General features: G+C 72.8%; 42 protein-coding genes and 3 pseudogenes (2 of these 45 cut by a window edge). 25 read left to right on the top strand and 20 right to left on the bottom strand.

The features are described 5' to 3' along the window. Positions 1-110 carry the final stretch of a TetR/AcrR family transcriptional regulator gene (locus LIV37_RS38250; RefSeq protein WP_020872426.1) on the top strand. It extends 514 nt beyond the left edge of the window, so only the last 110 of its 624 coding nucleotides appear in the window; its start codon lies off the left edge, out of view; its stop codon occupies positions 108-110. Between the two features lie 279 nt (positions 111-389). Here the strand turns inward: LIV37_RS38250 and LIV37_RS38255 are convergent, their stop codons facing one another. Further along, positions 390-1,451 carry a lytic polysaccharide monooxygenase gene (locus LIV37_RS38255; RefSeq protein WP_020872427.1) on the bottom strand — a complete coding sequence of 354 codons (1,062 nt, stop codon included), beginning with the start codon at positions 1,449-1,451 and terminating at the stop codon, positions 390-392. A 224-nt stretch (positions 1,452-1,675) separates the two neighbouring features. Between LIV37_RS38255 and LIV37_RS38260 the strand changes: the two genes are divergently transcribed. The 7 genes from LIV37_RS38260 to LIV37_RS38290 all read left to right on the top strand — a co-directional run bounded on the left by LIV37_RS38260 (position 1,676) and on the right by LIV37_RS38290 (position 11,480). After that, positions 1,676-3,523 carry a carboxyl transferase domain-containing protein gene (locus LIV37_RS38260; protein ID WP_020872428.1) on the top strand — a complete coding sequence of 616 codons (1,848 nt, stop codon included), beginning with the start codon at positions 1,676-1,678 and terminating at the stop codon, positions 3,521-3,523. Between the two features lie 99 nt (positions 3,524-3,622). Continuing rightward, the gene (locus LIV37_RS38265) at positions 3,623-4,993 is read left to right on the top strand and encodes an ATP-grasp domain-containing protein (RefSeq protein WP_020872429.1); all 1,371 of its coding nucleotides are present in this window, start codon (positions 3,623-3,625) and stop codon (positions 4,991-4,993) included. Next, positions 4,978-6,846 carry an IucA/IucC family protein gene (locus LIV37_RS38270; protein WP_121824031.1) on the top strand — a complete coding sequence of 623 codons (1,869 nt, stop codon included), beginning with the start codon at positions 4,978-4,980 and terminating at the stop codon, positions 6,844-6,846. The genes LIV37_RS38265 and LIV37_RS38270 overlap by 16 nt, the downstream gene beginning before the upstream one ends. 93 nt (positions 6,847-6,939) lie before the next feature. Beyond that, positions 6,940-8,748 (top strand): IucA/IucC family protein, encoded by a 1,809-nt coding sequence (locus tag LIV37_RS38275; RefSeq protein ID WP_020872431.1) that lies wholly within the window; start codon positions 6,940-6,942, stop codon positions 8,746-8,748. Then, a complete protein-coding gene (locus tag LIV37_RS38280; RefSeq protein ID WP_020872432.1) occupies positions 8,745-9,977 on the top strand; it encodes a type III PLP-dependent enzyme in 1,233 nt (410 codons plus the stop codon). The genes LIV37_RS38275 and LIV37_RS38280 overlap by 4 nt, the downstream gene beginning before the upstream one ends. Before the next feature lie 102 nt (positions 9,978-10,079). After that, positions 10,080-10,661 (top strand): Uma2 family endonuclease, encoded by a 582-nt coding sequence (locus tag LIV37_RS38285; protein ID WP_020872433.1) that lies wholly within the window; start codon positions 10,080-10,082, stop codon positions 10,659-10,661. A gap of 45 nt (positions 10,662-10,706) precedes the next feature. Continuing rightward, positions 10,707-11,480, top strand: coding sequence for a sulfite exporter TauE/SafE family protein (locus LIV37_RS38290; protein WP_020872434.1), 774 nt, complete (start codon positions 10,707-10,709; stop codon positions 11,478-11,480). Positions 11,481-11,505: 25 nt separating this feature from the next. Here LIV37_RS38290 and LIV37_RS38295 read toward each other — a convergent pair whose 3' ends face one another. Continuing rightward, on the bottom strand, positions 11,506-11,904 hold the full coding sequence (locus tag LIV37_RS38295) for a VOC family protein (RefSeq protein WP_020872435.1): 399 nt from the start codon (positions 11,902-11,904) through the stop codon (positions 11,506-11,508). Between the two features lie 93 nt (positions 11,905-11,997). Between LIV37_RS38295 and LIV37_RS38300 the strand changes: the two genes are divergently transcribed. After that, on the top strand, positions 11,998-13,008 hold the full coding sequence (locus LIV37_RS38300; RefSeq protein ID WP_121824030.1) for a helix-turn-helix transcriptional regulator: 1,011 nt from the start codon (positions 11,998-12,000) through the stop codon (positions 13,006-13,008). Here LIV37_RS38300 and LIV37_RS38305 read toward each other — a convergent pair. Then, complete coding sequence (locus LIV37_RS38305) at positions 12,989-13,195, bottom strand: DUF397 domain-containing protein (protein WP_020872437.1); 207 nt, start codon at positions 13,193-13,195, stop codon at positions 12,989-12,991. The genes LIV37_RS38300 and LIV37_RS38305 overlap by 20 nt on opposite strands. Next, the gene (locus LIV37_RS38310) at positions 13,174-14,022 is read right to left on the bottom strand and encodes a helix-turn-helix domain-containing protein (RefSeq protein ID WP_020872438.1); all 849 of its coding nucleotides are present in this window, start codon (positions 14,020-14,022) and stop codon (positions 13,174-13,176) included. The genes LIV37_RS38305 and LIV37_RS38310 overlap by 22 nt, the downstream gene beginning before the upstream one ends. Positions 14,023-14,176: 154 nt before the next feature. Between LIV37_RS38310 and LIV37_RS38315 the strand changes: the two genes are divergently transcribed. Continuing rightward, positions 14,177-14,335, top strand: a complete 159-nt coding sequence (locus tag LIV37_RS38315) for a hypothetical protein (protein WP_167525779.1) — start codon at positions 14,177-14,179, stop codon at positions 14,333-14,335. A 10-nt stretch (positions 14,336-14,345) separates the two neighbouring features. On the opposite strand, the gene LIV37_RS38320 is transcribed toward LIV37_RS38315, so the two are convergent. Next, positions 14,346-14,948 (bottom strand): DUF308 domain-containing protein, encoded by a 603-nt coding sequence (locus tag LIV37_RS38320; RefSeq protein ID WP_020872440.1) that lies wholly within the window; start codon positions 14,946-14,948, stop codon positions 14,346-14,348. Between the two features lie 209 nt (positions 14,949-15,157). Here LIV37_RS38320 and LIV37_RS38325 point away from each other — a divergent pair, with 209 nt between their 5' ends. Then, positions 15,158-16,339, top strand: coding sequence for a sensor histidine kinase (locus LIV37_RS38325; RefSeq protein ID WP_020872441.1), 1,182 nt, complete (start codon positions 15,158-15,160; stop codon positions 16,337-16,339). Then, positions 16,339-16,998, top strand: coding sequence for a response regulator transcription factor (locus LIV37_RS38330; protein ID WP_020872442.1), 660 nt, complete (start codon positions 16,339-16,341; stop codon positions 16,996-16,998). Before LIV37_RS38325 ends, LIV37_RS38330 begins: the two co-directional genes overlap by 1 nt. On the opposite strand, the gene LIV37_RS38335 is transcribed toward LIV37_RS38330, so the two are convergent. Further along, positions 16,989-18,077 carry a LacI family DNA-binding transcriptional regulator gene (locus LIV37_RS38335; RefSeq protein WP_020872443.1) on the bottom strand — a complete coding sequence of 363 codons (1,089 nt, stop codon included), beginning with the start codon at positions 18,075-18,077 and terminating at the stop codon, positions 16,989-16,991. The genes LIV37_RS38330 and LIV37_RS38335 overlap by 10 nt on opposite strands. 140 nt (positions 18,078-18,217) lie before the next feature. Here LIV37_RS38335 and LIV37_RS38340 point away from each other — a divergent pair, with 140 nt between their 5' ends. From LIV37_RS38340 to LIV37_RS38360, 5 genes and pseudogenes are all read left to right on the top strand, one after another. Next, the gene (locus LIV37_RS38340; protein WP_020872444.1) at positions 18,218-19,081 is read left to right on the top strand and encodes a 3-hydroxyacyl-CoA dehydrogenase family protein; all 864 of its coding nucleotides are present in this window, start codon (positions 18,218-18,220) and stop codon (positions 19,079-19,081) included. Positions 19,082-19,083: 2 nt separating this feature from the next. Next, complete coding sequence (locus LIV37_RS38345) at positions 19,084-19,356, top strand: acyl carrier protein (protein ID WP_020872445.1); 273 nt, start codon at positions 19,084-19,086, stop codon at positions 19,354-19,356. After that, positions 19,349-20,449: pseudogene (locus tag LIV37_RS38350) on the top strand (acyl-CoA dehydrogenase family protein); the annotation flags it as partial. The gene LIV37_RS38345 and the pseudogene LIV37_RS38350, both read left to right, overlap by 8 nt. A gap of 36 nt (positions 20,450-20,485) precedes the next feature. Continuing rightward, entirely contained in the window at positions 20,486-21,562 is a 1,077-nt protein-coding gene (locus LIV37_RS38355; RefSeq protein ID WP_121825024.1) for an HAD-IIIC family phosphatase, read from the top strand. A gap of 71 nt (positions 21,563-21,633) precedes the next feature. Further along, positions 21,634-22,311: an O-methyltransferase gene (locus LIV37_RS38360; protein ID WP_020872447.1), complete on the top strand. Its 678-nt coding sequence runs from the start codon at positions 21,634-21,636 to the stop codon at positions 22,309-22,311. Positions 22,312-22,383: 72 nt separating this feature from the next. On the opposite strand, the gene LIV37_RS38365 is transcribed toward LIV37_RS38360, so the two are convergent. Next, on the bottom strand, positions 22,384-23,676 hold the full coding sequence (locus tag LIV37_RS38365; protein ID WP_020872448.1) for a carboxymuconolactone decarboxylase family protein: 1,293 nt from the start codon (positions 23,674-23,676) through the stop codon (positions 22,384-22,386). A 357-nt stretch (positions 23,677-24,033) separates the two neighbouring features. Here LIV37_RS38365 and LIV37_RS38370 point away from each other — a divergent pair, with 357 nt between their 5' ends. Then, positions 24,034-37,821, top strand: a complete 13,788-nt coding sequence (locus tag LIV37_RS38370) for a type I polyketide synthase (protein ID WP_254807137.1) — start codon at positions 24,034-24,036, stop codon at positions 37,819-37,821. A 100-nt stretch (positions 37,822-37,921) separates the two neighbouring features. Here the strand turns inward: LIV37_RS38370 and LIV37_RS38375 are convergent, their stop codons facing one another. Further along, on the bottom strand, positions 37,922-39,217 hold the full coding sequence (locus LIV37_RS38375; RefSeq protein WP_252505888.1) for an MFS transporter: 1,296 nt from the start codon (positions 39,215-39,217) through the stop codon (positions 37,922-37,924). A 146-nt stretch (positions 39,218-39,363) separates the two neighbouring features. Between LIV37_RS38375 and LIV37_RS38380 the strand changes: the two genes are divergently transcribed. From LIV37_RS38380 to LIV37_RS38390, 3 genes are all read left to right on the top strand, one after another. Further along, positions 39,364-40,110, top strand: coding sequence for an SAM-dependent methyltransferase (locus tag LIV37_RS38380; RefSeq protein ID WP_121825023.1), 747 nt, complete (start codon positions 39,364-39,366; stop codon positions 40,108-40,110). Positions 40,111-40,147: 37 nt separating this feature from the next. Continuing rightward, positions 40,148-41,260: a methyltransferase domain-containing protein gene (locus LIV37_RS38385; protein ID WP_020872453.1), complete on the top strand. Its 1,113-nt coding sequence runs from the start codon at positions 40,148-40,150 to the stop codon at positions 41,258-41,260. A gap of 61 nt (positions 41,261-41,321) precedes the next feature. Beyond that, the gene (locus LIV37_RS38390) at positions 41,322-41,912 is read left to right on the top strand and encodes a TetR/AcrR family transcriptional regulator (RefSeq protein ID WP_020872454.1); all 591 of its coding nucleotides are present in this window, start codon (positions 41,322-41,324) and stop codon (positions 41,910-41,912) included. A gap of 21 nt (positions 41,913-41,933) precedes the next feature. Here LIV37_RS38390 and LIV37_RS38395 read toward each other — a convergent pair whose 3' ends face one another. Beyond that, positions 41,934-42,863 (bottom strand): GNAT family N-acetyltransferase, encoded by a 930-nt coding sequence (locus tag LIV37_RS38395; RefSeq protein ID WP_121824026.1) that lies wholly within the window; start codon positions 42,861-42,863, stop codon positions 41,934-41,936. 150 nt (positions 42,864-43,013) lie between these two features. On the opposite strand from LIV37_RS38395, the gene LIV37_RS38400 reads away from it, so the two are divergent. Both LIV37_RS38400 and ddaH read left to right on the top strand, forming a co-directional pair. Beyond that, complete coding sequence (locus tag LIV37_RS38400) at positions 43,014-43,394, top strand: GntR family transcriptional regulator (RefSeq protein WP_020872456.1); 381 nt, start codon at positions 43,014-43,016, stop codon at positions 43,392-43,394. 73 nt (positions 43,395-43,467) lie between these two features. Further along, positions 43,468-44,256 carry a dimethylargininase gene (ddaH, locus tag LIV37_RS38405; protein ID WP_121825022.1) on the top strand — a complete coding sequence of 263 codons (789 nt, stop codon included), beginning with the start codon at positions 43,468-43,470 and terminating at the stop codon, positions 44,254-44,256. A 76-nt stretch (positions 44,257-44,332) separates the two neighbouring features. On the opposite strand, the gene LIV37_RS38410 is transcribed toward ddaH, so the two are convergent. The 4 genes and pseudogenes from LIV37_RS38410 to LIV37_RS38425 all read right to left on the bottom strand — a co-directional run bounded on the left by LIV37_RS38410 (position 44,333) and on the right by LIV37_RS38425 (position 46,985). Further along, positions 44,333-45,445: a DUF5925 domain-containing protein gene (locus tag LIV37_RS38410; RefSeq protein ID WP_121824025.1), complete on the bottom strand. Its 1,113-nt coding sequence runs from the start codon at positions 45,443-45,445 to the stop codon at positions 44,333-44,335. A gap of 169 nt (positions 45,446-45,614) precedes the next feature. Next, positions 45,615-45,830, bottom strand: a complete 216-nt coding sequence (locus LIV37_RS52170) for a hypothetical protein (protein ID WP_020872459.1) — start codon at positions 45,828-45,830, stop codon at positions 45,615-45,617. A gap of 16 nt (positions 45,831-45,846) precedes the next feature. Next, positions 45,847-46,536: pseudogene (locus LIV37_RS38420) on the bottom strand (lipopolysaccharide biosynthesis protein); the annotation flags it as partial. Next, positions 46,422-46,985 (bottom strand): hypothetical protein, encoded by a 564-nt coding sequence (locus LIV37_RS38425; RefSeq protein WP_243146092.1) that lies wholly within the window; start codon positions 46,983-46,985, stop codon positions 46,422-46,424. The pseudogene LIV37_RS38420 and the gene LIV37_RS38425, both read right to left, overlap by 115 nt. Positions 46,986-47,425: 440 nt before the next feature. On the opposite strand from LIV37_RS38425, the gene LIV37_RS38430 reads away from it, so the two are divergent. Further along, the gene (locus LIV37_RS38430) at positions 47,426-48,232 is read left to right on the top strand and encodes an SGNH/GDSL hydrolase family protein (protein WP_020872462.1); all 807 of its coding nucleotides are present in this window, start codon (positions 47,426-47,428) and stop codon (positions 48,230-48,232) included. Between the two features lie 716 nt (positions 48,233-48,948). On the opposite strand, the pseudogene LIV37_RS38435 reads toward LIV37_RS38430, so the two are convergent. The 4 genes and pseudogenes from LIV37_RS38435 to LIV37_RS38450 all read right to left on the bottom strand — a co-directional run. After that, positions 48,949-49,818 (bottom strand): annotated as a pseudogene (locus tag LIV37_RS38435) (serine/threonine-protein kinase); the annotation flags it as partial. Between the two features lie 17 nt (positions 49,819-49,835). After that, positions 49,836-51,329: a nickel/cobalt transporter gene (locus LIV37_RS38440; protein WP_243146249.1), complete on the bottom strand. Its 1,494-nt coding sequence runs from the start codon at positions 51,327-51,329 to the stop codon at positions 49,836-49,838. A 185-nt stretch (positions 51,330-51,514) separates the two neighbouring features. Then, positions 51,515-52,885 (bottom strand): tetratricopeptide repeat protein, encoded by a 1,371-nt coding sequence (locus tag LIV37_RS38445; RefSeq protein WP_214663125.1) that lies wholly within the window; start codon positions 52,883-52,885, stop codon positions 51,515-51,517. A gap of 139 nt (positions 52,886-53,024) precedes the next feature. Next, positions 53,025-54,539, bottom strand: coding sequence for a DUF4331 domain-containing protein (locus LIV37_RS38450; protein WP_020872466.1), 1,515 nt, complete (start codon positions 54,537-54,539; stop codon positions 53,025-53,027). A 222-nt stretch (positions 54,540-54,761) separates the two neighbouring features. On the opposite strand from LIV37_RS38450, the gene LIV37_RS38455 reads away from it, so the two are divergent. Further along, on the top strand, positions 54,762-55,025 hold the full coding sequence (locus LIV37_RS38455; protein WP_121824024.1) for a hypothetical protein: 264 nt from the start codon (positions 54,762-54,764) through the stop codon (positions 55,023-55,025). A 169-nt stretch (positions 55,026-55,194) separates the two neighbouring features. Here the strand turns inward: LIV37_RS38455 and LIV37_RS38460 are convergent, their stop codons facing one another. The 3 genes from LIV37_RS38460 to hmgA all read right to left on the bottom strand — a co-directional run. After that, the gene (locus LIV37_RS38460) at positions 55,195-56,403 is read right to left on the bottom strand and encodes a type ISP restriction/modification enzyme (protein ID WP_020872468.1); all 1,209 of its coding nucleotides are present in this window, start codon (positions 56,401-56,403) and stop codon (positions 55,195-55,197) included. Between the two features lie 382 nt (positions 56,404-56,785). Next, positions 56,786-57,535: a GntR family transcriptional regulator gene (locus tag LIV37_RS38465; protein WP_121825021.1), complete on the bottom strand. Its 750-nt coding sequence runs from the start codon at positions 57,533-57,535 to the stop codon at positions 56,786-56,788. Positions 57,536-57,568: 33 nt separating this feature from the next. After that, positions 57,569-57,671: the 3' portion of a homogentisate 1,2-dioxygenase gene (hmgA, locus tag LIV37_RS38470; RefSeq protein WP_020872470.1), read on the bottom strand. Its footprint extends 1,331 nt past the window's final position; only the last 103 of its 1,434 coding nucleotides appear in the window; its start codon lies beyond the right edge, outside the window; its stop codon occupies positions 57,569-57,571.

The raw sequence follows: 57,671 nt of genomic DNA on the forward strand, positions 1-57,671 counted from the left end.
GCGTCTCCACGCAGGTGTGCGACGGCAGGCCCGCCCGGGATCTGCATGCCGCGGCGGACGCCGTCCTCGCCGCCTGGCACGTACCGTCCGGGCGGACGGTCGGCGCGTAGGCGAGCCGGTCCCGGGGGGTGCCGTCGTCCTCCCCGGAACCGGCTCCGTCTCCGATCGGCCGCGGACGCCTATGGCGTCAGCGGCGCCCTGGAGGCGTCCGGCGGTACGCGTACGCCTGCGGCGGGCTGTTCCCCTCCCCGCCCCTTCCCGCAACTGGGGCTCCGCCCCAGACCCCGGGGCCCAGACCCCGGGGCCCAGGGGAAGCCCCTGCCATACGGCTCCGCCGCGTGAACCGATCCGCGGCTCCGCCGCGTGGTCCGCCGGACGCGCCCGTGGCCTCAGCCGCGGCCCCGCCGTACGGTCTTGCGGCGGTTGGCGACGGCGAACAGCACGGCCGCGCCGGTGGCGAGGACCGCGGCGCCGCCGATGGCCAGGGGCCCGGTGGACCCGTCGCCCCCGGTCTCGGCGAGGTGCTGCCCGTCGGCGGCGCTCCCGTCCTGCGAGCCCTCCGGCCCGGTGCTCGCGGCCATGACCTCGGCACTCTTGGCCTCGGGGCGGTTCCCCTCCGTGCCCTTCCCGTCCGCCGTCTCGGCCGACTTCGGCTGGTGGTTGGCCTCGGCGCCGCTGTCACCGCCGTGGCCGTGGTGATCGACCGTGGACTTCTCGGCGCCCTTCGCTATCTGGGCGTCGTCGGGCGCGACGGCGGTGGGTGCGGAATCCGCCTTCGTCCCGGCTCCCTCGGCCGCGCCGGCCCCTCCGCCGAAGGTCACGTCCGAGCAGGTGTAGAACGCCTCCGGGCTGTCCGAGCGCTGCCAGACGCTGTAGATCAGATGGCGGCCCGACTTGCCCGGCACCTTCCCCGAGAAGACGTAACTCCCGTCCTTCAGCGTGGGGTCGGTGACCTTGGCGAACGGCTGCGCCTCCAGGTCGGCCCAGGTCAGCGGCTTCGTCGGGTCGTAGCCGTCCTTGGTGATGTACAGCTCGAAGCTGCCCCGGTGGGGCGCGGTGGCCCGGTAGGTGAAGGTGTGCTCACCGGCCGTCATGGCGGTGGCGGGCCAGTCGGCGCGCGGCAGGTCCAGGCCCTTGTACTTGTCGCGGCCCGCGCTGCACAGCTTTCCGTCCGGGATGATCTCCTTGTGGCGCCCGGCGGCGTCCGGGATGTTGACCTCGTTCCAGTCGTAGAGCGCCTGGGTGCCGCCCGCCTGGACGGCCGCCTTGCAGGCCGCCGAGTCCGGGCTCTCCGGCCCCTCCGCGAAACACGCCGACACCCGGCTGACCGGGCTCGTCATCGAACCGTGTGCGGAGGCCGGGTCGGCGCTCAGCGCGGTGAGGGCGAGCGGCACCATGCCGAGCACGGCGATGCGGGCGGTTCTACGGGAGACGGTGGCACGAGCGGTCATCGTCGGGACTCCTTCGGTGGGGGGACCGGTGGGGGTGACCGGTGTGGGGGGTGACGCGCAGCACGCTAGCCCCGCCCACGGGCCTCCTCGCCGGTCTTATGGCGCCGTTAAGGAGCAGCTCAGGCGCAGCTGAGACTGAGCGGGTCGCGGGGGTACCCGAGGTGATCCACCCGAGGTGATCGCCGATGGTTGCGGGGGGCCGGTGGCGTGGAAGGGTGACACATATGACCGGTACGAACTCGCCCCGCGCCACGGGCGCCTCCCGCGCCTCCAGCGCCTCCCGCCCGTCGGCCCGTGAGCTGATCGAGGCCATCGTCGACCCCGGCAGCTGGCACGGCTGGGACGAACCGGTGGAGATCACGACGGACGACCCCGAGTACCGGGCCGACCTGGAGCGGGCACGGGAGCGCACCGGGCTGGACGAGTCGGTCATCACCGGTGAGGGCCGTATCGAGGGGCGCAGGGTGGCGCTGGTCGCCTGCGAGTTCCGCTTCCTGGCCGGTTCGATAGGGGTGGCCGCGGGGGAGCGGCTGGTACGGGCCGTGGAGCGGGCCACGGCGGAGCGGCTGCCCCTGCTGGCGGCACCGGCGTCGGGCGGCACCCGGATGCAGGAGGGCACGGTCGCGTTCCTCCAGATGGTGAAGGTGGCCGCGGCGATCACGGACCACAAGGCCGCGGGCCTGCCGTACCTCGTCCACCTCCGCCACCCCACCACCGGCGGCGTCCTCGCCTCCTGGGGCTCCCTGGGCCACGTCACCGCCGCCGAGCCGGGCGCCCTCATCGGCTTCATGGGCCCACGGGTGCACGAGGCGCTGTACGGCGAGGAGTTCCCGCCCGGCGTCCAGAACGCCGAGAACCTCATGAACCACGGCCTGATCGACGCGGTCCTCCCGCTGAGCCGCCTATCGGGCGTGGCCGCCCGGGTATTGCGGGTCCTCTGCGCGAGCAACACCGCGCCCGCCCCCGGTCGGCCTGGGGGTGGAGGTGGGGCCGCCACTGAGCCCGTGCCGGACCCCGGGGCGCCGGGTGACGCGCCCGGTGGCTGGGATCCGGGGGCCGGGGGCGGCGATGGGCGTGGCGGCGTGGCCGGCGCCGACGTCGCGGGGGCAGCTGCCCCCGCCCCGGCCCCACCCTCCGGCGCCCTGCCGGGGGCGGAAGGGGATGTCGCGGCCGGGAGTGGCCGGGCGGCCGGTCACGATCAGGCCGGGGTCGCTGCCTTCGTCGGGGCGACCGAGGGCGGGGCCGGTGTGCCGTCCGCTGAGGTGTCGATACGGGCTTCGCGGAGGGTGGAGCGGCCCGGGGTGCGGGACTTGTTGCGGGTGGCCGCCGACGATGTGAGTCCGCTCAGTGGTACGGGGGCGGGGGAGCACGATCCCGGGTTGTTGCTCGCGCTCGCCCGGGTCGGGGGGACGCCCTGCGTCGTTCTCGGGCACAACCGGCGCAGTGCCCGTAAGGGCGAGACCGCCGAGGGGCCGGGGGAGGGGCAGGCGTTGGGGCCGGCCGGATTGCGGACCGCGCGGCGCGGGATGCGGATCGCCGCCGAGCTGGGGCTGCCGCTGCTCACGGTCATCGACACCGCGGGCGCCGCGCTCAGCCGCGAGGCGGAGGAGGGCGGGCTCGCGGCGGAGATAGCGCGGTGCCTCGCCGACATGGTGACCCTGCCCGCGCCCACCCTCTGTCTGCTGCTCGGCCAGGGCGCCGGTGGCGCCGCGCTCGCGCTGCTGCCCGCCGACCGGGTCGTGGCGGCGCGCCACGCCTGGCTGTCGCCGCTGCCGCCCGAGGGCGCGGCCGCGATCCTCCACCGGACCACGGAGCGGGCCTACGAGGTCGCCGCCCGCCAGGGTGTACGTTCCGCCGACCTCCTCGCCCAGGGCATCGTCGATCGCATCGTGGAGGAGGACGCCTCCGAGGGCGCATCCGAGGACGCGGAGGGCTCCGGGCCGGCCGACGCCTTCCTCGGCCGGCTCGGCCACCTCCTCGGCGCCGAACTCGCCGCCCTCCGGGCCCAGGACCCGGACGAGCGGCTCGCCGCGCGCCGGGTCCGGCATCGCCGTATCGGGCTACCGCGCTGACGACGAGCGTTGACGATCTTGACGGCCCAATCAGGGCCAAACGGGCGGACCGGAACGTCGAATTAGCGGTCTTAGGCATGCCTAACCTAATCTCGGGCCGTGAACGAGAATGATCTCGATGCGGCGTCACGGCCGTTCTCCTCCCCTGCCCTCCGTGGCTCCTCGGCGGCCCCGGCCGCCCAGGCCGCCCCCGCCCCGCGGCCGCCTCGGCTCCACCTCCTCGCCCGCAACCCCACCGACTCCGTCACCGAGGGCTTCCTCCCCGCGGCGGCCCGGCTCGGACTGGCGGTCACCCTCCTCACCGACCAGCCCGAGGCCCATGAGCGCGCCTACCGTCGGCAGGAAGAGAAACAGGAGGAGAAACAGGAGGAGAAAGGGGGGTCCGCGCGCCCCTTCCCCGCCCCCGACATCGTCCCCTGTGACGTACGGGACTTCGCCGAGGTCATCAGCCGTATCGCCGCCGACGGCGCCCGGCCCCGCGCCGTCTTCACCAACAGCGACCACCTCCAGGCCCAGGCCGCCCTCGCCGCCCAGTACTTCGGCCTCCCGGGCAAGGACTGGCGCGCCGCGCTGCGCACCAAGAACAAGGCCGAGCTGCGCCGCGCCCTCGCCGCCGCGGGTCCGGACGTCGCCGACCCCGTCTGGTCCGCCGAACTCGCCACCGGACAGGACCCCGCCACCCTCGCCGGGCTCGACGCGCCCTACCCCTGTGTGGTCAAACCGCGCGAGGGCGTGGCCAGCGAGGACGTCGTCCTCGTCGCGGACGCGGACGAACTCGTCCGGCGCTGCGCCGAGATACGGGAACGGCGGCCGGGCGCGGCCCTCGTCGTAGAGGCGTTCCTCGACGGCGAGCTGCGCACCCTCGAAACCCTCGGCGACGGCCGCACCCTCCACGTCCTCGGCGCCTTCCGCACCGAGCTCTCGCCGCCCCCGCACTTCATCGAGGAACGGCTGCATCTGCTGCCCGCCCCGCCTCCGCAGCCGCACACCGATCAGGTGCTGGCGCAGCTGCGCGCGCTGGGCGTGGGCTTCGGCGTGTGCCACACCGAGTACGTCGTCCAGGGGGACCGGGCCCGCCTCATCGAGGTCAACTACCGTGCCATAGGCGACCAGTGCGACCTCGTCCTCGCCGAACTCCTCGGCATCCCCCTCTTCGAGTACATCCTCCGTACGCACCTGGGCGAGCCCCTGCCGGACGACCTCGGCGCGCGCACCGACGGCAGGGTTCGCATGGAGTACGTCATGGCCGACCGCGCCGGGCGGCTCGTCTCCGCCCCTCCGGCCAGTGTGACCGAGCGCGACGGCGTACGGCTGGACTACCGGCCGCTGCGCGGGATCGGCGAGGAGCATCCGCTCCACCGCACCAACCGCGACTTCCTCGGCGTGCTCCGGGCCACCGGCACCGACCAGGGGCGGATCGACGCGGCGGTGGCGCGGTTCCTCGCGGCCCACCGATGGGAGATCGTGTGACAGAGGAAACAGAGGAAGAGGAGCTTCTCGGACGGGTGCTCGACACGCTCCTCCGGGAGGACGCCTACAAGCTGCGCAGCCACGCCGTCCCGGTGCGGCGCGCCGACGGCGACTGGCTGCGCATCGCGCTCAAGGAGCTTGCGGGGTTCGGGGGGTTCGCGGGGTCCGACGGGGCCGAGGGGGGCGAAAGCGTGCTGCTGCCGGTGGAACCCGAAGGCTTCCAATGCGACATCCGAACCCGCCGCCCGGCCCGGCTGCTCTGTACGCCCGGAAGTCGTTGCGCACCCACCGCACCCACCGCACCCACCGCCCCCACCGTGCTCACCGGGCTCGATGCCGTACTCGGGCGGCTGCGGGAGGCCGTGCCCGATGAGGACCGGGCGCTCTACGACGTCTTCGTGGCCGAATGTCGGCAGGCGCTCGACGCCATGCGGCTGCATACCCGCGTTCGGCCCCGCGTCGTCGCCGAGTTGGGCGCGCGGTACGGGGAGCGGTGGGGCGGGATGGCCGGGGCCCTCGCGTATGACACGCTCGCCGCCTTCCGCGACCATCCGGTCTATCCGACCAGCCGGGGGCGGGCCGTCTTCAGCGAGGAGCAATTACGGGCGCACGCACCCGAGTTCCATCCCACCTTCCCGCTGCGCTGGCTCGTTCTCCCGCGCGAGGCGGTGTACGGGGATCCGGCGCGGCTGCCCGGCTGGTGGCCCGCGCCCGGGGATCTTGGGCCAGGGCCGGACGATGGCCACCTCGCCCTCCCCGTGCATCCGCTCACCCTCGGCCCCCCGCTGGAGAACGCCCTCCGCGCGGCCGGGCTCCAAGGCGCCGCCCGGCTCGCCGAGCACCCCCTGCTGGACGTACGGCCCACCCTCTCCATGCGGACCGTGGCCGTCGCCGACGACCTGGCCGACGACCCCCTCGTCCACCTCAAACTGCCCCTCACCACCTCCACCCTGGGGCAGCGCAACCGGCGGTCCATCAAGCCCGGCACCCTCACCGACGGCGAAACGGGGCAGCGGCTCGTGGAGGCCGTGATCGAGCGCGAACCGAGGTTCGGAGCCACCGTGCTGCTCGCCGACGAGACCAACCATCTCCACGCCGGACACGAACTGCTGGCCACGCTCGTCCGCCGCTACCCACCCGGTCTGGAGAACGCCACCATCGTGCCGCTGGCCGGGCTGCTCGCGCCCGCCCCGGACAGCACGCTCGTCATCGACGGACTCGCCGAACGCCACTACGGCGGGGACGTCCTCGCCCTGCTGGACGACTACCTCACGCTGCTGTTCGACTTCCACACCACCCTCTTCGCGTACGGCATCGCCCTGGAATCCCATCAGCAGAACACGTCGCTGGTCTTCGAGGACGGCAGCGGGAACGGCGGTGCGGTGCCCCGGCTCCGGCTGCTCATCAAGGACCACGACGGCCCCCGCGTCCACGCGATACGCCTCGCCGCCATGATCGGTGGAGGACCGGCCGCCGATCTGTGCGGATTCGACGACCGCAGGATCCTGACGTCCGGCGACGGGCCGGTGGCCGATGTGTTCACCACCATCACCGTCCACCTCTGCGCCGCCGCCCCCCTCTTCGAGCTCGCCCGCCTCGGCCGGGCCCCGCTCGACACCCTGCTGCGGCGGCTGCGCGACCGGCTCACCGACGCCGTCGACCGGCTCGCCGTCACCCGGCCCGGCGCGGCCGCCGCGCTGCTGCGCGGACGGGTGCTGGACGCGGACCGGCTGCCGGTCAAGGCGATGGTCACCGCCGGCACCTTGTTCACCAAGGAGCGCTTGGACGCCGTGGACATCAACAAGCACTACGTCACCGGGCCCAACTATCTGCTGCGGGGAAGCGGCAGATGACCGCCGCGCCCGATCGGCCCCCGCCCTCGAACCGAACCCCCGAACCCCCACTTCCCTCGCACCTCTCTCCTCCGCACCCGTTGGAGCCGCCCCATGCCCATGACCTCCTCGCCCGCCGCGACCGTGGCCTCCGCCGACCACGCCACCGCCCACACCCTCCTCAACTGTCTGCTCCGTGAGGTGTCGGGCCCGGAGCACCAGACCGTCGTGGCCGATGGGTGGCTGCGGCTGAGGCTGCCGCGCTGCGGGGTGCTGCTGCGGGTCGGACTGCGGCGCACCTCCCTCATCGGGGCGCACCGCTTCACCGGGCCGGTCAGCGAGGAGCGCGACGGCACATGGGCCGAGGTGTCCTGGCGCGGGCTGGCCGAGCGGATCCACCGGGAACTCCAACTGCGCACGGGGGTGCACAACGACGAGTTCCTGGGCCAGGTCGCCTCCAGCCACGCGGGGATGACGGCCGCCCTGGAGGCCTTGGAATCCCTGAAGGCCTTGGAGTCCTTGGAGGCCTTGGAGGTCCGGAGCACCGCAGAGGACCGGAGCACCGTGAGCGACAGCGCCCAGGAGCTCTACAGCGACCGCGCCCAGGACCTCTACCTCGCCTCCGAGCAGTCCCTCCTCTTCGGCCACCGCTTCCACCCCACCCCCAAGGCCCGCACCGGCAGCGCCGACTCCTGGTCGCGGTTCGCCCCCGAGGCCGGGGCGCGCTTCCCGCTGCACCACCTCGCCGTACGCCAGGAGTACGTGCGCGAGGAGTCCGCGCGGCCCGGGGCGCTCGCCGCGCTGGACCGGCAGGGCGCCGTCCCCGAGGGCTACCGGCTGCTGCCGGCGCACCCCTGGCAGTACGCGATGCTGCGCGAGCACCGGCTGCTGCGGGCGGCCATCGCCCGGGGCGAGGTGCTGGACCTCGGGCCGGGCGGTGCGGAGTTCGCGCCGACCGCGTCGGTCCGTACGCTCTACGACGGCCGGGACTTCCTCAAGTTCAGCCTGAACGTGCGGATCACCAACTGCCTGCGCAAGAACGCCGACTACGAGCTGTCCGGCGCGGTCGCCCTGACCCGGCTGCTGGAGCCGGTCGCCACCGATCTCGCCGCCCGTTTCCCCGGCTGTGAGCTGCTGCGCGAACCCGCGTACCGGACGCTGGACCTCGGCGGCGACAGCGGAGCCGATCGGCAGCTGATCGAGGGCTTCGGGGTGATCGTCCGCGAGGGCCTGGCCGCCCGGCTGCGGCCCGGCCTGACCGCGCTGCTCGCGGCGGCCGTCGCCGATGAGTACCCGACGAGCGGCGCCCAGATCTCCCGGCTCCTCCCCGGCGCCGGCCCCGACCGGCTCTCCGCCTGGTGGCAGGCGTATCTGGAGCTGCTCGTACCGCCCGTACTGGCCGCCTACTTCGACCATGGCGTGGTCCTCGAACCGCACCTCCAGAACGTCGTCATCGGCGTCGACCCCGCCGACGGCACCCCGCACCAGGTGCTCTTCCGCGATCTGGAGGGCACCAAGCTGGTGCCCGAGCACCACACGGCCGCGCTCGCCGCGCTGCCCGAGGCCGTCGCCCGCCCGCTGACGTACGAGCGGGAGCGCGGCTGGGACCGGGTGGTGTACTGCCTGCTGGTCAACCACATCGCCGAGATGGTGGCGGCCCTCGCCGACCGCTGCCCGGGTCTTGAGCCCGCGCTGTGGTCGGCGGTCCGCCGGCTGCTGTGCGAGCGCTCGGCGGCCCACGACCATCCGCCCGCGCTGCGTGCCCTCGTGGCGGGCGTGCCGCTGCCCGCGAAGGCCAACCTCCTCACCCGCTGGGGCCGTCGGGCCGACCGCCACGCGGGCTATGTCCGTATCGCCAGTCCGCTCGCCTCCGCCCTGTTGTCCGAGGCGGCCCACGTCATGCGTCCCGGGAGCAGCCGTTGATCACCTCCGCCGTCCGTACCCTCGCCACGGAGCTCACCGGCGACGGCCTTCCCGCCTACGTCTACGACCTGGCCGCGCTCCGCGCGCACACGCGGGCCGTACGGGACGCGCTGCCGCCGGGCCTGGAGCTGTACTACGCCGCGAAGGCCAACCCGGCGCCCGCCGTCCTCCAGGCCCTCGCGCCCCACGTCACCGGCTACGAGGTCGCCTCCGGCGGTGAGGTGGAGCATGTCCGCGCGGCCGTGCCCGGGGCGCCGCTGGCCTTCGGCGGGCCGGGCAAGACCGAGGGTGAGCTGCGGCGGGCGCTGACGCTGGGCGTGGAACGGTTCCATGTGGAGAGCGAGCAGGAACTGCGGCTGCTGGCCGGGGCGGCGGAGGACGCGGGGATCCCCTCCGTGGACGTCCTCCTGCGCGTCAACCTCCCGTTGGCCCGTGCCGAACCGGGCGGCGGGGGGTCGCTCGGCGCGGCGCTGGGCGGCGCGGCGCTCGCCATGGGCGGCCGCCCCAGCCCCTTCGGACTTGACCCGGAAGCCGTGGAGCGCTGCCTCTCCCAGTTCTCCCCGGGCGACGCGGGCGGCCCCCTCCGGCTGCGCGGCATCCACGCCCACCTCGCCAGCGGCCTCGACGCCGCCGCCCAGGTGGCCGTGGCCGCCGCGATCGCCGACTGGGCGCGGAAGCTGTCCGAACGCCACGGCCTGGGGATCACCGAGGTGAACGTCGGCGGCGGGATGGGCGTGGACTACGCCCACCCCGACCGCCGCTTCGACTGGGCCGCCTACGGCCGGGGCATGGCGGACCTCGCCCTGCGCCACCCCGGTCTCACCCTGCGGATCGAGCCCGGCCGGGCGCTGACCGTCTACTGCGGCTGGTACGTCACCGAAGTGCTGGACATCAAGCACAGCGGGGGCGAGGCGTTCGCGGTGGTGCGCGGCGGCACCCACCACATCCGGACGCCCGCCACCAAACGGCACGACCAGCCCTTCCAGGTGCTGCCCACGGACACGTTGTGGACCCGGCCGTGGGCGCGCCCGGCCGTACGGGACGAGCCGGTCACGCTGGTCGGCCAGCTGTGCACGCCCAAGGACGTGCTGGCCAGCCGGATCCCGGTCGCGGAGCTACGGGTGGGGGACCGGGTGGCCTTCGCGATGGCGGGTGCGTACGCGTGGAACATCTCGCACCACGAGTTCCTGATGCACCCCCGGCCGGGCTTCCACTACCTGGAGGAGTGAGGACGGGGACCGGTCACTCGGCGGGCCGGGGCTTGCCCCGGCCATGCTCCGCGTCGAACGACTACGCTGAGAGCGCACCGCACCCGAAGGAGGCTCCCGGTCATGACCGCGACCCACGATCGTCCGCAGATGCTGCCGGAGGAGTTCGAGGAGTACGCGCGGCTGGCGGCCCGCGTGGCGGAGGGAGTGCGGTGGGAGTTCATCAACGGGAAGATCGGGGTCACGCCGGTGCCGGATGGCGATCATGGGCGGATCATCCAGTGGCTGGCGCGGATCTGCATTCAGGCCCATCCCGACCTGTGGCTGCACGATCAGGGTCTCAAGGTCGAGACCTACCGCAACGGGCATGCGCGCCCCGACGGGACCCTCGCCCACAGTGACGCGTTCGTCGGCCAGGGGGAATGGGCCGACGCCGATCCCGTCCTGATGGTCGTGGAGGTCACCTCGTACGACTCCGACACCGACCGCAGGGACCGGGTGGAGAAGCCACGTGCCTACGCCGAGACGGGCATCCCGGTGTATCTACTGGTCGACCGGGAGGCCGGAGAGGTCACCGTGTTCAGTGAGCCCGACGGGGTCCGGTACGAGAGCACCAAGACCGTGCCGTTCGGCAAGCCGCTCACGCTGCCCGCGCCGGTCGGCGTCACGCTCGACACCGAGCCGCTCCAGGGCTGGGTGCGCTGAGGTCCCTGGTCCAGGGGTAGCGGTGACCTGGAATCATTCGGTGGCATGTACACCGTTACCCTCTGGGAGTTCGCCGCGCTCGCGGCGGCATCCATACTCGTCGGCTTCTCGAAGACCGCCGTCAGCGGCGCCAATACCGTCAGCCTCGCGATCTTCGCGGCCGTGCTTCCGGCCCGGGAGTCGACCGGTGTGCTGCTGCCCCTTCTCATCGTCGGCGATGTGCTCGCCGTGGGCACCTACCGTCGCCATGCGCACTGGGGGACCCTGCTCCGGCTGTTCCCGGCCGTCGCGGTCGGGGTCGTGGTGGGGACGGTGTTCATGCTGTGGGCCGGGGACGCGGAGGTGCGGACCTCCATCGGCGCGATCCTGCTGCTGATGGCGGGGGTCACACTATGGCGGCGCCGTGCGGCCGCCCGGGCGGCGGCCCCGGAGGTCCCGGAGGTCCCGGCCGCCGACGGGGCGGGCGCACGGCTCAAGGCCGGTTCGTACGGGGTGCTCGGCGGCTTCACCACGATGGTGGCCAACGCGGGCGGCCCCGTGATGTCGCTCTACCTGCTCTCCGCCGGTTTCCGGAAGCTGGGCTTCCTGGGCACCTCGGCCTGGTTCTTCCTGATCGTCAACGTCGCCAAGGTGCCCTTCAGCGTCAGCCTCGGCCTGATCGACGGCCGCTCCCTGCTCCTGGACGCGCTGCTTGCGCTCTTCGTCCTGCCCGGTGCGTACATCGGTAAGGCGTGCGTGGACCGGATCAATCAGCGGCTCTTCGAGCGGCTGGTCATCGCGGCGACGGTACTGGGCGGACTCCAACTGCTGCTGCGCTGACCTTGACTGTGGTGTCTCGGTGGCGTCAGCGTGCGAACTTTTCGATGGCCGCTGGGGTGACGGGGGTGAAGAAGTTGACGAGGTTGCCGTCGGGGTCGCGGAACAGCAGCGACCGGTTGCCCCAGGGCATCGTGGTGGGCTCGGCGACGAAGTCGGTGACGAAGCCGGTCAGGTTCTGGTAAACGCGGTCCACGTCGTCGACCAGGAACTCGGTGATCACGCTGTGGTTGTCCGCCGGGCGGGCGGAGCCCGGGGCGAACAGCGGGACGGTGCGGATGCCGGCGATCGCGAGGGTGGCGCCCGTGGTCTTGAGTTCGGCGAAGTCCTCGGTGGCCCACGTCGCCCGCGCCCCTGTGGCTCGCTCGTAGAACTCGACGAGGCGCGCTACGTCGCTGGTGATGATGCGGATCGAGACGAAGTCCATGGGAATCTCCTTGGCTGTGCTGAAGGACTGCACAGCGCAGGCTAGGAGAAATAGTGGACAGAATCGGTCCTGTATTCGCGCTAGGCTGCGAACATGCCTCGACCAACCGCCCGCGTGCTGACACTCCTGGAGCTGCTGCAGTCGGGCGGCACCCGGACGGTGGCCGAACTCGCCGACCGGCTCGGCGTCGAAGGGCGCACCGTGCGGCGGTATGTGGACCAGCTGATCGACCTGGACGTGCCCGTGGAATCGGTACGCGGCCGCTACGGCGGGTACCGGCTCGCCCCCGGGTACCGCTTGCCTCCGCTCATGCTCAGCGACGACGAGGCGCTGGCCGTGCTGCTCGGCCTGGTCGCCGGCCGCCGATCAGGGCTGACGACGGCGGAGCACACGGCAAGCGAGACGGCTTCGGCGAAGATCCGGCGGGTGCTGCCCAAGCACATCGCCCGTCGGCTCGACACACTCCTGGAAGCTCTCGCCTTCACGGATCAGCCCGGTGATTTCGCCACCCCGGACGCCGGGGTCCTGCTCGCCATCGCCGATGCGGTGCGCCACCGCCGACCGGTCTCGATCCGCTACACCGACCGTGACGGACGGCGCAGTGAACGCACGCTGCACGCGTACGGGGTCGTCGCCCATGCGGGCCGGTGGTACGTCACGGGCAAGGACGCCCGGATCGCCGAGGACCGAACCTTTCGGCTCGATCGCATCGCGGACGCGCGGACCCTGCCCGGCTCATTCGAAGCGCCCGTGGGTCCCGGTCCGGCACAGCGCGTGTTGTCGGGGTTCGCCACGGCGGAGTACCGGCATGAGGTGACCTTGCGGGTCCACGGGACGGTTGAGCAGATCCGCGCTCACCTTCCCGCCAGCGTCGCGAGCCTGGAGGAGTACGCGCCCGTGGCAGGCGAGGACCGGGCGACCGAGCGCTGGCTGCGCGTCGAGCTGCGGGCGGAGCGGCTCGACTGGTTGCCTCCGGTACTCGCCTCACTCGACCGGCCGTTCGTCATCGAGCGCCCCGAGGAACTGCGCGACCTCGTCACCGCCCTCGCCGATCGCCTCACGTCCTACGCCCGTCAAGCCAATGTCATGAAACGGCACACTTGAGGCTCGCTATGAACGCGCTCCACGAGCCGTTCGGGAATATGAGGACGGGCCCGTCGGGGTCCTTGGAGTCACGTACGGGGACGATGCCGGGGAGGTTGTCGGCGACCTCGACGCATATGCCACCGTCGTTGTTGCTGTAGCTGCTCTTGCGCCAGGCGGCGGTGCTCAGGTCCGGGGTGATCCGCATGAGGCCCACTCCTTCATCGCGGCTCGGATCATCGCCTCGGAGCCCCGGGGCGAGAGGGCCATGGCCCGTAGCAGATCGTAGTTCTTCCGGAGCTTCGCAACTACGTCCTTATCTTCGATGATCGTCCCGAAACGGCTGCCTTCCCTGTAGGCCAGCATCGGCGCATCGGGCACCGTGTAGAGCACGAGCGAGTTGCCCGCTTCCACATGGTGGCCCGCGCTGAACGGCAGCACCTGAAGGGTTACGTAAGGATGCGTCCCGCGCTCAAGCAAGGACTCCATCTGACGCTGCATCACCTCGGGCCCTCCCGGCGGGCGACGCAACGCCGCTTCGTCCACGATGAACCAACACTCCGGCGGATGAGGCTGGTCCAACCGTGTTTGCCGGTCTAGACGAGCCTTGACCAGCGCCTCGATTTCCGCGTCCGGAGCATGGCGGTGTCCGATCCGTAGCGACTCCCTCGCGAGTTCAGCGGTCTGGAGCAGCCCTGGGATGGTGGCGCAGGCGTACTCCTCAATCACGATCGCCTGGCTCTCGACCTCGACGGCCCGCCGGTACTTGCCCGGGAAGGGCTCATTCTTCGCGAGCGCATACACCCGCGCGAACATCCCGTCCGTCCCAAAGCACGCATCCAACTTCGCCGGAAGGTCGTCGTACGGCAGGGACTCCGCCGCCTCGATCCGGGCCAGGTGCGATTTGCTGTAGTTCAGCACCTCGGACAGCCGCCGTAACGACATGTCCGCCTTCTCCCGGTGGCGGCGGATCTCCGCGCCGAAAAGGTCGCGTGCGGAGCGGTCGGGAAACAGTTCGCGTGGCTGGAACGGCATCGTGCATCCCCTCTTGTCCCGCGATCTTGGCTGGGACGTGTCGTCTCTTTCCAGCCTACGCGCCGGAACGCAACGGTATGTGCACTCAACGTAATTGGCCGACCGGAAAGAACAGGTCAACGTGTTCTCACACACCGAATCCACCGCTCCACGGATGACGATGCGCGTCTACCGCGTCTCGCCGGACGGCGCGGTCGTCACGCAGGAGCTCGGCAGGGTGGTCGTCGTGGTCAAGGACAAGCTCGAACCCCTGCGGTCCAGCCAGTACCCACCCTGCCGCTGCCCGCGCCACCGCGACGCCGCGGATCTGTGACGCGGCCGCGTCACACCCCCAGCCCCACGCGTCGGCCGCGGATGCTCAGGGCGACGACGGAGACGAGGAACCAGAAGGCGCCGAAGGCCGCGTATCCGGCGACGGTGGACAGGCCGCTTGTCGCCGAGGCGGATGTGGCAGCGATCATGCCACCGGCGAGGACGGACTGTCCGCCGCTGATGACCATGGGCCACTGGCCGCCGACCGCGCGACGGCGCCGGATCGCCACGGCGAGCTGGATCGCTCCGGCGGCGAGGGCCCAGATGCCGAACACGAGAAGGGCCGTCTTGATGGTGGAGAAGACAGCGATGATCATTCCGGCGGTGGTGGCGAGGCCGAGAGCCATGTTGATGGTGCTGACGCGGTTCGGGGAGCCGGTACCGGTCATACGACGCTCGAGCAGCGTGGCGATGACGTCCCACAGGGGGTAGACGATCAGCAGCACGGCCGCGATCACCGTGGGCTTGTCCGCCGATACGAGCGAGGCGGAGGTCGCGAAGACGAGTGCCGCCCAGATCAGGGAGAAGGCGACTCGGATCAGGTAGAGCGATCGGAGCCCGGAGGGCGTGGGCGTCGTCGTGGTCGTGGTCGGAGTTACCGTGGTCTGCGTCATCGGGTGTCCCGTTGTGATCGAGATGGTGTGAGGCGGTCGCCTCGATGACGAGTCTCGGCGGCCTCGGGAGGGGCCACGTACTTCGATCGAAGTAGTTCTGCCCTCCATTTCGATCGAATGAGTTCTGCCGTCTCCATCGGCCGAAGCAGGTCCGCTGTCTACTTCGTTCGAAGTACACGGCCGCAGCACACGGGAACGAGAATCGGGCCATGGTCAAGGCGCGGAACAATCAAGACGGGCCCGCGGCACCCCTGTGGGTCCGCCGCCCCGAGGTGCTGCACCGAGTCGCCTATGCAGTGGCCGCGCTGGTGTTCACCGGTCAGATCGTGGCAGTGATATTGAGAGGGTCGGATGGGCCGACGGCCCTCTCGGTATTCCTCGCCGGTGGCGGTGTCGCCCTCTCTTGGTGGAAGCCATGGGCGGGGCTGGTCGTGACGAGCGCGGCGTCCTTCGCCGTCACGGCGGTGGGCCACGACCCCCTGTCGGTGTGGATGATGGCGGTCCTCGTGCTGTTCTCGGTCACCCTCAGGGGAAAGCAGCCGCTGGCCGGAACCGGCATCGTGGCGGCGTTCTTCCTGGGGGCGTTCATGACGCTGGGAGGATTCCGTGGCGGCGCGATCGTGGGAGCCGCCGCCCTCTTCTCGGCCATAGCGGGAGGTGCGACAGGGGCCGCGCTCCGCATCCATCGGGACCACTGGTGGATCCTGGAGGAACGGGCCGAGAGCGCCATCGCCACCCGTGAGATCGAAGCCACCCGGCGAGTGACCGAGGAACGGCTCCGCATCGCCCGGGATCTCCACGACGTCATCGGCCATCAAGTCGCGATGCTGAGCCTGCATCTCGGTGCCGCGGAAATAGGGCTGCCCGAGGACGCCGAATCCTCCCGGCAGGCCCTCGTCTCGGCCAGGTCCAGCGCCCGTACCGTCGTCGTCGAAACGCAACGGATCCTCGCGCTCCTCCGCCTCGGAGACGACACTTCCGGCGACGAGGCGCTTCGGCCGACCCCGTCGCTCAGCGGCCTGGAAGGACTGATCGCCTCGTTCGAGAGCATCGGCCTCGACGTCCGGCCCTCCATCGACATCCCCACCGGTTTCGTGGAGCCCAGTGTCGGCGTGACGGTCTACCGGGTCGTTCAGGAAGCGCTCACGAATGCCTACCGGCATGGAGAGGGGACGGCGACGGTGGAGGTGCGCGAGCGCGACGGCAGGATCTGCGTGACCGTGGAGAACCGCGTCGGTCATTCGCTCCGCGGCTCCGGCGCGGGCAGCGGACTCGGACTCGTGGGGATGCGCGAACGCGTCGAGTCCTCCAGCGGGCGGCTGACGATCGACAGTGCCGACGGACGCTTCCGGGTCCATGCGGAGTTCAGCCCCCTGGGAGCCGTCGTCTGATGACGCAGATTCTGATCGTCGACGACCAGGACGACATGAGGGCGGGCATTCGCACGATGCTTCTGCTCGACCCGGGTCTCGTTGTCGCGGGTGATCTCTCCGATGGACTCCAGGTCGTCCCCTTCCTCCGGGACCACCCCGTCGACCTGGTCCTGATGGACATCCGGATGCCCGGCATCGACGGTGTCGAAGCCACCCGCCGGATCCGCAAGGAGCATCCGCCCGAAAAGCTGCGGGTGATCGTGCTGACCACTTTTGACCAGGACGACATCGTTCTCGCCGCCCTTCGCGCGGGCGCCAACGGTTTCCTGAGCAAGACCGTGAGCCCTGCCGAACTCGTCGCCGGAATCAATGAGGTCGTCGGCGGTGGCGGCGCGCTGTCGGCCGCCGCGACGGCCGCGCTCATCGGTCATATGACCGACAGTCCGCCCCCGGTGATCGACAAGGAACTGCTGCGCCGCTTCGGCGCTCTGACCCCCAGGGAACGGGACGTGGTCGTTCTCATCGCGAGCGGCCTCGGCAACGACGAGATCGCGGCCCAGATGTCCGTGTCGCCGTTCACCGTGAAGACACATGCGGTGCGGGCCATGACGAAGGTCGGCGCGCGTGATCGAGCGCAACTCGTCTCATTCACCTTCCGGGCCGGGCTCTACCCCTGAGCCTGCCGGGCGGAACCCCGGAACAGGTGGCCACAGCTCTCGCGTATGACCAGCTCCGTGGGGATGGTCACGCGCACCCCCGGCTCGGGGGTGCGTTCCAGTTGGTCGAGCATCAGGCCCAGACAGCGGCGGCCGATCTCCGTGAAGTCCGTACGGACCGTCGTGAGCGGGGGGAGCAGATGGGCCGCCTCCGGGATGTCGTCGTAGCCGATCACGCTGACGTCCTCGGGGACCCGGCGGCCCGCCTCGTGGAGGGCGCGGAGGACGCCCACCGCCATCTGGTCGTTGGAGACGAACACCGCCGTGGCGTCCGGGTCGTGGGCGATGCGGCGGCCGAGCTCATGGCCCGAGTCCGCGCTCCAGTCGCCGAAGAGCGGCTCGCGCGCCTCCGCGCCCGCGTCCCTCAGGGCCGCCCGCCAGCCGTCCACCCGCGCCTCGGCTGCGATCCAGCCGACCGGGCCCGCGATGTGGCGGACCGTGCGGTGGCCGAGGCGCAGCAGGTGCTCCGTGGCCTGGCGGGCACCGGACGCGGAGTCGCCCGCGACGACGGGGACGCGGGCGCCGAAGCTCTTGTCCAGCGTGACCATGGGCCTGCCGTGGTCGGTCTCGACCAGGGCCTCGCCCACCGAGCGCTGCGGGGCGATCGCGATGATGCCGTCCGCGCCCTGGCCGAGCAGCCGGTCGACCGCGCCCCGCACCGCCGCCTGGTCGGCGGCGGTGAGCGCGATCGTGCTGACCAGGTAACCGGCCTCCTGCGCGGCCTCGTTGATGCCCGCCAGGGTGGCGGCGGGGCCGAACCGGGCCGCGTCGAAGGAGATCACGCCGAGCGTCCGGCTGCGGCCACTGGCCAGGGTGCGGGCGCTGGCGGTCGGGCGGTAGCCCAGTTCGCGCATGGCGGCGCGGACGCGTTCGCGGGTCTCGGGCCGGACCCGGGGGTGGTCGTTGAGGACGCGCGAGACGGTCTGGCCGGAGACCCCGGCGCGGCGGGCGACATCGGCCATCACCGCCCCGCCGCCCGCCGTGGCCCGGCGCCGCCGGACGCGCTGGAGCCCGCCCGGTTCCTCCTCCGGCTCGCCCATGCGGATGCGCTTCCTCCTCGTACTCCTAGTATTTTTACCGGAAAGTGCCATTGAAACAGGGGCCCGCCGTTCTTGTTGGCATTCACTTGTTGTGCGCATAGCAGGGGCGCGCTCATCGATGTGACGATTGGAGGCAGGGGATGGCGGGTTCCGCATCGGACACGATCGCTGTCGTCGGTGCCGGGGTAATGGGACGCAACATCACCGCACTCGCGCTGGGCCGTGGGGTCGATGTCGTGCTGGTCGATGTCTCGGCTGACGTGCTGGAGAGCGCCCGGGCGGAAGTCGCCCAGCTGTTGCGGCACGGGCAGTTCATGGGCGCCTTCCCCGCCTCCCAGGCCACCGGGACCTTGACCACGACGCTCTCCAGCGGCGACGTCGCGGACGCCGATGTGGTGATCGAGGCGATCACCGAGGACGCCGCGCTCAAGGCGCAGGTCATGGCGGACCTCTCCGGCACGGTCCCCGCCGGGGTCCCGCTGATCACCAACACCTCGGGAATTCCCATCGCCGAACTGGCGAAGTCGGTGCGGCGGCCCGCGGAACTGGCCGGGGTGCACTTCATGAATCCGTCCTATCTCATCGAGATGGTGGAAGTGGTGCGCGGCCCGCGGACCGGCGAGGACGCCATGGCCGCGATCCTGTCCCTGCTGGGCCGGCTGGGGAGGAAGACGGTCGTCGTGCGTGACGCGCCGGGCTTCGTCACCAGCAGGCTGCTGCACCCCATGATCAATGAAGCGGCGCGCATCGTGGCCGAGGGCACCGCGAGCGTCGAGGCCGTGGACCAGCTGATGCACGGCTGCCTCGGCCATCCGACCGGTCCGCTGCGCACCGCCGATCTGATCGGACTCGACAACCTCGCGGACGCTCTTCGGCTGCTTGCCGAGCGGACCGGAAATCCCACCTTCGAGCCCTGTGAACTTCTGCTGGAGAAGGTGCGCCGCGGTGATCTGGGGCGCAAGACAGGGCGCGGGTTCTACAACTATGGAGAGGTGCTTTCGTGAGTATGGACCAGGCAGTCACCGCCGAGGCGACCGAGCAGGCGATCACGGCGTTCGTCTCGGAGCGGGTGAAGGCGGAGGTCCCCGCCGACCAGGATCTCTTCGGGTCCGGGCTGGTGTCGTCGATGTTCGCGATGGAGCTCGTCGTCCATCTGGAACAGGCATTCTCCGTACAGATCCTGGGGGACGACCTCAAGCGGGACAACTTCCGCACCATCGAGGCCATGACCGCTCTGGTGGTGCGGTTGCGCGGCGCCGAGAAGCCCGCCGATGACTGAGCCGCTCGCCGGCGCCCGTGACCTCGTCGACGACCTCGTCGGTGACCGGGCCGCGGAGTGGGACCGGACCGGTCTGATCCCCGATGACGTCCTGCGCACGCTGTCCGCTCGCGGCCTGCTGTGCGCCGGGGTGCCGCGGGCGTCCGGCGGACTCGGCGCGAGCAGCACGGCGAACGGCGAGTTCACCGCGTTCGTGGGCAGCCGGTGCAGCTCCCTGCGGAGCGTGATGACCTCGCAGGGCATGGCCGCATGGACCATTCAGCGCCTGGGCAGCGCCCGACAACACGCCGAGTACCTGCCGAAACTGGCCGGGGGTCAGCTCGCCGCCGTCGCGTTCAGCGAGCCGGAGGCGGGCAGCGATCTGTCGGCGATGACCACGACCATCGAACGGGACGATGACACCGTCATCGTCCGCGGCCAGAAGGTCTGGACGACCGCGGCCCACTACGCCGACATGGTCGTCGTCGTCGGCCGCCATGGCTCAGGTGCGGCCGCCGTGGTGGTGCCCACCTCGGCTCCGGGCGTCACCGTGACCAGGGTGGCGCAACCGTCCGGCTGCCGGGCCGCGGGCCATGCGGATGTACGGCTCGACGAGGTGCGGCTGCCCGCCACCGCCGTGCTCGGCGGCGGACAGCCCCTGATGCTCCTGGTGACCACCGCGCTGGCGTACGGGCGGATCTCGGTCGCCTGGGGCTGCGTCGGCATCCTGCGGGCCTGTCTCGACGCCGCCCGTGGCCATGCCCGCACCCGGACGCAGTTCGGAAAGCGGCTCGCGGAGCACCAGCTCGTCGCCCGTCACCTGGCGAATCTGCTGACCTCCGAGCAGATCGCCACCCGGGTGTGCGAACACGCCAGCCGGTGCTGGGACGACGGCTCTCCCGAGATGGTCGTCGCCACCGTCCTGGCCAAGCAGGTGAGCGCGGTCCAGGCCGCGCAGGGCGCTGCCACGGCGGTGCAGGTCCTGGGTTCGGCGGCCGCGCACGAGGGCCATGTGGTCGAGCGCGCGTACCGCGACGCGAAGCTCATGGAACTCATCGAGGGCAGTACGGAGATCTGTCAGCTGATCCTCGCCGACCACGCCGTGTCGATGCCCGCGACATGTGTCGGCGAACCGAGACAAGGGAGAGCCGTGGCTGAACAGACCCCGATCGTGAAGTGCCTGGTGTGGGACCTCGACAACACGCTGTGGCAGGGCACGTTGCTGGAGGACGGGACGGTGACGCTCCCCGCCCCGGTCAGAGAACTCATCGCCGAGCTGGACAGCCGCGGCATCCTGCAGTCCGTGGCCAGCAAGAACGACCACGACCTGGCGTGGAAGCAGCTGGAGACGCTGGGCGTCGCCGAGTACTTCGTACTGCCGCGCATCGGCTGGGGTCCGAAGTCCGATTCGGTGCGGGAGATCGCCACCGAGCTCAACTTCGCGCTCTCCACGATCGCCTTCATCGACGACCAGCCGACGGAGCGGGCGGAGGTCCAGTTCCATCTGCCCGAGGTCCGCTGCTACGACGCCGAGCAGCTGTCCGATCTCTCCGCCCTGCCGGAGTTCAACCCGGCGACGGTGACCGTGGACGCGCGCCGCCGTCGGCAGATGTACCAGGCCGGATTCCAGCGGAAGGCGGCCGAGGCGGAGTTCCAGGGGCCGAGCGAAGACTTCCTGCGCTCGCTGGAACTGGTGATGCGCATCGGACGCGCCACCGAGGAGGAGCTCTCCCGGGTGGAGGAGCTGACGCTGCGCACCAGCCAGATGAACGCCACTGGTGTGCACTACTCCATCACCGATCTGCGCGCGCTGCTGGCCGATCCCCGCCATGAGGTGCTGGTGACCACGCTCACCGACCGGTTCGGGCCGCATGGCGCGGTCGGTCTCCAACTGCTGGCGAAGCACGAAGGCGTCTGGCATCTCAAGCTGCTGGCCACCTCGTGTCGTGTGGTGTCGTTCGGCGCCGGTTCGGCGATCCTCCGCTGGCTCGGCGACCAGGCCGCCCGGGCGGGTGTCCATCTGGCCGCCGACTTCCGGCAGACCGAGCGCAACCGGATGATGGAGATCGCCTACCGCTTCGCCGGTTTCACCGACGAGCCGTGCGACTGCCGGGCCGGACTGCCCGCGCCCGCGCAGGAGGACATCCAGCGGCTCCATCTGTCCCCGGCGCCGTCCGACCCGCCGCCCACGATGGAGCTGCACGCCGTCAGCCTCCAGGGCGTCTGAGCCCTCGCCGGCCGGGAGGCGCACCTCCCGGCCGGTTCCGATGTGAGAAGACCAGAGAAGATGGATGACGCATGGCGAACCAGGTAGGTCTCCCGGCCGCGCTCTCGGAGTACATCCGGGAGTTCTCCCTGCGGGAGGACGCGGTCCTGCGGCAGCTGCGCGAGACGACGGCGGAGCTTCCCGCGGGCACCGCGATGCAGGTCATGCCCGAGGAGGGCCAGTTGCTGACGCTGCTGGCCGGACTCACCCCGGCGAAGAGGATCCTGGAGATCGGCACGTTCACCGGGTACAGCACCCTGTGCCTGGCCCGCGCGCTCGCGCCCGGCGGACAGCTGGTCACCTGTGACATCACCGACCGCTGGGCGGGCATCGGCGCCGACTACTGGGCCAGGGCGGGCGTCGAGGGACGGATCGACCTGCGCGTCGGTGACGCGGCGGACACCCTGAAGGCGATCCTCGCGGAGGAGGGCCCCGGCACGTTCGACTTCGTGTTCATCGACGCCGACAAGCAGGGCTACCCGCACTACTACGAGATGGCGCTGACGCTCCTCGGCGACCGCGGTCTGATCGTGGTCGACAACACCCTGTTCTTCGGCAAGGTCGTGGACCCCGAGGCCAGGGACGTCGACACCGCCGGGATCCGCGCGTTCAACAAGCTGGTCCACGATGATCCGCGGGTGGAGATGTCGCTGATCCCCATGGCGGACGGCATCACGCTGATCCGCAAGAAGTCACCCGCGGGTGAGTGAGCAGAGCGACGGCTGAGGCGGGCCGGGGCCGACGCCCCGGTCCGCCTCAGCCGTCCGCGGGGGCTTCCCCGCTCAGGTGACCACCCTCGGTATGTACGCCGCCTGGGACCCGTCGGAGAAGCGGCGCAGTTCGACGCCGTACACCTCGGCGGGGCGGAGCTGCTGGCCCAGGAACGAGATGACCCGGTTGAATTCGGGCGGGAATTGACTGGCCACAATGACCATACGGAGCCTGCCCAGGGTCAGATTCGCCTCGATCGTGCGGAGGAACGAGCCCTGGTCGACCGGATAGCCCATCTCCGCCAGCAAATCGTCCGCGGTGGTGTCCTGCAATTGCGCGGTGTACTCGAGGGAGCGCTGCAGTATGTGGAGCGGCCAGTGCCGGGCCCCGCTGCCCGCGTAGTCGAGAATTTTGGACAGGGCGCTGTGCGCGTTCCAGGTGTCGTGCGGTTCCACCACTTCGGCCAGAATCGGGACACCCGTGGAATCGGCGAACAGATGGGTGGCGCTGAAGGAGTAGCCGTCCGTGTCCGGCATGATGTCCGAGGAATTCCTGCGGATCAGCAGGAGCGGGGAGCCGGCCTCGCGGGCCTGCGCGGCCGTGGACATCAGGTCCGGATAGCGGACGAGGATCTCATGAAGTGGTGGCTCGGGGTGGGCCGCCGAGGGTGTGAGCTGGGAGAGCCCGGTGTCGTTCTGCAACACGATGCGCCGGTTCCATGTCTCGGCGTCCGATCCCGGCGGCGACTCGCGCTTGCGGGCGTGCCTGCCGGAGGTCAGCTGCCCCGGGTCCACCGGCAGCAGCGCCGGACGCTCCATCCAGGTGTCGACCGGTACCAGGCAGGAATTCAGGATGAACGCCAGGGTTTTGTAGGTTCCGGCGAGGGCCAGCAGTTCGAGGATCTGCTCCTCGCTGTACTGCTCGGCGAGCTGCTTCCAGACGCTGTCCGAGATGGCCGACTTGGTGTGGAGCTCGTCGACCGCCTTGAGGAGGGCGGCCTCGAAGGGCGTCCAGCCGGTGGTGTCCTCCGAGGCGGCGCGGGCGATCTCCGTCTCGGTCAGCCCGACGAAGAGTCCCGCGGCATGGTGATGCGCCCAGACGTACGACGCCTGTGAACGCCACGCCGTGCGCAGGATGATGAGCTCGCGCTCGCGCGGCGGGAGGATGTCGCCCGCCACATGCGACATCAGCGGCTGCATCGCGGGCAGCAGCGTCGGGTGGTTGGCGATGGTCCGGTGGACGTTCGGCGGCGGCCGGTCCGCGAGGATCCCGTTCAATGACCGGCTGACCTCCTGGAGGTAGACCTGGCCCGCCGGTGTGACGGCGAAGTCGTCCGCGTCCTGCGGATCGATCCTGGGCCGCATTTCCTCACCCTCGCGCTTGTGTTGTCACGTCGGCGTCCACGATAGGCGATCGTACGGACTTTCAAACACCGGAGGTCTAGGTGAATTCCCAGCAACCTTCGCCCGCCTAAGGTGACGGTAATGGCACGGAATGCATCCATGGCAACGGAAACAGGTGACGAACAGCCCCAAAGGGAGAGTGATACCGCGGGCAGAAGACTCAGGGATTTCTGCCGACCATACATGTACTATTTCGCACATTGTTGATCACGGCTTGAACGGCAGTCCGGTGTCGCCGGATTCCCGGAGACCCGGCGTGTGCCAGCACTTGCCTTCTCCTGCCCAGCCCGTGAGGACGACGAGTGGGGGAGCGGCACCGTGAGCCGACCTGAGTCCGTATCCGCCGGCCGAATCCAGCAGCGGGACACCGCCATCGCGGTAGTGGGGCTGTCCTGCCGGCTGCCGTCCGCGCAGGATCCCGCGCGGTTCTGGCAGTTGCTGACCGGCGGGATGAGCGCGGTGTCACAGGTGCCCCCGGGCCGCTGGGGCGACGACGAGGCGGCGGACTCCGGCGAGACCGGGTGGGGCGCCTTCCTGGACGAAGTCGACCGTTTCGACCCCGAGTTCTTCGGGATCTCGCCGCGTGAGGCGCGGGCGATGGACCCACAGCAGCGGCTGGCGCTGGAGCTGGGCTGGGAGGTCCTGGAGGACGCGGGCGTCCTGCCGGCCGGGGTACGGGGCGACGACACCGGCGTGTTCATCGGTGTGACCGCGGACGACTACGGCGTACTGGACCGGCGCAGGGGACCCGCGGCGATCGCTCACCACACCCTGACCGGACTGAACCGCAGCGTGATCGCGAACCGGGTGTCCCACTTCCTGGGCCTGCGGGGGCCGAGCCTGGTGGTGGACACCGGGCAGTCGTCGTCGCTGGTCGCGGTGCATCTGGCCTGCGAGAGCCTGCGGCGCGGGGAGTCGGCCACGGCCCTGGCCGGCGGTGTGCACCTCAACCTGGTACGGGACAGCGCGCTGGCGGCGGCCCGGCTCGGCGCGCTGTCCCCTGACGGCCGCTGCTTCACCTTCGACGAGCGCGCCAACGGGTATGTACGCGGCGAGGGCGCGGGGATGGTGCTGCTCAAGCCACTGGCGAGGGCGCTGGCCGACGGGGACGAGATCACTTGCGTCATCGAAGGCAGCGCGGTGGGCAACGACGGCCCCGGCGCGGGCCTGACCACCCCCGACCCCGAGGGGCAGGGAGCGGTGCTGGCGGCGGCGTGCCGGCGTGCCGGGGTCGACCCGGCGGCGGTCCAGTATGTGGAGCTGCACGGGACGGGCACCCGGGTGGGCGATCCGGTGGAGGCGGAGGCGCTCGGCGCGGTGTACGGAGCGGACCGTGCCGCGGACAGCCCGCTGCTGGTCGGCTCGGCGAAGACCAACGTGGGGCACCTGGAGGGCGCCGCGGGCATCGTGGGCCTCCTGAAGGTCGTGCTGTCGCTGCGGAACGGCGAGCTTCCGGCCAGCCTGAACTTCGAGCGGCCAAATTCGCGGATCCGCTTCGACGAGTGGCACCTGGACGTGGTGTCGGCCACCCGTCCGTGGCCCTACCGCGACGGCCGCGCGCTGGCCGGAGTGTCGTCGTTCGGCATGGGCGGCACCAACTGCCATCTGGTGGTGTCCGCTACCGAGCCGCCGCCCGAGGACCGGGCGGCGGCGACGGACCCGGGCGCGGGCGCGGGCACGGGCACGGGAACGGGGGACGGTGCCCGGGTGGCGGGTGGCGCCGTGCCGTGGCCGCTGTCGGGCCGGACCCGGGACGCGCTGCGCGCGCAGGCCGCCCGCCTCGCCTCCCAGCTGGCGGAGAACGAGCGGCTCCATCCGGTGGACGTGGGCTTCTCCCTGGCCACCACGCGAACCGCGTTCGACCACCGCGCCGTCGTCCTCGCGCCGGACCGGCCGGCGGCCCTGGGCGCGCTGACCGCGCTGGCCGACGGCGAGTCCGCACCGGGCGTGGTGCGGGGAGTGGCCGACATCGAGGGCCGGAGGGTGTTCGTCTTCCCCGGCCAGGGTTCGCAATGGGCGGGCATGGGCGTCCGGTTGATGGCGGAGTCCCCGGTCTTCGCCGAGCGGCTGGCCGAGTGCGCCGCCGCGCTCGCGCCCCACGTGGACTGGTCGCTCCCGGAGGTGCTGCGACAGGCCGAGGGCGCCCCGTCGCTAAAACGGGTCGACGTGGTCCAGCCCGCCTCCTGGGCGGTGATGGTCTCCCTCGCGGCGGTGTGGCGGGCGCACGGGGTGGTCCCGGACGCGGTGCTGGGCCATTCGCAGGGGGAGATCGCGGCGGCGTGCGTGTCCGGTGCGCTGTCGCTGGAGGACGCGGCCCGCGTGGTGGCACTGCGCAGCCAGGCCATCGCACGCCGCCTCTCGGGGGCGGGCGGCATGCTGTCGGTGGCGCTGCCGCGGGCCGAGGCCGAGGCGCGGCTGGGCCGCTGGGACGGCCGGGTGTCGATCGCGGCGGTGAACGGGCCCGGCTCGGTGGTGGTCTCCGGCGAGCCGGAGGCACTGGACGAGCTGTTCGGGGAACTCGCGGGCGCGGATGTGCGGGTGCGGCGGATCGCGGTGGACTACGCCTCGCACTCGGCGCAGGTGGAGCGGGTGCGCGAGGAGCTGTCGGCCGCGCTGGAGGGCATCGCCCCGCGCCGGGCCGAGGTGCCGTTCTTCTCCACGGTGACCGGTGAGTGGCTGGACACCACCGGCATGGACGCCGGGTACTGGTACCGCAATCTGCGGCAGACCGTCGCCTTCGAACCGGCCGTCCGGGCGCTGCTCGGAGCGGGCCACCGGGTCTTCGTCGAGGTCAGCTCGCATCCGGTGCTGACCTCCGCGGTGCAGGAGGCCGTCGACGCGGCCGACGTCCGGGCGATCGCCGTGGGCACGCTGCGGCGGGAACTGGGCGGGATGGACCGGTTCCTGAGCTGTCTGGCCGAGGTGTACGTGCGCGGGGTGCCGGTCGACTGGGCGCGGCCGTTCGCCGGGGCCGACGCCCGGCGGGTGGCCCTGCCGACGTACGGATTCCAGCGGGAGCGCTACTGGCTCCCGGAACCCGCCGGGGGCGCCGCGGCGCCGGACGCCGCTCCGGCCGTTCCGGCGGCCGTGCCCGGACACGCCACCGAGCCGGACCCGGAGCCGGAGCCGGAGCGTGCGGAATCCGGCGCCGCGTGGACCCGCCCCGACCTGGGGCGGCTGGTGCGCACGGAGACGGCCGTGGTGCTGGGTTTCGCCTCCGCGGAGCGAGTGGACCCGGCGCGGTCCTTCAAGGAGCTGGGCTTCGACTCGGCGATGACGGTGGAGCTGGCGACCCGGCTGAAGGCCGCGACCGGGCTGCGGGTGCCCAACACCGTGCTGTTCGACCATCCCACGCCCGACGCGTGCGCGGACCATCTGGCCACGGAGCTCACCGGCCCGCTGACCGGCCCGCTGACCGGCGGCGCCGCGCGGGCTCCCCGCACCGTCCCGGCGGACGACCCGGTGGTCATCGTGGGCATGGCCTGCCGCTACCCGGGCGGGGTGAACTCGCCGGAGGGACTGTGGGACCTGGTGTCCGGCGAAGTGGACGCCGTCTCCGACATGCCCGCCAACCGGGGATGGGCGCCGGAGATGACGGCGGCCGGCAGACCGGGCGGATTCCTCTACGACGCGGACCGGTTCGACGCGGCGCTGTTCGGGATCTCGCCGCGTGAGGCGGAAGCCATGGACCCCCAGCAGCGGCTGGCGCTGGAGACGAGCTGGGAGGCGGTCGAACGGGCCGAGATCGCCCCGTCGGCACTGCACGGCAGCCGGACCGGCGTGTTCATGGGCGCGATGGCCCAGGACTACGGTCCGCGGCTGAAGGACGGCTCCGGCGCCGTGGAGGGATATCTGCTCACCGGCACCTCGCCGAGCGTGCTGTCCGGCCGGATCGCCTACGCCCTGGGGCTGCGCGGGCCCGCGCTGACCGTGGACACGGCGTGCTCGTCGTCGCTGGTGGCGATGCACCTGGCGGCGCGGGCGCTGCGCGACGGCGAGTGCTCCCTGGCGCTGGCCGGCGGCGTCACCGTCATGTCGGAGCCCGGCATCTTCGTGGAGTTCGCCCGGCAGGGCGGTCTGTCGCCCGACGGCCGCTGCAAGGCGTACGCGGAGGCCGCGGACGGCACCGGCTGGTCCGAGGGCGTGGGCGTCCTGGTGCTGGAACGGCTCTCCGACGCGACCCGGGCCGGCCACCGGGTACTGGCCGTACTGCGCGGCTCCGCGGTCAACTCCGACGGTGCGTCGAACGGTCTGACCGCGCCCAGCGGAACCTCGCAGCGGCAGGTGATCGGCCAGGCCCTGGCCGGTGCCGGTCTGGTGCCGTCGGACGTGGACGCGGTGGAGGGGCACGGCACCGGCACCCGGCTGGGTGACCCGATCGAGGCCCAGGCGCTGCTCGCCGCCTACGGGCAGGGCCGGGACCCGGACCGCCCGCTGCTGCTGGGGTCGCTCAAGTCCAACATCGGGCATACGCAGGCCGCCGCCGGTGTCGCGGGCGTCATCAAGATGGTCCTGGCGATGCGGCACGGCGTACTGCCGCGCACGTTGCATGTGGACGCGCCGTCGTCACAGGTGGACTGGGCGGCCGGCGCGGTGGAGCTGCTCACCGGGCCCACCCCGTGGCCACCGGCCGAGCGGCCGCGCCGCGCGGGCGTGTCGTCGTTCGGGATCAGCGGCACCAACGCGCATGTGATCATCGAGCAGCCGCCCGGGGAGGAGCCCGACGAGACCACCGAGCGGCCCCCGGGCGCGCCGCGGTCGCAGGCCGCGCCGGACGTGGTGCCGTGGCCGGTGTCGGCTCGTAGCGAGGCGGCGCTGGAGGCGCAACTGGACCGGCTGGCCGCGTTCGTGGCCGACACCGGCGCCGCGGCCGCGGACATCGGCTACTCGCTGGCGACGACCCGCTCCGAGCTGGAGCATCGAGCGGTCCTCCTGGCCGCGACGGACCGCACGCCGGACGGCGACGCGCGGCCCGTGAAGGTAGCCGGGGGCATGGCGGGCGACCCCGGCCCGCTGGCGCTGCTCTTCGCCGGCCAGGGCGCCCAGCGACTGGGCATGGGGTGCGAACTGCACGGCCGGTTCCCGGTGTTCGCGGCCGCGTGGGACGAGGTCTGCGCGCTGCTGGACGGCGAACTGGAACGGCCGCTGCGAGAGGCGGTGTCCGGCGACGACGCGGAGCTGCTGAACCGCACCGAATACGCCCAGCCCGCCCTGTTCGCACTGGAAGTGGCCCTGTACCGGCTGGTGGAGTCGTGGGGGACGGCGCCGGATCTGCTGATCGGGCATTCGGTCGGCGAGATCGCGGCGGCCCATGTGGCCGGGGTGCTGTCCCTGCCCGACGCGTGCACACTCGTCGCCGCCCGCGGACGGCTGATGCGGGCGCTGCCGGAAGGCGGCGCCATGGTCGCGCTGCGGGCCACCGAGGACGAGGTGGCGGAGCTGCTCACCGGTTCGGAGGACCGCGTGGGACTCGCCGCGGTCAACGGCCCCGAGGCGGTGGTGGTGTCGGGGGAGGCCGACGCGGTCTGGGCCATCGCGGACCGGTTCGCGGCCGACGGCCGCAAGGCCACCCGGCTGCGGGTCGGCCACGCCTTCCACTCCCCGCTGATGACCCCGATGCTGGACGGCTTCCGCGCGGTCGTCGAGGGCCTGGACTTCGGCGAGCCGCGCATCCCGATCGTCTCGACCGTCACCGGTGAGCGGATCGACGCGGAGCGGATCCGTACCCCCGACTACTGGGTGCGGCACGTCAGGCAGACGGTGCGGTTCGCCGACGCGGTCGGCGCCGCGGCGCGGGCCGGTGCGCACACCTTCCTCGAACTGGGCCCGGACGCCACGCTGTCGGTGCTGGCGCAGGACGCCCTGCCCGATGTGGCGCGCGTGGAGGCCGTGCCACTGCTGGGCAAGGACCGCGGCGAGGAGTCCACCGCGCTGGCGGCGGCCGCCCGGCTGTATGTGCGGGGCGTACCGGTCCGGTGGGCCGGACTGTTCACCGGCACCGGCGCGCGCCGGGTCGCGCTGCCCCCTTACGCGTTCCAGCGGGAGCGGTACTGGACCCCGTCCGTCGGCGCCACCTCGGCGGGCGCGGTCCCGGAAGGGCTCGGCGGTGTGGAGCATCCGCTGCTCGGCGCGGTCGTGGAGCTGCCCGAAACCGGTGGTCTGCTGTGCACCGGCCTGCTGTCGGCGGCGGCGCAGCCGTGGCTGGCCGACCATGTGGTGGCCGGGCAGGTGACCCTCCCCGGCGCCGGATTCGTCGAGCTGGCGGTGCGCGCGGGCGACGAGGCCGGGTGTGGCCTCATCGAGGAACTCACCCTGGCCGCCCCGCTGGTGCTGCCCGGTCGGGACGACGAAGGGGTGCGGATCCAGGTCGCCCTCGGTGGCCCCGGCGACGGCGGCCGACGCACCCTGGGCATCTACGCACGGCCCGCCGACCCACCGGACGCGCCATGGACGCGGCACGCCACCGGCATGCTCGCGCCGGGCAGGCCCGGCGTCGGCGAAGGCGCCGGTGCCGGGTCGGCATGGCCGCCCGCGGACGCCGTACCCGTCGACCTCGATGACTTCTCCGAGCGGCGGCGCGAGGCCGGGCTCGCCCACGGGCCGGAGTTCCGGGCCGTCCGGGCGGTCTGGCGGTCCGGAGACGAGGTGCTGGCCGAGATCGCCCTCCCCGAGCACATCGCCGACGAGGCCGATGCCTTCCGCCTCCACCCCGCGCTGCTGGAGGCGGCGCTGCACATCGCGTCGTCGACCGGGCCCGACGGCGGGGCGCGGGCCTCGGCTCGCTCCGAGGTGTCGACCTGGTCCGGGGTGTCCCTGCACGCCGTGGGCGCGTCGGTGCTGCGGGTGCGGACGCGCGCGACGGGCGAGGACACGGTCACGCTGAGCGCGGTGGACACCGCGGGCCACCCGGTGGTGTCGGCACGCACGCTGACGCTGCGTACGCCGGACGTCCACACCCCGGCGGCCATGGCGGCGCGGCCGCTGCTGCGCCTGGACTGGCTGCCCGCCCCGGTGCCGGAGGCCGGTGGGCACGGACCGGTGAGCGCCGGGGAGGCGGTGCTGGTCCCGGTCACCCCACCGGCCGGTGTGGCGGTGCCGGAGGCGGTCCGTGCGGTCACCGCGTCCGTGCTCGACACGTTGCGGCACCACCTGAACGACGACGACACGGACGCGATCGGCGGGAGTCGGCCCGCCCGGGTGGTGTTCGTGACCCGTGGCGCGGTGGCCACCACCGCCGGTACGGCCCCTGACGTGGTGGCGGCCGCGGTGTGGGGGCTGGTGCGGTCGGCCCGGCAGGAGAGCCCCGACCGGTTCGTCCTGCTCGACCTGGACCCCGCGGACACCGGGGATCCGCTGTCGGCCGCCGCCGGGACGCTGCGTGCGGCGCTGGACCGCGGCGAGCCCGAACTGGCGGTGCGCGCCGGTGAGTTGCTGATGCCCCGCTTGACCTCCGTCGAAGCCCCGGACCCGGCCGCGCCGGGCATCGTATGGGGCGGTGACGGCACCGTACTGGTCACCGGCGGTCTCGGCGGTCTCGGCGCGCTGGTGGCCCGGCACCTGGTCACCGCGCACGGGGTGCGCCACCTGGTGCTGGCCGGCCGTCGCGGCGCCGACACCGACGGCGCCGACGCGCTGATGGCCGAACTGGCCCGGCAGGGCGCGCGGGTGACCGCCGCCGCCTGCGACGTCTCCGACCGCGCCGCCGTGGCCGCCCTGCTGGCGGCGGTCCCGGCCGAGTATCCGCTGACCGGTGTGGTGCACGCCGCCGGTGTGCTCGACGACGGGTTGATCGGGGCGCTGACCCCGGACCGGCTGGACACGGTCCTCCGCCCGAAACTGGACGGCGCCTGGCATCTGCATGAACTGACCCGTGACCACGGTCTGACCGCGTTCGTGATGTTCTCGTCGGTGTTCGGGGTCCTCGGCAACGCGGGGCAGGCCGGCTACACCGCGGCCAACGCGTTCCTGGACGCGCTGGCGCGGCGGCGGACCGCGGCGGGGCTCGCGGCCCTGTCCATCGGCTGGGGGCTCTGGCCGCGTAGCGGCGGTATGTCCGCCGGGCTGAGCGCCGCTCAGCTGCGCAGGATCGCCGGGGCCGGGCTGCCGACGCTCACCGTCGAGGAGGGGCTGGCCTGCTTCGACACCGCGGGCGCGGTGGGCGAGGCGTCCCTCGTCGCCACCCGCGTCGACCGGGCCGCCCTGCGGGCGCGTGACACCGTGCCCGCCGTCCTCCGCGGCCTGGTCCCCACCGGCGCCGTCCGCCGGGCCGCCACCGGGGGCGCCTTGGGCCCGACGGCCGGGCTGGCGGCCGGCCGGACCCGGGACACCCTGCTCCAGCTGGTGCGGGAGCAGGTGGGTTCGGTGCTCGGGCTCGCGGGTCCGGCGGCGGCCGGGGGCGGGCGGACGTTCAAGGACATGGGCTTCGACTCCCTGACCGCCGGCCAGTTGCGCAACAGCCTGCGGAAGCGGACGGGCCTGAGCCTGCCCTCGACCCTGGTCTACGACCACCCGACGCCCGAGGCCCTGGCCGGCCATCTGTGGACCGAGCTCGGCGGCGAGGCCGACGAGCGGCGGGGGAGCGCCGTACCGGCCGCGAGCACGGCCGGTGGTGCGGGAGCCGGGGCGGCCGACGCGGAGCCGATCGCGATCATCGGAATGAGCTGCCGTTTCCCCGGCGGGGTGCGCTCGCCCGAGCAACTGTGGGAGTTGCTGGCCGAGGGCACGGACGCCATCTCCCCGCTGCCCGCCGACCGCGGCTGGGACGCGGGCGCGTACCACCCCGACCCGGAGCGGACGGGCACGACCTACTCGGCGGCGGGAGGCTTCGTCGACGGCGTGGCGGAGTTCGACGCGGCGTTCTTCGGCATCTCCCCGCGCGAGGCGGTCTCGATGGACCCGCAGCAGCGGATACTGCTGGAGCTCACCTGGGAGGCGTTCGAACGCGCCGGGATCGACCCCGCGGCCCTGCGGTCCAGCCTGACCGGCACCTTCGTCTCGGCGACCGCCCAGAGTTACGGCACCGGGGTGTCGGCGGACTCCGACGGATACCAGCTCACCGGCACCATCCCCAGCGTGCTCTCGGGCCGTCTGGCCTATCTGTTCGACCTCCACGGGCCGGCCGTGACGGTGGACACCGCCTGCTCGGCGTCCCTGGTCGCGCTGCACATGGCGTGCCAGTCGCTGCGCTCGGGGGAGAGCACCCTGGCCCTCGCGGGCGGTGCCACGGTGCTGACCGGCCCGGACCTTCTGGTCTCGCTGAGCAGGCACCGGGTCATGGCGCCCGATGGGCGGTGCAAGGCGTTCGCCGAGTCGGCGGACGGCATGGGCATCGCCGAAGGCGCCGGTCTCCTGGTGCTGGAGAAGCTCTCCGACGCGGTCCGCCACGGCCACCAAGTGCTGGCGGTGGTCCGCGGGTCGGCGGTGAACTCCGACGGCGCCTCCAACGGGCTGACCGCGCCGAGCGGACCGGCGCAGCAGCGGGTCATCCGCCAGGCCCTCGCCAACAGCGGCCTTTCGGCGTCCGACGTCGACGTGGTCGAGGCACACGGAACCGGCACCGCACTGGGCGATCCGATCGAAGCGCACGCGCTGCTGGCCACCTACGGCCAGGACCGGGACGGCAACCCGCCGCTGCTGGTCGGCTCGGTCAAGTCCAACATCGGACACACCCAGGTGGCCGCCGGTGTCGCGGGTGTCATCAAGATGGTGCTGGCCATGCGGCGCGGCGTCCTGCCGAAGACGCTGCACGCCGCCGAGCCGTCCTCCCGTATCGCCTGGGACTCGGGCGCGGTCGAGCTGCTGACCGAGGCGGCGCCGTGGCCCGACCTCGGCCGTCCGCGGCGGGCCGCGGTCTCCGCGTTCGGCATGAGCGGGACCAACGCCCACGCCGTACTGGAGCAGGCCCCGGCGCCCACCGGCCCGGTCCCGGATCCGGTGTGGGACGGGCCGGTGGCATGGCCGCTGGCGGGCAAGTCGGCCGGAGCGCTGCGCGCCCAGGCCGCGAAGCTGCTCGCACATCTGGACACCCACCCGGGGACGCACCCGGTGGACATCGGGCATTCCCTGGCCACCACCCGCGCCGCGTTCGAGCACCGGGCGGTGCTGGTCGGCCAGGACCTCGCGGCGCTGCGCGGAAGCCTGGCGGCCCTGGCCGAGGGCACCTCGGATCCCGCGGCGGTGCGCGGCACGGCGCCCGAGCGCGGCCCGATGGTCTTCGTCTTCCCCGGACAGGACGCGGCGTGGGCCGGGATGGCGGCCGAACTGCTCGATGTCTCCCCCGTCTTCGCCGCGCGCGTCGCCGACTGCGAGGCGGCCCTGGCCCCGTACCTCGACTGGTCGCCCACCGATGTGATCCGCGGTGAGCCCGGCGCTCCGCCGATCGAGAAGCGCCCCGATGTGCTGCAGCCCGTGCTGTGGACGGTCATGGTCTCGCTCGCCACCCTGTGGCGCTCTTTCGGCGTCGAGCCCGCCGCCGTCGTCGGCCACTCCCAGGGCGAGGTCGCCGCCGCCTGCGTCAGCGGCGGGCTGTCGCTGGACGACGGCGCCCGCGTGGTGGCGCTGCGCAGCCGGCTCATCCACGAACGCCTGTCCGGACGCGGCGCGATGATGTCGGCGATGGCATCGCCGGAGCGGATCCGGGAGTTGCTGGACGAGGTGTCCGGCGCGGTGTCCATCGCCGCGGTCAACGGACCGAAGACGGTGACGCTCTCCGGCGATCCGGCCGCTCTGGACCAGGTCGAGCGCGGTCTGTCCGTCGCCAGGATCATGCGCTGGCGGCTGGCCGGGGTGGACTTCGCCGCCCACTCGGCGCATATCGACGAGATCGAGGCCGAGTTGCTGGAGCTGCTGGCTCCGGTGCGGCCCCGCCCCTCGGAGGTGCCGTTCTACTCCACGGTGACCGGGGGCCGTCTCGACACCGAAGAGCTGGACGCCCGGTACTGGTGCCGGAACCTGCGGCAGACCGTGTCCTATGCCGAGACGATGACCGGTCTCCTGCGCGAGGGCTACGGGCTCCTGATCGAGGTCGGCCCGCATCCGGTGCTCGCGGTCGGCACCAGCGAGCTCATCGAGAACGCGGGCAGCCCGGCGGTCACCCTGGGCACCCTGCGCCGGGACGACGGCGGATGGGACCGGGTCCTGCGCTCGCTCGGGGAGGCGTACGCCCACGGCGTGCCCGTCGACTGGACCAGGGTGCTCCCCGGCGGCCGCACGGTGGACCTGCCCACCTACGCCTTCCAGCACGAGTCGTACTGGACAGCCCCGCTCACCCCGCCCACCTCGCGGACCGGCACCGCCGAAGGTGCCGACGAGCCGCTGTGGACCGCCGTGGACCAGGGAGACAGCGCCGCGGTCGCCACGCTGATCGGCCTCGGACCCGAGAGCAAGGGCGCGCTCGACTCGGTGCTCCCAGCGCTGTCGGCGTGGCGCAGGCGGCGGGACGAGCACACGCAGGCCGGCCTGCGGCGCTACCGGACGGTGTGGACACCCCTGCGCGTCCCCGCGGGCCCCTCACTCACCGGAACCTGGCTGGTACTCACCACCGGCTCCATCGACGACACGGATGTGGTTGCCGCGCTGACCGCACACGGCGCCCGGGCGCGCCGTGTGCTGCTCGACGGGACCCACACCGGCCCGCAGGCGATGGCCGCACACCTCGCCGGCATCGGCCTCGACCGGGCGGCCGGAGTGGTGTCGCTGCTCGCGGCGGCAGAGGACGCGGACAGCTGCGAACCAGTGCTGCCAGCGGCGGCGGAGGACCCGGACAGCGGCGAACCCGCGCTGCCCGCCGGTCCGGCCCTCAGCGTGTCGCTGGTCCAGGCGCTGATGGCGGCCGGGGCCGAGGTGCCGCTGTGGACGGTGACCCGCGGCGCGGTCTCCACCGGCCCGGCCGACCCGGTCCGCCACCCGCGGCAGGCGATGGTCCTCGGACTCGCCAGGACCGCGGCCGTGGAGGCACCGTCGCGGCGCGGCGGGCCGGCCGACCTCCCGGAGCGCCTCGACCCCGAGTCGGCCGGCCGGTTCGCCGCGCTGCTCTCGGCGGATCCAGGGGAGGACCAGGCGGCGGTGCGCTCCTCGAACGTCCTCGTCCGGCGACTGGTGCGGGCACCGGCACGAGCCGACTCGCCCGGCACCTGGACGCCCCGTGGCACGATCCTGGTCACCGGCGGCACCGGGGCGCTGGGCGGCCGGGTCGCCCGATGGCTGTCCCACCAGGGCGCGGAGCGCCTGGTGCTGATGAACCGGCGCGGCCCCGAGGCACCGGGCGCGGCCGAACTGATGGCGGAACTGACTGCCCAGGGGACGACCGCCGAGGTGGTGCGGTGCGAGCTGACCGACAGAAAGGCCGTGGCCGGGGTGCTCGACCGGCTCTCGGCAGAAGGCCATCCGGTACGCGCCGTGGTGCACACGGCGGGGACGAGCCCGCTGGGCCCGCTCGCCACGGCGAGCCCCGACCACTTCGCCGACGCGCTCCACACGAAGGTGGCGGGCGCCGCGCACCTCGACCAACTGCTCGACGACACCGGCCTGGACGCCTTCGTGCTGTTCTCCTCGGTCTCCGGCGTCTGGGGCATCGGCCACCACGCGGCACAGGCCGCCGCCAACGCGTATCTGGAAGCGCTGGCCTCCCAGCGCCGCGCCCGGGGCGCCCGCGCGACGGCGATCTCCTTCAGCCCCTGGGAGGAGGCGCGCGGGCGGATGAGCGAGCACGACCGTGAACAACTCCTGCGCAGCGGAATGTCCTTCCTCGACGGCGACCTGGCCCTGGCCGCGCTCGCCCAGGCGCTGCATGAACAGGAGACCGCGCTGACGGTCGCCGACATCGACTGGGACCGCTACCTCCCCGTCATCACCGGGGCCGCGCCCCGCCCGTTCTTCAGCGAGCTGCCGGAGGCGGCCAAGCTCACCGAGCCCCAGCCCACGGGCGGACACGACGACTTCTCGGCACGGCTGCGGGGCCTGCCGCCCGCGGAAGCGCGGCGGCTCCTCCTCGACCTGGTGCGGAGCGAGGCCGCGGTGGCCCTCGGCCACTCATCCGGCGAGGCCGTCGAGGAACACTCCGCCTTCCGCGACCACGGCATGGACTCGCTCGCCGCCATCGACCTGCGCAACCGGCTCGCCGCCGCGCTGGGCACGACCCTGCCCAGCACCGTAGTCCTCACCCACCCCACCCCGGCCGACCTGGCCGGCCATCTCCTCGACCACCTCGCCGCGGCGCCGACGGAGGACCACGGCCCCGGCGCGGCCCCGACGCCCGACCTGGTCGCCCGCCTCCACCGCGACGCCGTGCGGACGGGCCGCCGGAACGAGGCCGAAACCCTTCTTCTCGACGTCGCCGCCCTCCGGCCCAAGAGCACCGGGCCCATCCCGCCCGCCCTGGACCGGCTCACCACCGGCCCCGCCCTGGACCGGCTCACCACCGGCACGTCCGACACCCGTCTGATCTGCGTGGCCCCCATCGTGCCCCTGACCGGACCCGACACCTACTTCACCCTGGCCGGGGCGCTCCCCGGCACCTGGGCCGTCTCCTGCCTGACGCCCCCCGGCTTCCGCACCGACGAGCCGCTGCCCGCCACCCGCGAAGCCCTCGTCGAAGGGCTGGCCCAAGCCGTGGCCGCGAGCACCGGCGGTGACACCACCGACCCGGTGATCCTCCTGGGCACCTCATCCGGCGGCATCCTCGCTCACGAGACCGCCCGCCATCTCGCGGACCACGGAACGCCCGTACGGGCCGTCGTCCTCCTGGACACCTACATCCTGGAATCCCCTGCCGCCCGTGCACTCCAACCCCATCTGTGGCACGGACTGTACGAGCGCGAGCACCACGCCGACGGCTTCACCGCCACCGACCTGTCCGCCTACGCCTGGATGGAACAGCTCATCCACACCTGGACCCCCGCACCCACGCCCTTCCCGACCCTGCTCCTGCGCGCCTCGGACCCGCTCCCCGCATCACCCGGGGCGGACCCGGTGCCGCACGACTGGCAGACGGCCCTTCCTCACATCACCACCACCCGCACCACGCCGGGCAACCACTTCACCCTCGTCAACCAGCACGCCTCAGCCGCCGCGGGCCACATCACCGACTGGCTCACCGGGCTGGGCTGAGCGGACCCTCGCAGCACACCGGCCAGGGCCCGGCATTCCGGTACCGGGTTCCGGCCGGTACCGGGAGGCCGTTGTCTCCCACGGGCCCGGTCACACCGGCTCATCCGGGCCCGCCCCGCGTCCCGGTGGGCTCGCGAGGAGCCGATGCCATGGGTGCGGATACGGAGGGGCGGGTCGTGCGGATCAGCCATCCCGTGGTGATCAGGCACACCGCGGAGACGGCGCAGAGGATCAGCGGTACGGCGCGGACACCCGCGAGTTCGATCGCCTTGCCGAGCGCGGGCGGTGCGGCGACCCCGCCGACCATCGAGGCCGCCATGACCAGCGCCCCGGCCCGGTGGGCGCGCGGCGCCGCCCGGAGCAGCCAGGGCAGCCCGGTGGGGAAGATCGGCGCGATGAACAGCCCGGCGCCCGCGTACGCGTACGGGGCCGCCGCCGGGATCGCGGCCAGCAGCAGACACCCCGTCATCCCCGCACAGCTCACCGCGATGATCGCCTGGGCGGACCAGCGCAGGGCGAGCGGGGCGACGAGGAAGCGGCCGACCGTCATCATCAGCCAGAAGGCGGAGGTAGCGGAGGCGGCGGCGGTCGCCCCGTAACCGACGGTCTCCAGATGGGTCGGCTCCCAGCCGCCGACGCCCGACTCGATGGCGACGTGGAGGACGTAGAGGACGACGAAGGCGCCGAGGACGGTGGCTAGGCTGCGGGCGCGGGCGCGGGCGCGGGCGCGGGCGCGGTGGCGCGCGCCGGTGCCGGTGCTGGTGCCCGTGCCGGTGCCGGTGCCCGTTTCAGGGTCCCCGCCACGCGGCGGGGCCTCGTCGCGCACCCCGGCCAGACACAGCAGCAGCGGCAGCGTGAGCGCGGCGAAGCCGAGGAAGACGGCGGGGTAGTGGGCGGCCCCTACCAGGCCGATGAGGGCCGGGCCGAGGACGGCGCCGATGCCGAAGTGGGCGTTGAGGATGTTGAGCATGGCGGCGCTGCGGTGCCCGAAGCCGACGGCGAAGAGTTGGTTCAGCCCGTAGTCGATCCCGCCGAAGCCCAGCCCCGCGAGGAGCGCCAGACCCATGGCGACCGGCCAGGTGGGCGCGAGCGCGAACCCGGCCGCGCCACCCGCCATGAGCAGGTAGGACCAGCCCAGCAGCCGGCGGTTGCCGATCCGGCCGAAGAGCCGGTCGAAGACGAGGACACCCGCCACCGCGCCGATGAAATGCGCGCTCAGACCGACCCCGGCCGCCGAAGGCGACAGCCCGTAGGTGTCGCGCAGGGCGGGGATCGACGGCCCGTAGAGCGCCTGGAGCGCGCCGATGAGGACGAAGCCGACGCAGGAGGCGGCCACGGCGGCGCGGCTGAAGAGCTGGGGAGGTGGTGGTGAGGGGGTGCTCGTTGGTTGCTCCAAGGAGTCCACGAGGGGGAGTGTTACCGCTAACATGTGGGCCGTCAAGGGTGTTTGGCGGCGGTTGGCCAGCGCGCTCGGCGCCCCGGAGGCGACCCGAGCCCGGAAAAGGAGCTGCGGAGCGGGTGGGGCCTTGCCACGCTGTGCGGATGGACCGTCAACGGAGATCCCATCTCGCGCACGCCGACCATCCGATCGCCGCCCCGATCGCCGACGAGTCGGTGGCCCGACTGCTCGACCGGGCGGTGGCGGACGAGGCCGACCGCGCCCTCGACCTCGGCTGCGGAGGCGGCGAATGGCTGCGGCGGCTGCTGGTCCGCTATCCGTGGATGCGCGCCGAGGGGGTGGACATCCACACCGCGGCCCTGGAGCAGGCGCGCGAGGGCGCGGAGGAATCCGAGGTCGCGGACCGGCTGGTCCTCCATGAGATGGACGCCGCGGTCTTCGCCTCGGCGCACCGCTTCGACGTGGTCCTGAGCGTCGGCGCCGCGCACGCCTTCGGCGGCCTGCTGCCCACTCTCGCGGCGGCGCGCGAACTCCTCGCCCCGGACGGCCATGTCCTCGTGGGCGACGGCTTCTGGGAGCGCGAACCCGACGCCGCCGCCCTCTCCGCGCTGGGCGCCACCTGGGACGACTACGCGGACCTCGCGACGACCGTCGACCGAGTGGTCGCGGACGGCTGGACGCCGGTCTACGGCCATGTCAGCACGGCCGGGGAGTGGGACGACTACGAGTGGTCCTGGACCGGCTCCCTCTCCCGCTGGGCCCTGGACCACCGCGAGGAACCCGACGCCCTGGACGCGTACAAAGTCGCCGCCGAACACCGATCCCAGTGGCTGAGCGGCTACCGCGGCACCCTGGGCTTCGTCACGCTCGTGCTGCGGCGGAGTCCCTGACCCGGGCGTTGTCGGTGGCCGGTGCGACCATCGCGGTATGGGTGCAGAGAGCTCGGCCAACGCCTACTGGGACGCCGCCGCCGCGGGCTTCGACGATGAGCCGGATCATGGGCTGCGGGACCCGGCCGTGCGGGCGGCGTGGGCCGGGCGGTTGCGGAAGTGGTTGCCCGGGCGGGGCGTGGATGTGCTTGACCTCGGGTGCGGCACGGGGAGCCTCGCGTCGCTCGCGGCCGGGTGGGGGCATCGGGTGACGGGGGTCGACCGGTCGCCGCGCATGGTCGAGCTGGCGCGGGCGAAGCTGGCCGGGACGGGGGCCAGGGTGGTCGTCGGGGACGCGGCGGAGCCGCCCGTGGGGGAGGGGCGGTTCGATGTCGTGCTGGTGCGGCATCTGCTGTGGATGCTGCCGGATCAGCGGGCGGTGCTGCGGCGTTGGGTGCGGCTGCTGCGGCCGGGTGGGCGGCTGGTGCTGATCGAGGGGCGGTGGGGCGAGTCCGAGCCCGTCGGGCTGACCGCCGCCGAGCTGTCCGCGCTGGTCGGGCCGTTGACGGAGCGGCTGTCGGTTGAGCAGCTCGCGCCGGACGCGGCGCTGTGGGGGCGGGCCGTGCGCGACGAGCGGTATGCCCTGGTGGCGGACCTCGCGCCGGTGCGGCGGCATCGGGAGATCGTCGATGTGCATCTGATCCTGCGCCGGGGCGGCGACGTCCTGCTCGCGCGGCGGGCGAACACGGGTTATGCGGATGGGCTGCTGCATGCCCCGTCCGGGCATGTCGAGGACGGTGAGGACGTGCGGGCCGCGATGATCCGGGAGGCGGCAGAGGAGATCGGGATCAGCCTCGGCCCGGACGAGGTGCGGGCCGTGCTCGTGTTGCAGCACAAGGCGCCGACGGGGGACGCCCGTACGGGGTGGTTCTTCGAGGCCGAGGTGGGGGATCGAGGGGAGGGCGGGTGCGAGCCTGTCAATCGGGAGCCGGAGAAGTGTTCCGAGCTGGGCTGGTTCCCGCTGGACGCGTTGCCGGACGACATGGTGGCGTACTGCCGCGCGGGCCTCGAGGCGTATCGCGCGGGGCACCGGTTCGCCCTCCACTGGCATGAGCCGGACGACCCCATCGCGTACGCCCCCGAGGGGTCCGATCGGCTGACCCCGCTCTGATGGCCGGAGATTCTGGGACGTTGTCCCGGTTAGCTAGACTCGAGCGCGAAGGGAGGGTGCGGTGAACGACAACGATCGAGACGCGGAGCGCGCGGCCCGGCCCAAGCGGGCGGACGCGCGGCGCAACGAGAAGGCGCTGCTCGAGGCCGCCGCCGCGGTGTTCGTCAGCTCGGGCGTGGAAGCGCCGATACGCGATATCGCGGCCAAGGCCGGTGTCGGGACGGCCACGATCTACCGCCACTTCCCGACCCGAGCCGACCTCATCGTCGCCGTCTACCGGCACCAGGTCGAGGCCCTCGCCGAAGCCGCTCCCGCGCTGCTGGCGAGCGGCGAGACCCCGCACGCCGCGCTGGGCCGGTGGATCGACCTCTTTGTCGACTTCCTGGTCACCAAGCACGGCCTCGCCGCCGTGCTCCAGTCCGATGACCCCTGCTTCGACCCCCTGCACTCCTACTTCATCGACCGGCTCCTGCCCGTGTGCGACGAGCTGCTCGACGCCGCGGTCGACGCCGACGAGATCCGCTCCGGGCAGGACGCCTATGAGCTGATGCGCGGCGTCGGCAGCCTCTGCGCGGGCGCCGGTGACAACCCCCGCTATGACGCACGCCGTCTCGTCGGGCTGCTCATCTCGGGGCTGCGCCAATCGCGCTGACCCGCTGATGCGCCGACGCGGTTACGCCGAGAGTTCCCGTACGTAGCGCCACTCCGTGGCCGCCGGTTCGTAGCCGAACCACTTGTTGACCGCCAGCATCGGACCGTTGTCGCCGTCGTTGCCGGTGAACGCCTCCCGGCAGCCCGCCGACCGGGCGCGGTGCAGCGCGTCGTTCTTGGCCAGCTTGGCCAGACCGCGGCCGCGGAAGGCGCGGCGGGTGCCCGTCATACCGGACCAGTAGCGGCCCCGGCCGTCCGTGTGGGCCACGCTGTAGGCGGCCACCGCGCCGTCCACCACCGCCACCGACGTCAGCTCGCGGTCCAGCGCGGGATGTTCCCAGGTCAGGGCCAGCCACTCGGTGTACGGCGGCGCGGTCGTGGCCACGTCGCCCGGCTCGTCCACCGTGCACTCCGCGTCCGCCTCGTACAGCGGACGCGGATCGTCCGCGAAGTCCGCCGCCGTGCGCAGCTCCACCCCGTCCGGGAGGCCGCCCGCGCTCAGCGGCGGCAGCGCCGCCGCCGTCAGGTCCAGCCGCTGGACGCGGGAGCAGCGGCCGCGCCGATAGCCGCGCCGTTCGGCGAAGGTGACGGCGGACACCTCGTCCAGCGTCCAGGCGAAGATCTTCGCCGTGCCCAGCCCGGACAGATACTCCTCCGCCGCGGTCACCAGCGCCGAACCCGCGCCCCGCCCACGCGCCCCCGCGATCACCGTCGTATTGGCGAAGGCCAGCCCCGGCGCGTCGCTGTCGTGGCAGACGCCCATCTCGCTCGAGCCCACCACCTGCCCGTCCGCCTCGGCGACCAGCAGCCGGTGGTGCTGTTCGACGGGCGCGCTCTCCGACTCCCAGACCACCGTCCGGGGTGTGGTCACCAGATAGGGGAAGGCGGAGCTCCGCGCCGCCGCCACGGCCTCCGCGTCGGTGGCCCGGAATTCCCGCACAGTCATGGTCATGGTTGCGCAGATTACGGCCTGTCAGCCCGGCCCGCCCCCCAATTTGCGCAGCTCGTGGGCTAGATCACCGGGACCATGCGGTTCCCCTCGACCTGGCACACAATGGGTGCCACAAACACCGTCCCGCACCCCCGCCCCAGGAGCCCCAACGTGGCCTTGCAGATCACCGTCGACCAGGACGCGGCGACCGCCCCCTTCGAGCAGATCCGCGCGCGGATCGCCGAGCTGGCCCACTCCGGCGCGCTTCCCGTGGGCTACAAGCTGCCCACCGTACGCGGCCTCGCCGAGGAGCTGGGGCTGGCCGCGAACACCGTCGCCAAGGCGTACCGGGCCCTGGAGTCGGACGGTGTGATCGAGACCCGCGGCCGCCACGGCACCTTCATCGCGGCGGCGGGCGACGCGACCCTGCGCCGGGCCGCCGAGGCCGCCCAGACCTACGCCCAGCGGGCGCGGCGGCTGGGCCTGGACCGCGCGGCCGCCCTCGCCACCGTCGAGGACGCGCTGCGCGCGGTATACGGCGACGCCGAGTGACCCGGCCGGGGTGGCTCAGGCAGTGCCCCCGCCTGACATGCTGTCCCCCATGACCAGCGCGCTGCCCAACCCCATGACCGGCCGTACGACCAGCCGCAAAGCCCTCGTCCGGCGCCCCAGCCCCCGCCTCGCCGACGGGCTCGTCACCCATATCGACCGCACCCCGGTCGACCCCGCGCTGGCCCTGCGGCAGTGGGAGGTCTACGTCGTGGCGCTGCGCGCGCACGGGTGGGAGACGGTCGAGCTGCCCGCGCTGGACGACTGCCCGGACGGGGTGTTCGTCGAGGACACCATGGTCGTCCACCGCAACGTCGCGGTGATGGGCCGCCCCGGCGCCGAGTCCCGCAGGCCCGAGACCGCGACCGCCGAGGAGGCCGTGACCGGCCTCGGCTGCTCGCTGAACCGGATCCGCGAGCCGGGGACGCTGGAGGGCGGGGACGTCCTGAAGATCGGCGACACCCTCTACGTGGGACGCGGCGGACGCACCAGCGGCGACGGCATCCGCCAGCTGCGCGCCGCGCTGGAGCCGCTGGGCGCGCGAGTGGTGGCCGTACCGGTCAGCAAGGTGCTCCACCTGAAGTCGGCGGTCACCGCGCTGCCGGACGGCACCGTCATCGGCTATCCGCCGCTGGTGGACGACCCGGCCGCGTTCCCCCGCTTCCTCCCCGTCCCCGAGGAGTCCGGCGCCCATGTGGTGCTGCTCGGCGGCGGCAAGCTGCTGATGGCGGCGAGCGCGCCGCGCAGCGCCGAGCTGTTCGCCGACCTCGGCTATGAGCCGGTGCCGGTGGACATCAGCGAGTTCGAGAAGATGGAGGGCTGTGTGACCTGCCTGTCCGTACGGCTGCGGGGGCTGTACGGCTGAGCCGGGCCCCCGGTGGGCGTCTCACGGACGCCCCCGGTGGGCCCTCGGTGGGCGGCTCGGAGGCACAGCCGGCGGCTCAGAGGTACAGCCCCGCGTTGGACTCCGCCGATTGCGACGGCACGGCGGGCGGCCGGGTGCCGCGCCGCAGCGCGTACAGCTCCGCGAGCGTCGCCCCGTCCCGCCCGATGACACCCTCCCGGTCGTCGACCTCCCCACCGAGCCAGGTGACCGCCTCCGGCCGGGTCAGCTTGCCGACCTCGATCCGGGCCAGACACCGGCCGGGCCGGACCACCGCCGGATGCAGCCGCTCCAGGTCCTCGTTGGTGGTCACCCCGACCAGCACATTGCGCCCCTGCCCGAGCAGACCGTCCGTCAGGTTCAGCAGCCGGGACAGCGCCTGCCCCGCGGTGTGCTTGGCCTCGCCGCGGATCAGCTCGTCGCAGTCCTCCAGGAGCAGCAGCCGCCAGCGTCCCTTGGCCGTGCCGTCGTCCTCGCCGATCGCGATGTCCATCAGATAGCCCACGTCGGTGAACAGCCGCTCCGGGTCCAGGACGCAGTCCACCTGGCACCAGTCCCGCCAGGAGCGGGCCAGGGTGCGCAGTGCCGAGGTCTTGCCGGTGCCGGGCGGGCCGTGCAGCAGCAGGAGGCGGCCGGCGATGTCGTCCGGGGTGACCTTCATCAGCCCGTCCATCGCCTCGGCCACCGGCGCCGTGTAGTTGTCGCGGATCTCCTCCCAGGTCCCGGCCGAGATCTGCCGCGTGGTGCGGTGCGGGCCGCGCCGCGGCGAGACGTACCAGAAGCCCATCGCCACGTTCTCCGGCTGCGGCTCCGGCTCGTCCTCCGCCCCGTCCACGGCCTGGTGCAGCACCTTCTCGGCCAGGGCGTCGTCCACTGCGGTCACGGTCACGTCCGCCCCCCGGTTCCACCGGGAGATCAGCAGGGTCCAGCCGTCGCCCTCGGCGAGCGTCGCGCTGCGGTCGTCGTCACGGGCCGCGCGCAGCACGGTCGCGGACGGCGGCAGCAACGTGGCGCCCGACCTCACCCGGTCGACGGAGTGACTGCGGGCGTACGGCTGCTCGCCGGTCGCGAAGCGTCCCAAAAAGAGCGCGTCGACGACATCCGACGGCGAATCGCTGTCATCGACGTTCAGCCGGATGGGAAGGGACTTTTCGGCGGGTGTCGTAGGCAGGGTCTGCCTCCTGAGAACGGGGGGCCTGGTGCGTCGGTCAGCGCACCCGCCCCCATGATCCAGGACGGAGGGCGAGGGCGCACCAAGGTTTGTCGCCGTTTACCGAGCTGTTCCACGGAAGCCCACCGGAATGGGGGCGTTCACGGATGCTCTCACCCGTTGTGGGGCGCTAAGGGCCCCAGGGAAGGGAACGGGACGGGTTGGCCAGGTTATGGCAGAAGAGGCGCCGGCGGACCGGTGCGTTGCTCGGCGTCGGCATGGCCACGCTGGCGCTGCTGGTGACGAGTTCCCGCCCGGCACCGCCTTCCGCTCCGTGCAGATCGCCGCCGACGACCGGCCCGATGTCCAGGTCCTCGCCGACGATGACGCGGCGCTGGTCGTGCACACCCTCGACCGGCCGATCAAGGCGAAGATCGACGGCCGGTCGTTCGGGATGGCCGCACCAGCGACGCCACCACCACGATCAGCAGCGGCACCGCGAACCAGAACGAGCCCTGCAGCCAGTGCAGCCGCCGTACGCTCGACCGCACCGCCACCCGCACCACCCCGCGCGCCGCCAGCAGCAGCGTCAGCGCCACCGCCGCCAGCGCCCCCACCACCGACCACGGCGTCCAGGCGACCAGCGGACCGGTCGGCCCCGGCGCGGGCTCCGGCACGGGCCCGCGCGGCTGCCGCTTCAGCTCGTACAGCGCCGCGTCCCCGTTCGCGAACACCCGGCGCAACTCGGCGCGCTGGTCCAGGGAGCGCCGCAGCCGCTCCTGCCAGTGGTCGGCACAGCCGGAGTCGAGGGTGAGACAGGTGGACTGGCCGCGGCCCACCATCAGATACGAGTGCGGCCCGGCCGTGCGCAGCGCCGTGACCAGGCTGCCGACCAGCACCGGATCGCGCGGCGCCAGGGTGGGCTCGTAGCGGACCCGCTCCATGTCGCGGGCGCCCCACGGCATCGCGGGGGTGACGTTGTTGATGGGGTCGTCGCTCATCCACAGCACCCGTACGGTCGGCTTGTCATGGGCGTAGACGTACTCCATCGCCGCCACCTCGCCCGGCCGCACCCGCTCGAACGTCTCATTGCCCCAGCGCGCCACCAGGAATCACGGCCCTCGCTCCCCGCGCGCGACTCCCCTTCGACGGCGACGCGCCCCTTCGGCGCACTCGCCGGCCGCCGCGCGAGTCGGGTGAGCAGCGTCGGCACCAGGATCAGCAGGCTCACGGCCCCCACCGCCGCCACCCCGCCGCGCGCCGACCACATCCGCAGCGCCAGCATCGCCTCCGCCACCAGCAGATCCAGCGCGAGCGTGTCCGGCACCGCCAGCACCGGGCGGGCCAGCGCGTCCAGCCCGCGCAGCGCGCTGCCTATGGCCAGCGCGGGCGCCGCGAGCAGGAAGAACAGTGTGAACGGCGCCCGCAGCGGTGAGTGGACGTCGGCCAGCGCGAGTGCCGCGCCGAGGCCCGCGCCGAGGCCCGCGATGCCCACCGCGGCGCCCACGATCACCGGCAGTGAAGCCCGATCCGCCGGTCTGTTGTCAGTGATGGTACGCATTGGCGACTTTGCCCCCCGAAGCGCCGGATGCCGGGCTTCAATGTCGCGCAGTCGACGGATGCCGTCAAGACGGAGAAAGCGTGCGAACGCGTCATGGACGGGCGGTCGGTTGAGCCCTCATCAGCGCTGGTCGCGCCGTATGCGCCGGTCGCGCGCCGGGGGTGTTCGGGTGGGGTGTTCGGGCGCCGCGCGGTGACTCATCCGGGGTGTCGTGTGGTGACTCATCCGGATTCCATCCGACCTATAGACGTATCAGCCGCGTATCGAAAGATTTTTGCCAACTACCCGCATAGATCGGCCGGTTGCGCGGGATGACATATCCATGTCACACCATTGCAATCGATCCCCGCGGTGTGACTGACGGTTTCGAACGCGATTGCCCATTTTTCGGGCTATCGCGCCTCACATCGGCACAGCAGTGATCCTGCTAGGGAGATCGAATGAAACTGTCCAGACTCACGGCGACGATGGGTGCGTTCGTCGTCGGTGCCGTCCTCGCCCTCACCGGGGCCGGCTCCGCCCAGGCCACCGAGAACAGCGCGGGCCCCGCCTATGTGGCGCTGGGCGACTCCTACTCATCCGGCGTCGGCGCGGGCAGCTACGACGGCGCCAGCGGCAACTGCAAGCGCAGCACCAAGGCGTACCCCGCGCTCTGGGCCGCCTCGCACGCCCCCTCGAGCTTCAACTTCACCGCCTGCTCCGGCGCCAAGACGGGCGACGTGCTGAACAACCAGCTCGGCCCGCTGAACTCCGGCACCGGCCTCGTCTCCATCTCCATCGGCGGAAATGACGCGGGCTTCGCCGACATCATGATGACCTGCGTGCTGCAGTCCGAGTCCACCTGCATCAACGCGGTCAACAGCGCCAAGAACTTCGTCCAGAACACCCTGCCCGGCAAGCTGGACCAGGTTTACAACGCCATCAGCGCCAAGGCCCCCTCCGCACATGTCGTCGTCCTCGGCTACCCGCGGTTCTACAAGCTCAGCGGCTCCTGCGTCGTGGGCCTCAGCGAGGCCGAGCGCGCCGCGATCAACGGCGGCGCCGATGTCCTCAACTCCGTCACCGCCAAGCGCGCCGCCGACCACGGGTTCAGCTTCGGCGACGTCACCGCGACCTTCACCGGGCATGAGATCTGCTCCGGCAGCGCCTGGCTGAACAGCGTCACCATCCCCATCGACGAGTCCTACCACCCCACCGCCGCCGGTCAGTCCGGTGGCTACCTGCCGGTCTTCAGCTCAGCCGCCTGACCCGCGCCCGCCACCACTCGCAGGGGAGGAGGTCCCGCCCGCCGGGGCCTCCTCGCGGGTCCGGCGCATCCGGCGCATCCGGCGCATCCGGCGGGCCACGCGGCGGAGCCGCATAGCGATACTTTCCCCTCCCCGCCCCTTCCCGCTACCAAGGGCTTCGCCCCTGGACCCCGGGGTTCAGGGGCGGAGCCCTGGTCCGGGGGTGTGGGGCGGAGTCCAGATCCGGGGTCTGGGGCGGTGCTCCGAGCTGGGGTGTGGGGTGGAGCTCCGGTCCGGGGTCTGCGGGGTCTGGGGCGGAGCCCTAAACCGGGTGTGGGGCGGAGTCCCGGAACGGGGTCTGGGGCGGAGCCCCGAAACGGGGGCTGGAGTCCCGGAACGGGGGCTGGGGCGGAGTCCCAGTTGAGGGAAGGGGCGGGTGGGGGAAAGCAGCCCGCCGCAGGCGTCACGGTCCGTCGGACACCCCTAGCCGCCGTTGTTCAGCAGCGCCCAAGCCAACCCGCCCAGCGACAGGACGGCCAGCAACACCCCGGCCACCAAGGCCGCCACCGCGGCCCGCTGCCGCCGGGGCGGCGGTGGCTCATCGGCGAGCCCCGCCGGACCATCCGGGACGAGGGGATACGCGGGCGTCGCACCGGGCTCCGGTAACCGGCCCAGCGGCTCCGTCTCCGCCATGGCGGCAGGCCCGAAGGCGTTCGAGGACGACACCGAGCCGCCCGCCGGTGTGCCTCCCGCGGCCACCAGCCGCAGCAGCCGCTCCGCCGCCGCCGCCGGAAGCCGCCGCCGCGGATCCTTGTCCAGCAGCCCCTCCAGTACGGAGGTGAGCGGCCCGGCCCGGCGCGGCTCGGGCAGCGACTCGTCCACCACGGCGCGCAGTGTGCTCAGCGGCGTGTCCTGGCGGAACGGCGAGACCCCCTCCACCGCCGCGTACAGCAGCACGCCCAGCGACCACAGATCCGCCTCCGGGCCCGGCGACCGCCCCAGGGCGCGCTCCGGGGCGAGGAACTCCGGGGAGCCCACGAGCTCCCCGGTCAGCGTCAGCGCCGCATCGCCCTCCACCACCGCTATCCCGAAGTCGGTGAGCACCACCCGGCCGTCGTTGGCCATCAGCACATTGCCCGGCTTCACGTCCCGGTGCAGCACGCCCACCGCATGCGCGGCGCGCAGCGCGGCCAGCACCTCGGCGCCGACGCGCGCGGCCCGCGCGGGCGGCAGCGGCCCCTCGGCGTCGAGCACATCGGCCAGCGACAGGCCGCGCACCAACTCCATCACGATCCACGGGCGGCCCTCCATGGCCACGTCGTAGACGGTGACCACATTGCGGTGCGTGACCCGCGCCGCCGCCCGGCCCTCGCGCTCCATCCGCGCGTACAGCCGGTCGATGTCGCGGTCCCCGAGCCCGGCGGGGGCGCGCACTTCCTTGATGGCGACCTCGCGGCCCAGCGCCTCGTCGTACGCGCGCCACACCACGCCCATGCCGCCCCGGCCCAACTCGCCCAGCAGGCGGTAACGGCCGCCGCCCACCCGCTCGCCCTGCCGCCCCGAACCCTCTTCGCTCATGGCCGAGCCCCTCCCCCTCAACCGAGCAATTCGGGCTGAATGTACCTCAACCGAGCGTGGTTGCCGCCCCCCTCAGCACCAATCCGCACCCCAACGCGAGGACGATGGCGGCGGTCCCGACGGGCGAGGCGCGGCGCACCGCCCCCAGGAGCCGGTCGATCCGGCCCCCGGACCCCTTGCGCGCCGCCAGCCGCTCCGTGGCCCGCACGCCCAGGCGCACCGCGGTGAACCCGGCCAGCGTGAGCGTCAGCGCCAGCCCGAGCCCGTACGCCACCACCAGGACGAAGCCGAACCACGCCTGGCCCAGCGCGGACGCGCCGACGAGCACGATGACGGCGGAGGGGCTGGGCACCATGCCCCCGGCGAACCCGAGCAGCAGCGTGCCGCGCAGGGTGGGACGCACCTCGTGGGTGTGGGTGTGACCGTCGCCGTGGTCATGGGTGTGCGTATGGCCGTGGCCGTGGCCGTGCTCCTGGTCGTGTGTATGCGCGTGGCCGTGGCCGTGATCGTGGCTGTGGGCGCGCGTATGCCGATGGCGGCGCAGTGCCTTGCGGAGCAGCCCCGCCCCGGCCACCGCCACCAGCACACCGCTCGCGATGCCCAGCCATGAGATCACCGAGGGGACGGCCGCCGAACCCGCCGTGACCAGCAGCCCCAGCGCGAACACCCCCAAGGTGTGGGTGACCGTCACCGACGCGCCCAGCGCCAGTACGTCGCGCAGCGCGCTGCGCCCGCCCGCCGCGGCGGCCGCCGCCATCATCGTCTTGCCGTGGCCGGGGGCCAGGGCGTGCATCGCGCCCAGCAGGACGGCCGTGGCGAAGGCCGTAAGGGCGAAGCCGAAGGTGATGTCATGGCGCGCCACCATCGAGGTGAGCGCCTGCGTCCACCGGTCCACACCGCGCGGCAGCACCGAAGAGCCCACCGCCTCGTCCCGGTCGGACTCGGCCGCGTTCGCCAGCGCGGGGCCGCCCGCCTCGACCTTGAGCGCGGCCGACCGCTGGTCGAGCGGCGAGGACAGCTGCCCCGCCGGATAGCGGACCAGCCGGTGGGAGGCGGAGGTCTTGGGGACGTTGGTGTTGGTGAGCGTCATACGGTCGCCCTGTGCCGTCACCTCCCGCCAGCCGGGGCCCGTACCGATGTCACGCGGGCGGTACGCGACCGTCGCCCGTTCGCCGTCGCCCAGCGCGGCCGTGAGGCGGCACTCCACCCGCAGTGTCGGCAGCCCGGCCTGTCCGGGGCGCTGACGGGCCTGCGCGCGCCCGGCGCGTACGGGCACCTCGCGCCCGTCGACCGTCAGCCGCCCCCCCTCCGCCGCGCCGGCGCACCGGCGCGCCGCCCACGCGCCCAACTCCCGCCCGGACAGCGCGTCGTCGCCGTCGCGGTCGATCTCCGGCTTCGCCTGGGCGGCGGGGATCTCGGCGAGGTCCTCGACATGGTCGACCCGCAGCGTCCCGGGGGTGACCACGAGCCCGTCGTAACGGTTGACGGTGAAGTTCCCGAGCGGATGCGCCTCGGCACTCCCCGCAGGCAACACCACCATCGCCACGGCCCCCAGCAGCACCCCAACGGCCGCCGCCCGCCACCGGGCGCGCCACCCGGGGCTCCGGGTCTCATCGGCACCACTTCGGCGGCGTTGCCCAACGCCGACACGGCTTCGGCGGCGCAGCCCTGGCCGGGGGGCCCGGGGCTGGTCCTCGGTTCGGGGAGGGGCGGGGTGGGGGAGTGTCATCGGGTGGCCCCCAGTTCCTTCAGTGCCGCCTTCGCCGCCCTCGCGCCCGTCGGCGAGAAGCCCGGGTTGAGGTCGAGCGCGGCCTTCAGGTGGCGGCGTGCCGATCCGTCCTCGCCGAGGGACTTCTCGATGGCGCCCCGGTGGTAGAGGAACGCCGCGTTGCGGTAGCCCGGTTCGGCGGCGCGTTCGGCGTACTTCAGGGCTTCCTCGTCCTTGCCGTTGCGGTGCAGGGCCCAGGCCAGCGCGTCGGCGGTGTGTACGGTCCGCCGCCGGTCCCACTCGGCGCGGGCCGCCTTCAGCGCCTCCTTCACATCGCCGTGGTCGGCCGCGACCAGCGCGCTGTCCAGGTCGGTCGCCACCCCGTTGGCCCGGGCGAGCGCGATCCAGGTGTCGACCACCGAGTACTGCCCGCGCGCCTTGGAGCGGTCGCCCCGCGCCTCGTACGCCTCGCCCAGCGCCGCGAGCTCGGCGGGCAGCGGATAGCGCCGTACGACCGCCTCCAGATCGCGGATCCCCGCCTTCTGGCGGCCGTCCGCGACCGATGTGCGGCCCTGGCCCTCCAGAGCCGGGAGATAGCCGGGAACGGCGCGCAGCGCGGTGCCGTACGCGCGCCGCGCGGTGTCGTACTCGCCCTGGTTCCAGGCCAGCTGGCCGAGCGCGGTCGACACGTAGGCGATATCGCTGGGCGAGGTGGCGGAGTCCTGGGCGCGCAGCAGCACCCGGCGCGCCCCGGCCGGGTCGCCGCGCAGTTCGTGGACGTAGGCGAGGCGGGTGAAGACGGGGATGCCGGGGCGCAGGGAGTCGGCCTTCTTGGCGGCCGTGTACGCGTCCTTGTAGCGGCCCAGTTCGACGAGGGCGTCCACCCGGACGGCCAGCGCCCCCTGGCTGTAGGAGTTCACCCTCAGGGCCTTGTCGGCGTCGCGCAGCGCGCCCCGGAAGTCATGGCGGGCGGCGGCGAGCGAGGCGCGCCCGGCGAGCGCCACGTCGTTGTCGCGCGGCTCGAGGGACAGGGACCGGGCGAACGCCTTGTCCGCCTGCGGATAGCGGGTGGGGTCGCCGCTGGTCCTGGCCTGTTCGACATAGGCCGAGCCGAGACCGGCCCAGCTCTCCGCGTCCTTCGGCTCACCGCGCAGATGGGTCTGCATCGCGTCGATCTGCCGGGCGAGGCCGTCGCCGCTGAGCTGCTCGTACCGCGCGGCGGCCGGGTGCAGCGCGCGGGCGGCGTCCTGGCCGCCGCCGGACCCGTCGGACCCGCCCGGCCCGTCCGAGGCGTCGATCACGATCGAGGCGGCGGTCAGCCCGGCCGCGAGCGCGAACACCACGGCCGCGGTCCGGGCCGTAGGGGGGAGGGATGGCCGTAGAGCCATGGTGACAGCTGCCTTTCGGGATGAGCACGAACCCAGCGGAACGGAAGGGACGAACGGGTGGGGAGGAGCCTGGGCGCGGCCGCCGCGCGGGTTTCGGCGGGGCCGCGCCCGGTGGTACGGGCCCGGTGGCACCCTTGGTTCAGTGCCGGCGCACGCGCGGAGCCCGCCGGCGCGACCGCATCCAGAGGAATCCGAGGCCCAGCAGCAACACGGCCCCGCCACCGGCCGCCGCGGACCCGGCCAGCAGCATGTTGTCGTCGGAGGAGGAGCCGACGCCCGAGCCGCCGTTCAGCAGCGACTGTCCGGCGCTCTTCGAGACGGCCTTGGCATCCGAGCCGGAGCTGGGCAGCGCCAGATACGGGAACGAGCCGCCGAACTTCTGGTCGTTCTCGTCCACCGCGTCGCCCAGGTCGTTCTTCTTGCCGAGCAGCTCGCCCTCCATGGCCTGGAGCGCGATGTCGAGGACGTCGTCGGAGAGCCTGCGGCCGTTGGGGAAGCCCGCGTTGTCACCGTCCAGGACGCCCAGCCGCTTGGGGCTGCCGTTGGGTTCTATGGAGGTGTTGAGCCGTAGCTCCTCGGCGGGGCGGACGTTCGGTGGCTGGTTGAGCTTGGGCACACCGGTGAGGAACGCCTGCACCAGGTCGTCGCGCGGGGTGTCCGGCGCCTTGATCTTGTAGATCTGCTCGACCAGCTTGGGGAGTTCGGGGTCCTGGACGAACTTCAGGAACTGCCCGTCGTCCCACGGCGAGGAGGCGTTGAACTTGTCCTTGTCCTTGCGCGGGATGACCACCTCGTTGACCAGCGGGCTGCCGAGCCGGGAGACCTGGGTCCAGTCGCCGTCGGCGGTCTGGCGGTGGGTGGTGGCCCAGACTCCGATCACCGGCTGGTCCTTGGACTCGGTCAGCGCCGACGTGGGCACCTGGAGGGCCATCGACTGGACGTTGTAGCCCTTGAGGGTGTCGTTGCCGACCTCGGACATGTCGCCGCCGTACAGCAGGTCGAAGACGCGCAGATCGAGGAAGAACGGGTCGTCGGCCTGACCGGCGAAGGCGGTCGAGCCCCCGCTGTAGCCGATCTTCTGCACCGACTGGTCGCGGAGCTTGGAGTAGTCGGGCATGGACGCCTTGCCGACGTTCGACGGCGCGACCGGCAGATCGCTGCCCAGCTTGGCGCGGGCGACGGCCTTCTGATGCTTCAGCTTGATGACTTCGAGGTCGTATGTCTGGGTGAAGTTGAGGGTGGCGTCCTCGATCGAGTTCACCGGCCCGGTGTTGTAGAGGAACGTGTCGCCGTTCTTGAGGTGGTCCTTGAAGGTCCACCGGAAGAGCAGATCGCCCTGGCCGTCGCCGTCGTTGTCGACGTGCAGGTCGTAGCGGGCGTCATGGGCGAACTTGTAGAAGTTGGGGCCGCCCGCGGGGTCCTGGAACGGCAGCACATTGACGACCATGGTGGTCGTGTCCGGCTTGTCCGGGCTGACGAACGCGTAGACGTCCGTGGCGTCGTACTGCGGCTGACCGGAGATCAGCGGCGCCTCGCGGTGGCTCGAGGCCTGCGCCGTCCCGGGCTGCAATACGGCCACTCCGGCGGCCGTGAGCCCGCCGGCGGCCAGTGCGCAGCTGACCAGCGTGGCCAAGCTCTTGGTGATTGCGGTCATCCTGTAGGTCCTTCGCACGCTTGTTGGAGCAGTCCTTCATGCGGCTATTCGGACCCGGCGAACGAATGGATTGGTCGGCCCGGGAATTTGTTTGCGCGTGATAGGTATCGTCAACACCCTTGACGTGGTGGTGAATCCGGAACCTGGGATGCGTGGGTGACGGCTCGGGGAGGTAGGGTTACTCTGCCCGGGGCGGGTGCCCTCGTACGGGTGGGGAGTGTCATGGAGCAGATAACGGTACGGAGCAGGCCACGAGTGCCTGCGATCAACTGCGGAAGCGGTGCGTCCAGCGCGCGCCTCGAGCGCCATCTCGCGGTGATGGGCGGCCCTGCCGTCCCGCAGCGGGAGGCGGAGAGCGCGGCGGTGCTGATGCAGGAGCTGACCGCGCGCGATCACGCGCGCGCGAAGAACAGCCGGGGTGCGCGGGTGTCGCTGTTCGCGCCGCTGCGCCGGCTGCGCCGTTCACTGTTCGGCAACCGCGGCTGACCCGGCCGGCCCGTAGGCGTCTTCGTCGTCATCCCGGGCAGGCACGGGGTCAACCGGTTCGCTCCAGCCGGTGAGTTCCGTGCTGTGATCCACCCCACGTCGCCGTCGCCGTGGGATGCCGACGAGAAGCCACGACCGGCCGTACGGCCGGCGTTCCGAGGGATCGGGCTCAGAGCAGGGCGAACTGCCCCTCCGGGCCCTCCTCGTGATGATCCAGTACGGACGCCGGGCGCCGGGCCGCGCCGGGCACCGGCAGCACCCCCGCCCCCCGCAGCTCCGCCACGTCGATGAGCGCGCCGTCCGCCACCCGGTCGGCGAGCGCCCGCAGCTCCGGGCGCAGCTCGGCGAGCAGCGCCAGCACGGTGATCAGCTCCAGCAGCTCCGAGGTCCACGCGGACGGCCAGCCCGCCGGGCCGATCGCCTCCAGCGTGCCCGGCTCACGCGGGGCGGTGCGCTGCTCGAACCACGTCTCCAGCACCCGTACCCCGCCCGCCTGGAAGTCCCATGCGGCCCGCGGGACGGGGGAGATGCGGCCCTCGCCCAGCAGCAGGGCCTCCTCGTCCGGGTCGTAGTCCAGCGAGCCCGGCAGCCCGCTCGACGGAAGCGCGGCGCGGACATAGGGGCGCCGGCCACCCGGCATGCGCGGGCGTTCACCACTGTGCGCCCCGCGCGTGTGCAGCCACAGCGCACGGCGGCCCAGCTCCACGCCCGCTGCCCACAGCTCGGGGTCGGCGGTCAGGGGTACGGCGCACGGCGCGCCGCGCGCCGTGGCGGCGGCCCACGCCAGGAAGTCCTCGGCGGCCACCGGGCGGCCGAGCCGCGTGGTGAGGTGGTCCAGCAGCCCGGGCGCGAGATTGGGCTCCTGCCCGCCGGGACGCCGGTAGAGCGGACGGATCCGGCCGGGGCGGCCCGCGGGGGAGTGGCCGTCCGGCAGCAGCGCGGAGAAGGTGAGCACCGGGTCCGGGTCAGGTCCCGCGGCCTCGACGACATGGATCTGCCGGTCGTCCGCCACCCGCCACAGCTCGGGGCGGGCCGCGTCGATCAGCCGGTGATCCGGTATCAGCCATTGCTGGTCGAAGGGCCCGTGCGCGATCCGCACCGGCCCGGGGCACGGCCCGTCCTCGCGCGCCAGCCGGGCCGTGGAGGTGGCCTGGCCGGGCAGCTGCGGTACGGAGCTGTGCGGCGTACGGGCGCGGGTCGGCCGGAACAGCGCGGCCCGCGCCGCCTCGTCCTCGGCCCGGGTCAGCCGCTCCCAGCGCGCCCCGAGCGAGGCCGCGTCCGGTCCCATGACCCAGGCCCGCCCGAGCCGCAGTGGCCCCACGGCCCACGGCATCAGGTCACCCAGCGGCGGCGCCTCACGTTCTCCCACGCCCGGCATGGTATCGATGCCGCCCTGTCCTTCCAGGGGCTGCCCGTCGTCGTCCGCCGCCGCTCGGTGGCTGACCGGCTGGGATCTTTCCCCTCCCCGCCCCTTCCCGAAACTGGGGCTCCGCCCCAGACCCCCAGACCCCCAGACCCCCAGACCCCCAGGGCCCAGGGGCGTCCGGGGGTCTTTCCCCTTCCCGCCCCTTCCCGCGGCATCGATATGCGGCGCCGCCGCGTGGCAGGGGCTACGCCCCAGCTTCCAGCCCCTCCGGCGATTGAGGAGCGGGGTCTGGGGCGGAGCCCCCTCGCGGCGGAGCCGCAAATCGACGCTGCGTGGGAAGGGGCGGGGAGGGGACAGCCCGCCGCAGGCGGCAAAGCCCGCCGGACGACACCCTCTAGTCCGCCTCGACCGTGACCGAGAAGGAGAACCGGTCGCCCCGGTAGTGGATGCGGGCCACGTCCACCACGCGGCCGCTCTCGTCGTAGGTCACCCCCGTGTAGTGCAGGATCGGGCTGAGCAGCGGGACCTGGAGCAGCCGGGCGGTCTCGGGGTCGGCGAGGCGGGCCTCCACCGTGTCCGTGATCCGGCTGATCCGCACCCCCACCGCGTCCCGCAGCACCTTCGTCATCGGCCAGCGGGCGAGGTCCGCGAGGTCGATGCGGTCGGCGAGCTCGGGGCGGACCAGGTTCTCCGCCCAGTTGGTGGGCTCGCCGCTGTGGCCGTCCCGGCGCAGCCGGCGGTAGGCGGTCGCCTCGTCCAGGCCGGGGAAGTACTCCGCGAGCGCCGCCGGTACCGGTGCCGGGCCGTGCTCCAGCACCGTCGTCCGCTCGCCCGACTGCTGGGCCACGATCGCGTCCACCGATCCCAGCAGCCGCACCGGCGCGGCCCGCCGCGCGCCCGGCTCGATGAACGTGCCGCGCCGCCGGTGGCGGCTGATGAGCCCCTCGGTCTCCAGCTCCTTCAGCGCCTGCCGCATGGTGAGCACGCTGACCCCGTAGTGCTCGGCCAGCCGGTCCTCGGTCGGCAGCCGCAGCGGATCGTGCGGGGCCCGCCCGAGTATCGAGGCCCGCAGCGACTGCGAGACCTGGTACCACAGCGGCAACTTGCGGTTGAGGGCGAGGGAGTCGGGGGCGAAGGTGGTCACACGGTCTCCGGTCGACGGCGGCATCGGCGGCGTTCAGGGGCGGAAATGGCGTTCCAGACCTTGCCATACGTCGTCATAGCGCCCCTGGAGGTGGTCCGCCTCCAGCGCCTGCCGGGTGGCCGTGACCGGCCAGCGC

The sequence above is a fragment of the Streptomyces rapamycinicus NRRL 5491 genome (assembly GCF_024298965.1).
GTDB classification, from domain to species: Bacteria; Actinomycetota; Actinomycetes; order Streptomycetales; family Streptomycetaceae; genus Streptomyces; species Streptomyces rapamycinicus.

Bases quoted from the DNA above. Each gene is read 5' to 3' on its own strand.
- LIV37_RS38255 (WP_020872427.1), bottom strand. From the start codon at position 1,451: ATGACCGCTCGTGCCACCGTCTCCCGTAGAACCGCCCGCATCGCCGTG.
- LIV37_RS38260 (WP_020872428.1), top strand. From the start codon at position 1,676: ATGACCGGTACGAACTCGCCCCGCGCCACGGGCGCCTCCCGCGCCTCC.
- LIV37_RS38270 (WP_121824031.1), top strand. From the start codon at position 4,978: ATGGGAGATCGTGTGACAGAGGAAACAGAGGAAGAGGAGCTTCTCGGA.
- LIV37_RS38275 (WP_020872431.1), top strand. From the start codon at position 6,940: ATGCCCATGACCTCCTCGCCCGCCGCGACCGTGGCCTCCGCCGACCAC.
- LIV37_RS38285 (WP_020872433.1), top strand. From the start codon at position 10,080: ATGACCGCGACCCACGATCGTCCGCAGATGCTGCCGGAGGAGTTCGAG.
- LIV37_RS38290 (WP_020872434.1), top strand. From the start codon at position 10,707: ATGTACACCGTTACCCTCTGGGAGTTCGCCGCGCTCGCGGCGGCATCC.
- LIV37_RS38295 (WP_020872435.1), bottom strand. From the start codon at position 11,904: ATGGACTTCGTCTCGATCCGCATCATCACCAGCGACGTAGCGCGCCTC.
- LIV37_RS38300 (WP_121824030.1), top strand. From the start codon at position 11,998: ATGCCTCGACCAACCGCCCGCGTGCTGACACTCCTGGAGCTGCTGCAG.
- LIV37_RS38305 (WP_020872437.1), bottom strand. From the start codon at position 13,195: ATGCGGATCACCCCGGACCTGAGCACCGCCGCCTGGCGCAAGAGCAGC.
- LIV37_RS38310 (WP_020872438.1), bottom strand. From the start codon at position 14,022: ATGCCGTTCCAGCCACGCGAACTGTTTCCCGACCGCTCCGCACGCGAC.
- LIV37_RS38315 (WP_167525779.1), top strand. From the start codon at position 14,177: ATGACGATGCGCGTCTACCGCGTCTCGCCGGACGGCGCGGTCGTCACG.
- LIV37_RS38320 (WP_020872440.1), bottom strand. From the start codon at position 14,948: ATGACGCAGACCACGGTAACTCCGACCACGACCACGACGACGCCCACG.
- LIV37_RS38325 (WP_020872441.1), top strand. From the start codon at position 15,158: ATGGTCAAGGCGCGGAACAATCAAGACGGGCCCGCGGCACCCCTGTGG.
- LIV37_RS38330 (WP_020872442.1), top strand. From the start codon at position 16,339: ATGACGCAGATTCTGATCGTCGACGACCAGGACGACATGAGGGCGGGC.
- LIV37_RS38335 (WP_020872443.1), bottom strand. From the start codon at position 18,077: ATGGGCGAGCCGGAGGAGGAACCGGGCGGGCTCCAGCGCGTCCGGCGG.
- LIV37_RS38340 (WP_020872444.1), top strand. From the start codon at position 18,218: ATGGCGGGTTCCGCATCGGACACGATCGCTGTCGTCGGTGCCGGGGTA.
- LIV37_RS38345 (WP_020872445.1), top strand. From the start codon at position 19,084: ATGGACCAGGCAGTCACCGCCGAGGCGACCGAGCAGGCGATCACGGCG.
- LIV37_RS38360 (WP_020872447.1), top strand. From the start codon at position 21,634: ATGGCGAACCAGGTAGGTCTCCCGGCCGCGCTCTCGGAGTACATCCGG.
- LIV37_RS38365 (WP_020872448.1), bottom strand. From the start codon at position 23,676: ATGCGGCCCAGGATCGATCCGCAGGACGCGGACGACTTCGCCGTCACA.
- LIV37_RS38380 (WP_121825023.1), top strand. From the start codon at position 39,364: ATGGACCGTCAACGGAGATCCCATCTCGCGCACGCCGACCATCCGATC.
- LIV37_RS38385 (WP_020872453.1), top strand. From the start codon at position 40,148: ATGGGTGCAGAGAGCTCGGCCAACGCCTACTGGGACGCCGCCGCCGCG.
- LIV37_RS38395 (WP_121824026.1), bottom strand. From the start codon at position 42,863: ATGACCATGACTGTGCGGGAATTCCGGGCCACCGACGCGGAGGCCGTG.
- ddaH (WP_121825022.1), top strand. From the start codon at position 43,468: ATGACCGGCCGTACGACCAGCCGCAAAGCCCTCGTCCGGCGCCCCAGC.
- LIV37_RS38425 (WP_243146092.1), bottom strand. From the start codon at position 46,985: ATGCGTACCATCACTGACAACAGACCGGCGGATCGGGCTTCACTGCCG.
- LIV37_RS38430 (WP_020872462.1), top strand. From the start codon at position 47,426: ATGAAACTGTCCAGACTCACGGCGACGATGGGTGCGTTCGTCGTCGGT.
- LIV37_RS38440 (WP_243146249.1), bottom strand. From the start codon at position 51,329: ATGGTGGTGTTGCCTGCGGGGAGTGCCGAGGCGCATCCGCTCGGGAAC.
- LIV37_RS38445 (WP_214663125.1), bottom strand. From the start codon at position 52,885: ATGGCTCTACGGCCATCCCTCCCCCCTACGGCCCGGACCGCGGCCGTG.
- LIV37_RS38450 (WP_020872466.1), bottom strand. From the start codon at position 54,539: ATGACCGCAATCACCAAGAGCTTGGCCACGCTGGTCAGCTGCGCACTG.
- LIV37_RS38455 (WP_121824024.1), top strand. From the start codon at position 54,762: ATGGAGCAGATAACGGTACGGAGCAGGCCACGAGTGCCTGCGATCAAC.
- LIV37_RS38460 (WP_020872468.1), bottom strand. From the start codon at position 56,403: ATGCCGGGCGTGGGAGAACGTGAGGCGCCGCCGCTGGGTGACCTGATG.